Below are 57671 nucleotides of genomic sequence, written 5' to 3' on the forward strand. Positions count from 1 at the left end.
CCTTTCATCCGGTATTTATAAGTTTGCGCTAACGGCAACGGACAATAGCGGAGCTTCTTCAACCGATACAGTACAAATAACCGTAAATGCACCACCATTGATTAATGCAGGTAATGATACCGGTATTGTATTACCGGCAAATTCTTTATCACTGCAAGGAATAGCTACTGATGCAGATGGAACTATCGCTTCTTATCAATGGAGTGAAGTAAGTGGCGCTTCTACAGTAACAATTGCTAATGCTACCTCTGCAACTGCTTCCGTTACTAATTTAATTGCTGGTACTTATTTATTCTCGTTGACAGTTACAGATAACAAAGGAGCTGTAAGCAAAGATTCTATCCAGGTAACGGTAAGCGCTCCTGCAGCAACCAAGCCCAATGTGGCTCCGGTTGCCCGTGTAAGTGAGGATATCAACATTACTTTACCAACAAACAGCACAGCAATAGCAGGTACCGGAACAGATGTTGACGGAACGATCGCTTCTTATGCATGGGCTAAGATATCAGGCCCATCTTCAGGTGCAATTACCAATAGCACTCTTGCAAATACCACTATTACAGGTTTAACAGTGGGCGTTTATAAGCTTTCATTTACTGTAACAGATAATAAAGGTGCAACCGGAAAGGATACGCTTACTATTACAGTAATTTCCAACATTCCTAATAAAGCGCCTGTAGCAAATGCCGGAGGACATAACACGTTAACCTGGGTATTGACTACTGATAAAACAGCTACTTCTTCAGGCTTGATCAAAGCCAATACTATGGTGCCCGGTTTAAATTTCGCAAACCCCGGCACACATTCATCATCTGATGGATATAAATGTTCAATTGCTTCAGACTTAAAATGGCCGCAGATAGCTACTGCCGGATATAATATTGATCTGCCACTGCAAACCAATACAGGAGTTGACTTTACCATTAATACCATTTCCTTTACTGCAAGAACATCAGGCGCCAGTGGTAATAACATCGTTGGTCTTGCATATCAAAAAGACAGTTTAGGCTCCTGGGTTCCTTTTGGAACTCCGCAAACTGCTGCAAGTGGAACTGTTACCAATATTACTTTTAACAATTTAGCTCAGTTATTACCTGCAGGACATAAATATTCAATAAGAATGTATGTGTATGCTGCAGTTGCAAACATGACCTACAGCAGAACGGTATCCATAAAAAATATTATTGTGTCAGGTTCTTCTGCTTTGCAGGTTGTTCTACCGTTAAACTCTGTTACACTTACCGGTAGCGGCAATGATAGCGATGGAACTATTTCAAGTTATCAATGGACTAAAATATCAGGACCTGCAAATGGAACGATCAACAATTCAACCTCAGCTGTTGCCACTGCTGTTAATTTAGTGGTAGGTGTTTATAAATTCATGCTAATGGTTACGGATAACAGCGGTGCTGTCGGCAGAGATACGATACAGCTCACGGTTAGTCCTGCGGCTGCACGTGCTTTGGTTACCAATGAATTTGATGCAGTGATCTACCCGAATCCTGTAAGAGATAATTTATCAACGATTGTAACAGTTCCGCCAACCACAGAAGCAGTAATGCTTACATTGGTTGATGCTAATGGAAAAATAATATTTAAAGAAAAGAAAGCAACTGCAGGAGAAACGCTTAACATACAAACAAACATGTCTGCTTTCGCTAATGGAGTTTATTTCTTAATAATACAGGCAGAGGATAAAAGTATAACTAAGAAGCTTATAAAAGTGTCGAACTAATTTCCGGGTTTATTAAATTCCTAACGCAATTATTTCATAAGTAAATAAAAGATCCTGCAAATTGCAGGATCTTTTATTTTATCTATACATATATTTTCTATCTTACCAATACAACCTGTCCTTTTTCATTTATGATCTCTCCATTTTTATTTATTCCCTGCGCCATCCATACATAACTTCCCAATGGCTGCGATTGTCCTTGATAAGTTCCATCCCATCCTTTCGCAGCATCAGAGGTTTCAAAGATCAATTGCCCCCATTTATTATAGATACGCAGAAAATTCAATTGCTGCATATCTATTAAAGTAGGCCGCAACAGATCATTTAACCCATCGCCGTTTGGCGAAAAAGCGGTGGGCATTATTATACCTTTTACTGTAAACGGTTTTACTAAAAGAGAATCGTGTGTGACGCATCCTCCGGCACTTGTAATAGTTATGACAAAATCTGTAGTCAGATCTGAATTAAAAACCGGAGCAATAACAGCCGGATCATTTAAACCTGTTACGGGCGACCATGAATAAGTATTCCCGAAAGTTCGGGACTCTAAATTAACCGGCGTGTTAATGTAAGTATTTACAGTTGGATAGCGTATGTCCTTTACCGGTAGTGTTATGTTTACATCGATGATATTACTGGATGAGCTTGGACAATTATTCCCATCAGTTGTTGTAACAGAATAAGAGCCCGACGCAGAAGCTGTAAAAGTTTGTGCTGTTGCACCTGCAATCGGAACAGATGCATCATACCATTGATTGCCTATTGATGAAGTGGATGTGATCAACACCGAACCCGTACCACAAAAAGAAACCGGATCTGTTGTTGAAATAACAGGCGTTGCCGCTGTTTGCTTAAGAGTAACAATTACTTGTTGAGACGGAGTACTTGAGCAATTATTATTAGTTGCAATTACGGTATATGTTCCTGTTGCGGTTGCAGTAAATGCTTGAGCAGTTGCGCCATTAATAAGTATACCATCTTTATACCATTGATCCCCATTTGCAACGTCAGAGGTCAATACAATGTTTTGACAAATTGCTACTGAACCTCCGGGAGTAACAACAGGTTGTGGCGGAACAGGATTAATTGTTGCAATAATAGCATTGCTCGGCTGGCTCAGGCAAGTGCCGGCTCCCGCAATAACCGTATATGTTCCGGATGCAGCAACCGTAAGCGTTGCTTGAGTTGCATTATTCATTATAGCCCCATCTTTATACCATTGATTGCCGGTAACTGCATCAGAAGATAAAACAAGAGCCGTTCCTTCACAAATAGAGGTAGGTCCGCTTGCACTTATGGTTGGGGTAACAGGCGTTGTAGTAACGGTTATATTTTGTAGCGCACTGTCTTTACAACCTTTATCGCTAACTACAATTAATTTAACCGTGTAAGTAGTAGCTGTATTATAAGTATGGTTAACAGGACTTGTATTAAATATATTTTGTCCATCACCAGCATCCCATATTCTTGTCAATGTTCCACTTATTATTTTTGAAGTATCTGTAAATACAAAACTATTATTGCTTAAACACTGTACAGCATTATTAACAGTAAACCCTGCTATTGGCTGTGGAAGAATTGTAACAGCAATGATTTTACTTGTGGCACTGCAACCACCGCTTGTGCTTTGAACATTGTAATTACCGGTTTGAGTTGCAGTATAATCTTTACTTATTGCTCCTGCAATTACGCTGTTATTAAAAAACCATTGATAAGAATCAGCAACGCCCGCATGCATTACAACATTTCCCCCATCCTTACAAATAGCAGGCGTACCGTCAACAGTTACAGTAGTATCTACTGATATTATTGACACTTTTACACTATCAGTACAGGTATTTCCATCCTTCGTAACAGAAAGCTTGTAATAAGTTACGGGTATAGTGGGCGAAACATTTATAGAAGATGTTGTTGCGCCTGTTGACCATTTATAGCTGACTATCACCGGTGCGGTTTCTGCATAAATTTCGAATTTAAGTCCGCCGCAGTTATCGGTATAAGGGTTATCAATAAACCCTATAGTATGCGTTCCCTGCGTCAGCGTATATACGTAACTGTGAGAAGGGTTATACGTGTCTGCATCCGGGCGTTTGGTAGTACCTCCATCAAATGTCCATTTAGCATAAGGATTATTATTCTGCGGCGGCCGGTTAATATAGAAAGCAGCATCTGCACTATTAAAATCATCGCAATGGTCTGCCATTATTCCTGATACCACCATTGTATATGTAAACCCGGGTGTTGTTACATTGATCTGGCGTGAAAATGCCTGCGTCACATCTAATGTAAATGAATCCACTAATGTTTTTGTTCCCGGATCGCCTGTGATAGTAGATGAAAGCGTGAGTGATTTTCCCGGGCATAAACTGGTATCACTCTGCATTATTATTGATTGAAGATATGTGCTGTCTGATGCTTCACACCCGCTACTATTCGTTACCGTTACTTTATATTTTCCTTTTTGCGTGGGCGTTATAGTTCTACCCGTAGCGCCTGTTGACCATTTGTAACTACTATAACCTGGGCCTGCGTCCAATACAGTATTACTGCATTTTAATGTAGTATCGGAAAAAGGATTAATAGAAAATGACGAAACGGTAGAAGTATATAGAGCCTGCACTTCGCAAGGAGTTAATGCCCTGCTCCAGACCCCAATATCATCGAGGCTCCCGTTAAACGCATCATATTGAGGATGATTCATTCTTCCAAAACCTGCATTGCCTAATAATTGCAACGCCACCGGTGATGTAGTGGTATTCATAAGAGTACCATTCAAATAAAATTTTGCCGATGTTCCATCATTCGTATAAACAATATGATACCATGTATTAACTGATAGATTATTATAATTGTAACTGATCGGCGTAGTTGCATCCAAATAATGTCTCAACGTCATTGTACCCGAACCATTTGCCCATGTAATTAATATCTGGCCTGCACAAGTAGAGCAGCTTCCAAACTCCATCACTCTTGGTCCCAAACATCCGTCACCCACTTTCATCACCCAAAAAGAAAGAGACATGGCGTTGTTGGTATTTACCGGAGTTGTATTGATGGTAGCACCTATGTAAGTTCCGCAGGATGCTGAAGAAAAATAGTAAGCTTTATTAAGTGCACTATTTCTATCTGTGGTTAATGTTGCTCCATTAACAACCCCATTATTATTATTACCGCTTACATCGTTTGCATTTCCATCAAAAGGATAATAAGCAATGAGACCGGCTGCAGGTACATAGGCAGGCACTTGTGCGAAGATGGTTATGCACGCTACTTGTAATACTAAGATCAGTAAGCTTTTTTTCATAGTTATCTATAAATAACAACAAATGATCATCTGCATAAGATGACCATTTGTTATTATATCAGTATTGATATTTTATCCAGGACTAACGACCTTGATTGCCCAATTGATAAAGATCGCTTATCTGTTGTTTAGTAAGGGCTTTATTGAACAAACGAATATCATCAATTTGTCCTGTAATACTTTCTGCAGCCCATGAATAACCTCCGCTAGACCATGTTGGTGCAAAATTTCCGTATCCATCGCCGGCATTGTTACCTCTATCATTAAATGCTAATGTACCTATGTAAACTTTATTGGTAGGTGTAGGCGTAGGAGAACCTCCTGTTGGGATTACTCTAAATGTTTTTTGAGTGCTTGATAAACTTTTGTCAACCGTTGTCAGTTGCGCAGAATCGATCATAACACCATTAGCAAAAATTTTCATTGTTTGATTAGAACCTGTTCCGTCATAGGTTTGCGTAATAAATGTCCATTTATTAGTGCTGCCACCGAAATTAGCCCCACGAGTTTGATTATGCACATAAGGGCTTGTTCCATCTACCTGAACTTGTCTTACCTGCAAAGGCAATGTATCACCCACAACCCCATTGTTTACAAGTTCAAATGCTACTTGTCCCCAGATATCCGGGAACCTGTTTCCTGTAACCTGGAATAAAGATCTTAAAACGCCGGCATTACCGGGTGCAAGATTCACCCACATGCTAATTGAATAGCTTTGAAGTGCTGTATCTAAATTGATATTCGGAATGGTAGGATATAATAAATAACCATTGCTGAATGTAGCACAGTTGCCGATCTTTCCTGCACTGGCATAAGTTACTCCTGTTGTAGTAGAGGCATTTACAGAAGATACAGATTCTTTAGCGTCTGCATCAAATGGCCAATTGGCGATCAAATTGGAAGAAGCAACTTGGCCTGAACTGGTGAAACCATCTATAGGAGGCAATCCACCGCCCCCGCCGGTTGAGCTTTTTCCTGTACAAATGTTAAACCAGCTTGAGCCGCGATATATTTCAATACAGGTAGAATCGGTATTAAAGATCATCATACCTGATGCAGGTGTAGCAATACCATTACGTTGAGCCGTAGTTAAACGGGGCGGCATAAACGCTTTATCAGTTGCAGTTAGATCAAGAATACTGGAAGCGTTAGGGGATGCTGTTCCAATACCTACTTGTGAAAATCCCGAAATTGTAAATGCACAAAGAAAGAGAGCTGTAAGAGTTAAATTTTTCATTTGGCAATTTTTAGTTTGATTTGTTTATATGAATGATAAGATATACAATTTAAGCTACTAATTTATTTTAAAAGTGTGCCTAAAAGGCACACTTAATTTTTGCAGGTTAAGGGGGAAGTAATCTACAGATTCTTAACCCGCTTTCTTTTATCAACTATTTAAATCGACGATTAAATTAAAAAAGCCTGCCCCTGATTTATTCAGGGCAGGCTATTGTTTTATTTTATCATCAGATTCACTGTAAACTACAATTCTTAATTAACGAATAACTTTTATACTGTTTTGATAGTTACCCGTTCCAAATACATCTAAATGATATACACCTTTTGCCACCTGGTAAATAGGAAGCGTTTCTGTTGGACTGGCGATAGAATGGCTGATCTCTTTCGATAAGATCGTTCTTCCCAAATTGTCCATTAAACGAAGTACATATTTGCCGGTAGGCATGTTATTAAACTTCAATTCAATAGTACTTCCTACAACAGGATTGGTAATGATAGTAACCGCAGGTGCCGATGCTTCAATAGTAGCTGTTACTATTTGACTGTACAACACCTCGCCATTAGTGCTAATGCTCTTTATACGATACTTGATTGTACCGGCTGCAGCATTATCATCCATAAGATTATACACCAATGTTCCGTTTACAGCATTTACGTCACCAACAGCAGTAAATGTTTTACCATCTGTTGATCTTTCTACTTCATACTTATTGATATTTAATTGATTGGCTACATTCCATTGAACAGATACGTTGCTGTTACCCATCCATTGTGCTTTTACATTGGTAAAGGTTACAGGATTAACGCCTTGTGGACGGAACAAGATGGTGAAACGAACTGAATCAAGATTAGCTCCGCTACCGTCAACCCCTGCACTGGTAAAGCTGTATATAGATGAAGAATCGGTCAATGATATCAACATTGAATCTTTTGTATAGTTGTCTTTCAACCAGGCTTCTAAATTAGTGCCTGGAATACTATCAAAGAAACGCAATTGATATTTCTGTTGTGTTTTTGTACGAAGCAACTTAAAGAACACTGTATCCATGCTACGCAATACCGGTCTTCTGTCAGAGAATAAAGAAGTACCGCCACGTATTACTGAGAAGGTCTCACCAATATTTGCCAGTTTAGGTGCATCTTCTCCTAATACAGCATCCATGCTGTAAGCATTATTAAAGTATGTTTGATTGTAATCGATACTGTTTACCGAATTATCATTATTTACATTATACAATCTTGCGATCATCCATGGATTTAATGGTACTCCTGTTGGACGGAACACCAAATTATTATTATTATCTGTTGCGCCCACTTTAGCATCTTCATCAATAGTTAATGAAGGTGAGTTAGTGCTTCCCAATACAAAGAATGCTTGTGAAGATTGGATATAACTATTTTGGTGACCTTGAGCATTTGTCTGGAAGCCTGCTCCTTGATTTTCATTTTCCAATAATACATAAGCACCCACATCACCAATAGAAGGATCCCATGTATATACATCAATATTACCTAATCCATAACCACTGAAAGACACTTTATTCAGATCGATCGGTGATGCATAAGGATTACCAACCAACGTATATTTCTGAGATGTAATTCCACCGGATGCGATCAACGGGAATACCTGTGGTCCTGTTTGCAATACGCCTTTTGCACTTAATGTAGTTACATTTACCGGAACACCTCCACCATTTGGATTTCTTACAGTTTCCGGATTTCTGTCACCGCGGATAAAGATAAAGTAACCGGTATTTTCTGCTGAACCACCATTGCTACCCTGAGAAATCGCCACATTAGTATTGGCTACATTTTCCAGTTTTTGAGTAGAATAGTTGAACACTTTCATTGAATAATTTGAGTTAACACCTGGTTCCAATCCATTGGAGCCACCAGGTCCCGTAATAAGAGTTCCTTTTCCATGAGTAGATGCATCTCCATCTTCATACACCAACCCGTTTTCCTGCCATGACTGGTAAATAGTTTGTACATCCGTGTTTTTGAATGGAGCAGTTAACAAACGCCATGCACGTTTTGCTTGTGGATCAATGTAAATATTACCATTAGGATCAACATAAGGATCATTATCAGAACTTCTCAAGAAACGTTGAAGCGTTACTCTACCATTGATTGCGCCACTTGGACCAACAGGGGTAACCTGAGCTGTATTAAAATCATTAGACACTAAAGTAAGTCCATCACCTGTATTAAAGACAGCATTCGTGTCTACACTCAATGTTCCCGGATGTGCATTGTCATACCCTGCATCTATATTCAAAAGAGAAGCAAGCGTAGCCGTAGCTCCGGTTTTTAATTGTAAGCTTAACAATATTTCAGAACCTGAAGTAAATTTAAGATTACTTGCAGTACCACCTAACACAAGTGTTGCTGTAGTATTGCCGATAATGCTACCATCTCCGGTTAAATTACCATTTATAGTAAGCGTATTATTAAAGGAAGGCGGGAAGAATGTTCCGATATCGATAGTAGCCCTGCTTCCTAATGTTACATTATTAAAGGTTCCACCAAAGCTTGGTAATACTGGATAATTATCTCCGTCATTATTAGGAATTACAATGTTTGCATTAGCCGTTGCATCTGGCGTGCCACAAGCACTCCAGTTAGAAGGATCATTCCAATCACCCGATCCGCCTAAGCCTGTCCACTCAGCAGCATTAATAGAAAGTACCATTGAGCTGGTATCATTAGGACAAATTCCACTAAGCGCAACAGCAATTAAAGAGATCGTATCTTTTCCGATTGCAAAATCTCTTCCGGCGGGTGTATATGTAGCCGATAATGTATTATTATCTGCAAATGCTCCATCACCGGTTGTTGTCCATACGAATGCACTATAATCAGAGGCTGTAGCTGTAAATGGATAGTTACCTGAACTACAAATAGAAGCATCACCGCTGCCTATATTTGCTACAGGATGTGGAGTTACTGTAATCGTAACACTTCCTGCAGCTGCTACATTATTCGCACAAGTTCCTGTATTACCTTCTGATCTTAAATAATAAGTAGTAGTTGAAGCCGGAGTTACCTGTAAGCTGGCATCGCTTGATGTAAGAGAAGTACCTATAGGAGTTGTAAATCCTGCATCAGTGTACCATTGCCAATAAGCTCCTGTACCTAAGCTTCCACCGGTTTGTGTTAATGTAGAGGTGGTTCCGCTACAAATTGATGCGCTAGTTACGTTTAAGCCGGTTGGAGCCACAGATGGATTCGCCACACTTACCGCAGTACTTTGTGCAGAACTTGTTCCACAAGTATTTCCTGCAGTTACTGTTATATTACCATTCTGTCCAAATGTTCCTGCAGTTACTGTTATAGAAGCGCTTCCTTGACCTGTTTGAATAGACCATCCGGTAGGCACTGTCCATGTATAAGTACTTGCATCTGTTACGCTTGAAATACTATATGTCTGATTTGTTGTACCTGAGCATTGTATTGCTGCACCCGTAATAGTACCCGGAGTAGCAGGAGTTGCTAATGAAGTAATTGCTCCTGAAACATCACTTGTAGTAGTTGCTGAGCAATTACCACTTACTACACAATAGTAATAAACAGTAGTTCCCGGTGTTGGTGATGGAGGTGCATAAGATGGAGATGTTGCTCCACCCACTGAACTTCCGCCAACATTTGAGGCTGTAGTATTACTATACCATTGATAAGAAAGATTTGTTCCTGCTGCTGAAACGCTTAAAGCGCCGGTAGTTGAAACACATATTGGTTGTGCAGCCGTAGAAGGCTGTACGTATATTATTGGATTGTTTAAAGAAAGACTATTAAGGTAAATATTATTACAGTTACCGCCACCGCAACTTCCGGAATTACCGTTGAAGAAACGAACGGATGCAGGTGTTTGATTTCCTGTACTGATAAATGTACCTGTTTTGTGGAATAATACAGTACTGCTTCCTTGTGCTGTAACTGAAATAGCATAAGAGTTAGAAGCTGTATAAGCGATGGTAACAGTTAATCCTGTATGCGAATCACTGATACCCGTAGTTGCATTTGCTCCGGAAGCATCATTGATAATATAACCACCGTTATAATAAAACTCCATTAAGGATGCACTGGAAGCATTCCATAAGCTAAACCCTACAGCATTAGTTCCTCCTGATGTAACATATCCATTTTGCATTGAGAAGGTAATGGAATTACCTGTTGCAAATGAAGTTAATGATCTTGATGCAGAAGCTACATCGCCATTATAAGCATAGATACCCCATGAATTACTTGCTTGATCAATAAATGGAGAAGCAAATGGGCTACCGGCCGATGCTACCGAAGCTGTAAAGAAGCCGGAAGTTGCACCGCTATTAAGAACCCATGGTCCTAATCCTGTTGTATTATCATTGGTTCCTGAAGTCCAGTCTATTCCGGAAGCTGTACTTGATTGACTAACTGTTATCAAAACTGAGTTTGAATTGGCAACACTACAAGATCCGCTGGTAACAGCTGCTCTATAATATAAACCTGCAGTAAGTGCGGCTGTTGTATAACTGGATGTTGTTGCACCACTTCCACCTGTTACATTCGTCCAGGTACTGTTATCAGAAGATTGTTGCCATTGTATAGCTCCTGTATTATTGGATAAAGTTAATGTAGCAGTACTTCCTGCACATATGGCACTTGTAGTAGTAGCTGCTGTACCGCCCACACTTGTAGCACTTATTGTTACCGATTGTGCTGTCATACCTGTTAAGTAGTTACGGGTAGCTGCATGTGTGCCGTCCCATGTAAACGGAACTAACACATAATTATACGTATTGCCAGCCGTAACAGTAGCATCGCCGCCCGGTCCGTTAGTAGTAGCAGCTGATGTTATTGTCGAGTCGATAATAGTTGTTCCTGTACCTGCAACCAATGGAGCTCCATCTGCATTGCTTAAGCTTGGAACTGTAGGACTTACTGCTCTTAATAGAACATATCCTTTTGTAGTAGCTCCGGATGCAGGGAAGGTTGCTGCATTCCAATTAAGAATTGCTTTTGCACAACCGGTTGCACTTGTAAATGATGGTAAAGTTGTTGGAGAAGTAGATAACGTGTAGAAGCTACCTTCAGAAGATGTTCCTGTAAGCGATACTCCAAAGTTATTTCTTGTCGCAAAAGCTTTATAGAAATATTGTGTTTGAGGACTTAATCCTGTTCTTGTTTGAGTAAATGGTGTTCCTTGCGTTGGAGTGATTCCTCCCAATGCATTTTCTGTTGTTACACCTGTAGTTGTACGATATACTGTACCGGATGCACCTGCAGATAAGAAACCTCCGTTAACGGCTGTTACTGTAGATCCAAGGTCTGCTGAAACATCGGTAATATTAGCAACTGTTGGTGTTGATAATGTTGGTGAAGGACAAACACCTAATTGAACGTATCCATACTCTCCAGGACTTTGATATTCATCTCCTGCCGCTGTTGGAGACCATGCATATTGTACCGTTCTACCTTGAGTGGTCGGGTTTTGGTTATCATCTATATTAAGATCAAAACGAACAATAGTTCCACTGGTAGGCGTACTTTGTCCAATAGTTGCCCAAGGAATTTTAAGTTCTAAATTATAGCCGCCGGTAACTTGAGGGATTGCCCAAACCACTCCTGAAGTCCAGGTGTTAGTACCGGATACAGCACCTCCGCCACAACCAAGGTTAAACCTGGTTTGATGGCTGGTTGAGTTTCCACTTACTGCCAGGTAAACTTCAACGGCATCAAATTGCCAGTTGTTTCCATCGCTACAACCATTAGTAGTTGTTCTTGGATTGGCATCTTTTACTTTTACCAATAGATAAAAGTTAGTAGAATCATACATTGCCTGCCATGTAGTACCTGCCTGGATATTGCTGGAACTTCCATCGCTGATCCACCTGTTAACACTATAAGCAGGTGTTTTAGACCAGATGGCATCTTCTGTTCCATCAATGGTTGGACCACCATAAGGAGCATCCGCAATAATTGCAGGAGAACCGCTTGCACCTGTACCACTAGTGCTACATGGTGTTGTGCTTGCTGTAAATGTAGTAGTAACTGCGCTGCTGGTTGCTGAAGCAACTGAGCTGCCGGTTGCATTTACCGCTTTTACACGATAATAATAAGTAGTTGCCCCGGATAAAGTACTAAATGTATAAGTTAAAGTTCCTGATGCAATACTGCTTTGTGTTGCAGCAATAGAACTAAATGTATTGCTGGTAGAAGCTTCTACCGTATAAGTATATGTTTGATTACCTGCAGGACTAGGTGCAGTCCAGTTAGCCGTAAACCCTGTAGCAGTAGCTGAAGAAGGAGAACCTACAACAGGAGCATCAGGTAATGTAACAAAAGTAATATCTGTAGTACTGTTAGTAGTGCCGGAAGAATTGCTGGCATTACCACGGTAGTGATACAAAGTATTAGGTGTTAATCCCGATATTGTTGCTGCAGATGTACCATTGGTTGTTATTGTTGCAGGAGAAGTTGTTCCGTTAACATTAGTACCATAACCTGTGGTAGTACCGTAGTCAAAAGAAACCCCGTTTACATCAAACCCATTTGCACCAACGTTTGCATTTAAAGTAGCATGTGTTGAATCAATACTTGTTGCCGCTGTTGTAACTACTGTTGGAGGACCTGCTACTGGAGCCTGTACTGTTACAGAAGAAGATGCAGCACTGGCACATTTACCGGTTGCTGTTGCAACGGCTGTAATAATATCACCTGTTGAAACATTTGCATTACTTAAAGTCCATGTGCCACCGGTAGCTACTGTACTGGTTGTACCGAGTGAAGTAGTTCCATTTTTAAACACTTGTATTGTTGCGCTGTTTGCATCTGTATTTGTACCTGTAATGGTAGCAGCAACATTTGCATTAATTGGCGAATTAATAGTAGGAGTAGCAGATACGGCAGATGTTGTAAAATTAGCAGAACTTGCTGTAGGCACTACCGAAGTGCTACATCCCGAAGCATTTGATATAGCTGTAACATTAACAACATTTGACGATCCGGCAGTACTTAAATTAGATGTAGTAAATGTTCCTGTACCGGGGCTGCCCGCTGTAAAACTCATACTTGCAGTAGTAGATGAAACAGTATTTGTACCACTTACATTATATGTTACAGTATAAGTTCCTGTAGTTAAAGCACTGGAAGAAACAGTTACTGTTGAACCACTACCCACACAAGCAGTAGCTGCTGAAATAGCAGGAATTCCACTAGTATATAAAATAGTAACATCAGACTGACTTAACTCTGAACCATATACGTTCACACCATCTACTGAGCCTGACCAAAATTTATTAGTAGGTCCAGAAAGTGAAGATCCTGCAAAGCTACCTCCGCTTCCGGAAGTGTAGCCGCCTATCCAAAGGTTAGTGTTGTAACCAATTCTAAGCCATCTTCCACTTATACCATCTCCACTGGATGTAGCTGTATAAGTAGATACTAAAGATCCATCCATATATAGCCTTAGAACATTACCAGTACCAATAGTAGCTACTACATGATGCCATGCATTGTCTTTATATGTTCCCGGTGAGGCAACAACAGTAGCACTACCAGTCCATATACCAAATACAACGTGCCCATTATCATCCATCCAAATATTATGGTCGTGTGAACCCGGATCACCAGACTGTCCAGCTAATATACCCATCATAAATCCGCCTACACTGGTTTTAAACCAGCCGGAAATACTAAAAGTAGTAGGACTGCTTGAAAACGCAGCATTACTCCACATGTAATTAGTAGAAGCACTAAAACTCGATACAGCTGCATTTGAAGTCCCAAATCTATCTGTAGTCGCAGTTAACCCGGTACTATTAGGTATAATATTATTAGAACCAATGCTTCCTGTACTTGGACTGGTTGCCGAACCTCCCGTATATCCTGTAAAATCATACGCCATTAAAGGGGTAATGCTTGTTGTACTGTTAACGCTAGGACCTGAATTAGTAGTAAAACTAGCTGAGCTTGCAGATACAGTAGTAATACAAGCAGAAGAAGCTGTTAACGCGATTCCTGTTATATTAACCACATTCGCTGCGCCCGCAACACTTAATGCACTTGTTGTAAATGTACCTGACTTGGTTCCTCCTGAAACGGTCATTGTAGCTGTTGTAGAACTAACCGTGTTAGTACCGCTTACATTATAGCTGATAGTATAAGCACCATCTGCTAATGTTGAACCGCTCACCGTAACTACGGATCCTGTACCAGCACAAACTGAAGTTGCAGCTGCAGTTATGCCTGCAACTGTTGGACCCTGATTAGTAGAAAAACTTGGACTAGCCACACTTAAAGTAGTAATACAGGTGGGTGTACTATGTAAAGCTATACCTGTTATATTAACTACATTAGCTGAACCGGCACTTGTTAAATTAGATGTAGTGAAAGAAGCGCTGTGTGAACTAAAAACAAGACTGGTTACAGAAGTAGAACCTACTGAATTAGTTCCGGTAACAGTATATGTTATATCATACGTACCATCTGCCAGACTAGGGGCAGATAATGTTACTAATGACCCTCCATTACAAGAATTTGCAGCTGCACTTGCAGTAATTGTACCGGTTGTTGGACCAGCACAAGGTGTGATTTTAGCTAATTGAAAATCAAGTACTTTACCACTTCCAATATCTCCAGAAATTATTGGACCTGTGCCCGTACCTCCGATTGACGAATAAGAACCAGATCCTGTTGTGTCGGTACTTTCTCCAATTTTATTTAGATTGCCCATTGCAGCTGTTCTATTTAAAGAAACAGTACTTCCAGTTAAAACCTGATCTGCAATTAATCTCCAATGTTCTGTTTTGCTTAAAGAATCTAAGGGAGCGTTAAAAGTTGCACTGCTAAAAGTTCCTGTAGAGGCTGAAATTGTTACATTAGTAGCAGTTGTGGTATTCTTAGTTAAAACTAAAGGTAAATAATTTGTTGTTCCTGAACCTACAGGGAATGCATATTGAGCACCGTTTGTAGTATTTGAAGTCCATTTTACAGGTCCGTTAATATATCCTGAAGTATAACCTCCAGTTATAGCGCCTGTACCAGTGTTAGTAACACTTAAAAGATTTGTATTATCTGTTTCAATAATACCGGAAGAACCTGACGTAGGTAATGCAAGAACACCAGCCACGGATGTTGGTGTTTTTAATTTTACGTATGCTGTATTACTAATTGTTAAATTATTAAATGCGTGTGTGCCATTAGTTTTTGAAAAAGTTATTGATACAGTTCCAGAAGCAGTAGCATTTGCAGACAAATAAATTGTAGTGCCATTAATGGCCAGAATACGAGTATTTGCAGCAATTCCGGTAACCGCTGTAGGGTTGCCCTCTCCTACTACTAATCCACTTGCAGAAGCCACAGTTGCAAAGGGAGATCCATTAACTGTAGTAATGTTAGTAGTGACAGCAGCAATACCGATGTTTTGTTGAGAGGATCCTCCAAAAGTAACAGTACCACCACTATTTGTAAACGTATTAAAATTCGTAAAATCTCCTTTAACTATCATATTACCCGAAGGAGCTATTAAGGTAGAACTGGTTTGAATGTTAAGGCCTCCACAAGTAAAAGGAGCTGTTCCTCCTGAAATAGTAATACTGCTAGCTGTTGAACCATCTCCGCAAGTTAAGACTCCATTTAAAGGCACACTTTGTGAAATAGTATATGGACCACCTGCATTTATAAATGTTACATTGTTCGGATAGCCAATAGTACTTCCAATTGTAGTACCCGAAGTAGCAAACCATAGACTTCCCACTACGCTAGTGGTATGTGTTGTATTTGCATCACCTTTATAGTAAAGAGTTGAATTAGGTCCCCATTTTGGACCATTAGATGCCGCGCTTCCACTTGTGTAAGTAATGGCAGCAGAATTACCATTAATAATAGAAAATATTCCATTGAATCTTGCATTACCTACATTTCCAAAATTTATAGGCCCATTTCCATCAGTACTTAATGATATAAAATTATTAAGAGTTGGTCCTCCTTTTAAATTTATATCTGAACCCGAATTCGGGTTATAAAAAATCGTACCTCCGTCAGCATCAACATCCCCGACTCCAGCTCCGTCTCCACTACTGGCTAAGTCTCCTGAAGTTTTATAAACATAGGTATATTTAGGAAATGAAATATAATTAGAGGTCAATTTAAGTATCCCTTTAGTTAAATACAAAGCTCCTCGCTGATTACTACCTCCAATATTTATAGGATTAGTGTAACCATAACCTGATAAACTAACTACATCCGTAGCATTTGGGCAAAGTACTGTTAACCTGCCCAAAATTGTTGTACTAGCTGAAGTATTTAAGTTATTAATACCTGCGCCATTTTTATTAAGTATGATATTTCCTGTGCTAGTTGAATCGTTACTACCTACACAATCAAATGTAACTCCTGAATTGATTGTCAGAGTTCCTGAGACAGCAAAAATGAATTTAAGTGTATTTTTATTTGTACCTGTACCTGTAACTGTAGCATTATTAAGATTAAGAGAAGTATTAAAAATGCCTGAAGCATTATTAGTAACACTCCATGCGGTTGATGCTAAAGTAATTGTACCGGCAGTTGCATTAAATATACTTGTACCAGTAGCATTGTTGGTAAGCACTCCGTTTAAAGTTAAATCACTAGTGCAATTTACGGTAGTACCTGATCCTATAGTAATACCATTAAATACGTTTGATGTAGGTGTTCCAGAAAGTGTTTGTGTCCCAGATTTATTGAAAGTCACATTCACAAGTCTATTAGAACTTACTACAAAATTAACTGTACCATTATTTGTGAAGTCTCCTGCAACATTTAAGTTGTGAGTTACAGCATTGTTGCCTTGGCAGGTAAAAGTTCCACCAGTATTTACCTGTATGTTACCAGATACAACTAAAGTACGAGCTGTCGTGTTACCGGATTCACCCATTGTCAAAGTTCCTCCACTTTGAATCGTAAGACTATTACATGTTGCATTACCTGAAGAAGTTCTTACAGCTACTGTAAAATTACCTGGTATTGTAACATTATCACTTGCTGTAGGCACAGACGCTCCAGATGAACCACCAGCAGTCGTAGACCAAGTGCTTGTAGCATCCCAGTTACCACTCGCAACAGCAAATCTTTGTGCAAATCCAGCAGAAAAAGTAAATAAAATTACCCCCAAAAGGATAATTTTTTTACTAATACCGTTCTTCACGGCTAGCAAATCATTATTCATAATCATTGTATTTCTTGATAACAAATTAGAATGGGCGCCAACAGGGTCAGCAGCATAGCAACGTAAATTTCTATTCATATAAATAGTTAATAATTGAAAAAAATTTCAAGGTTATAATGCAAAGGATAAATATGGACAGCGTATAATCGTTTATACAATAGCAACAGTTGACAGAGGTACGCATATGGCATCTAAATGAAGATGATCTTGGGGATATAATCGTTGCAATAAAAATAACGAACTATAGCCTCAAAGAGTCATTATATCAAAAAGATATAAAAAAACACAACCGAAAAAAGTCAATTTTATTTTATAAACAATTGACTTTCATATATCATAAAATCAAATTAATAATATCGATATATAATATCTTGTATTATTAATATTTCCTAGTATCTGCTAGTAAACAACCTTCACTTCGCTTCTATATCCATTCGGACCATTCACTTCCAGGTGATAAATTCCTTTTGCCATTCTGCCATCAAATCTTATCGTTTCTTTCGTATTGATAACATCATGAGCTAACTCATTTACCTGCATCACCTGTCCTATATTGTCCAGTAATCTTATTTTGTACTTTCCTGTCAACATATTGGTCATTTGCAGATTGATGATGCCATTTTGAACAGGATTAGGATAAACGGCTATAGCAGGCGGTAGATCATTTGTGAACGTAACTACAACTATCGTACTATATTGGAAAGTATTATCTATACCAACGCTCCTTATACGATAGTAATTATTGCCGTCTGATGCATTGGCATCTATCCATTTATAATCTATTACAGTACCATTTATTGAAAAAACCGTTGCCACTTTTACAAAATGAATACCATCTGTTGACCTTTCTACATCATATTGTTTAATATTCAACTGGTTGTTCACTTTCCATTGTACAGCAATATTTTGTTCCTGCTTAATTGCTTTTATATTTACAAAGGTCACCGGCAGCGGATCACTGTTATCGATAGCAGCAAATACAATCCGGAAACGACCTGCACCTTGCGAAGCAGCATTAGCTGTTACTGTGAATTTCACGGTTGTAACATCGCCATCAGCCAAACTAACCGGGGTAGATGTTTGCAGGAATTTATCTTCCAATGTTGCTTTCAATCCTTCTTTTGCCAGGTCGCTTGCTCTTAGATCAATGCTATACTGAGTATTTTGTGTTAGAGCAGTAAGGTTCAAATAAATAGTATCGCTTGCCTTTATCCCTGATCTTTTTTCAATTGCTACCGATTTTTTAAAGCTATAGATCGAAATATTTTCATTCGGATTGGTGATCTTACGTGCATCTTCCAGCCAATTCAATGTATCGGCATATTTCTTATCATATAATACTACTGCACCATCATCAAGCGAGCTAGATCCATCTGATTCTATCGCGTTTAACCTCACTGTAAAGGATTGTGCGATCGGGTTTACAGGACGGAACACCAGGGCTGTTTGTGTTGCTTTATTGTTTTCAAAGAAAGAAACAGGATCGGTGGTTCCAAAATTGATGATGAATGCCTGTCCTGATTCAATCTTACCATCTCCGAAAGAACTAACATGCGGAGTAGAAGCATAAATACCAGGCGTACCATTATAAGAGAATGCTACAAAAGCACCTACAGATTCGCTGCCGGTCATCATCGGATCCCATACATAATAATTGCTTCCTACAATAGTTGGATATTTTCTAAACAAGCTATCCAGGTTCAATTCTGATGCATATGGATTGCCCACCATCTGGAAGCTTGTACCCGGTGCTGTAAATTGAATTTGATTTTGCTTCAACGTTCCTTTTGCTCTCAAAATAGTTGTTGTTGAAGGATTGAAAGGCGGAGTAGTAACTACTACTGATCTATCGCCCCGTATAAATAACATATACCCGGGCTGACTATTGATCAACGACGTATTCGTTTGTGGAATAGTTGTCCACGTGCCGCTTAAATATTTAATAGAAGGGTTATTGGTAGCAGCGTCATCATAACCTGTTGCACTTGAAGTAGTAAGGGTATTGGTTATTTCTGTACCATATCCCGGATGAGGATTTACCGGCGCATAACGGTTAACGTTAGTAACGCCTTCCTGCCAGGAATCATTAATTGTTTGCGAAGTAGTTTCCAATGGAGCTGTCACTAATCTCCAAGCTCTGCGGCTGCGAACAAATCGTTCTACAACTACTTCGCCGCTTATAGCATTTCCTGAATTCGCTCCTGCATTTGTCAGATCGGCTATTCTTGCCGTTCCTCCATTTGCTGAATCTCTTGATAACATTGTAAGATTATCATGCGTATTGAAAGTAGCATTATCAATATTTCCGAAAGAGAATGCACCGGAAATATTCAATGTATCATTTGCTGTGCTTGCTAAGGATAATGCAGTATTACTATCTATAAGATTTTTAATTGTTTTGCCAACAAATGTACTACCCGACAAGGTTTGCGCCGATGATCCGTTCATCTGCAAAGTACCGCTCGTTAAATTGAAGATACTGTTATTGGTAATAGTACCTGATACAGAAAGCTGTCCCGAACCATTTACTGTTACAGACGGAGCAGCGGAGAAACCGGCAAATGTGGCGATTGTAATATTCTTTACAGATCCATAACCTGAAGATAAAACAGGATAATAAGGTATCTCACCTGTAAAGCTGCTTGCAGGAATAAGTACATCTGTTGTTTTATCGGGAACACCTCCACACCAGTTACTTGCATCATTCCAATTGGAGCTGGTAGTACCCAGCCATTTACGATAGGTGGTAACGGTTACGGTTACACTCTTTGTGTTGTCACTTGCAGTTGCAGCACAAGGGCTTGCACCTCCTTCTGCTCTTACATAATATGTAGCAGTAGCGGTAGCGGTAACAGTTGTACTTGCATTACCTGCGGTAGTAGTTGCGCCTACTTTGGTTGTAAAAGATGCATCGGAATACCATTGCCAGTATGCGTTTGTGCCCAGGGTACCACCCGTTTGGGTCAAGGTAATAGCACTACCCGTACATACGGCAGTAGCTGATAGGCTTACTGATGTTGCAGGCGTTGATTGTGTATTAACGGTTACGGTTACACTTTTTGTGTTATCACTTGCAGTTGCAGCACAAGGGCTTGTTGCGCCCTCAGCTCTTACATAATAAGTTGAAGTACCTGCAGGAGTAATGATTGTAGCTGCATCTGTTGCGGTGGTCGTTGGTCCCACTTTGGTGGTAAAGGATGCATCGGAATACCATTGCCAGTATGCACCTGTACCCAGGGTACCACCCGTTTGTTTCAAGGTTGTGCTATTGCCTGCACATACAGTAGCAGCAGTTGCACTCACTGATCCCGCAGCTACAGATTGTGTATTAACGGTTACGGTTACACTTTTTGTGTTATCACTTGCAGTTGCAGTACAAGGGCTTGTTCCTCCTTCTGCTCTTACATAATAAGTTGTAGTACCAGCAGGAGTAATGGTTGTACTGGCATCTGATGCTGTGGTAGTTGCCCCTACTTTGGTTGTAAAAGATGCATCTGAATACCATTGCCAGTATGCACTTGTACCCAGGCTACCTCCGGTTTGTGTTAAGGTAATAGTACTACCCGAGCATAAAGCAGTAGCTGATGAACTTACTGATGTTGCAGGTGTAGATTGCGTATTAACGGTTACGGTTACACTCTTTGTGTTATCACTTGCAGTTGCAGCACAAGGACTTGTTCCGCCCTCGGCTCTTACATAATAAGTTGCTGTACCTGCAGGAGTAATAATTGTAGCTGCATCTGTTGCGGTAGTCGTTGGTCCCACTTTGGTGGTAAAGGATGCATCGGAATACCATTGCCAGTACGCACCTGTACCGAGACTACCACCCGTTTGTTTCAAGGTTGTGCTATTGCCTGCACATACAGTAGCAGCAGCTGCGTTTACCGATCCTGCAGCTACAGATGGCGTAGTAACGGTTACGGTTACACTCTTTGTATTATCACTTGCAGTTGCAGCACAAGGAGATCCTGTATTTTCTGCACGCACATAATATGTTTTGGTTGCTGTTGCAGTTATGGTAGTACTTGCATTTCCTGCTGTTGTTGTAGTACCTACTTTACTTGCTACTGAGAAGCTGGGATCCGTGTACCATTGCCAATAGGCACCGCTTCCCAATGTTCCGCCGGTTTGTGTTAATGTTACTGAACCGCTACCACACATGTTTGATACCGATGCACTAACTGAAGTAGCCGGGCTGGAGGACGTGTTAACTGTTACAGTTACACTGGTAGCAGCTAATAAATTACCTGTTGAACAAGGAGCTGTTCCTCCTTCTGCTCTTAAATAATAAGTTGTTGTACTTCCAACTGTAGTTGTAATGCTTGCATCAGCAGCTATGCTTGAGTCTACAATAGTAGAAGTATTAAAAATTGTACCGCTGGTATACCATTTCCACTTGGCTCCTGTACCTAACGTTCCTCCTGATTGCTTAAGTGTTACAGATGCAGAACCACATGTAGACAGCGGATTAGAGCTGTTGGCTGATAGTACTGAAGATGTTACGCTTGACGGCTGATTGACCGTTATTGTTCTTGAGAGACTGGCTAACACACCACTGCTTGCAGGACAATTCTGATTATCTTTAAGTGTATCAATTGTGTATGTTGTAGTAACAGTAGGACTTATTGCTACAGTGGGTGCAGTTACTGAAGTAGTTCTGCTGCCCGTTGAAAGACCGCCACTGGTACCATTGGTTGCAGACCATTTATAATACCAACCAGGACTGCTACTGGTAGAAGTGGTAAGTTTAACTGCAAACGCAGTTGAGCCTCCTGCACACAATGTGGTCAAAGGAGATGGGTTAAATGTTGCTGTAGGTGAATCAATAAGTACACTTACAGTCTGGAATGTTGTTAAAGCAGGGCAACCCGTTAAATTTCCCCCTTCAGGTTTTATAAAAAATACAAGCGCACTATTGAAAGTGGTATACGAGGTCATTATAAACTTGGCATCACTTGCCTGAGAAGTAGCGCCGCTAATAGCAGTAGCGGTAGCAACACTTGTTCCCTGGTACCATTGCCAATGATCTGCAGAACCTAAACTTCCGCTTGCTGTATTTTTTGTAAGTGTTAATGCGTTACTGGAACATGAAAATACAGGACCCGTACTTCCATTAGCCAAGGTATTACCTGAGGTTGGCAATACAGGCTGCACATTTACATTTGCTACAACACTGTCAGGAGGTGTAACTGTTGCTGTACAAGGCGAAGATGTGCCTTCTGCCCTTAAATAATATACTGTTCTTGTTGAAGGTGCATCCACCCAAAAAGCATTTGCAGAAGTCAATTGTGGTCCGAATGGTTGCGTATAATTTTTATCATTATACCATTGCCAGTAAGCACCTGCTCCTAATGTTCCACCGGTTTGAGTTAGTATAACTCCTCCAGTATAGCTTCCGTTTATATTACAGATATTCACACTTGTACCTGTACTTGTTGGAGCTTTAGAAGGCTTTATTACAACGACAGTTGCGCTACTTGTCAGATCCGTAGGTTGAGATTGACAAGACTGATCTACCAAACTTTTAAGTGAATAAGTAGTAGTTGTGGTAGGATTAACTGTTCTACTCCAGGTGCCAGAACCGGAACCTGTTATAGTAGAATTATCATTAAATGTTAACGTCCAGGCGCCATTCGCCGTAATAGTTCCATTGATAGCGGTTGTATCCGGATTATTACATATACTAGTACGATTAGCACTTGTAACATTTGCAGTAGGCCGTGTTGCAATAGTTACAGTTACCGTTTTGGTTATGTCATATACTATCGCAGCACAAGGACTTGTTCCTCCTTCAGCTCTTAAATAATACGTAGTATTAACAGATGGAGATACATTCAAACTGGCATTTGACGAACTTAAGTGGCCACCTACCGTGGTAGTAAAGCCTGCATCTGAATACCATTGCCAGTAAGCACCGGTTCCAAGGCTGCCCCCTGTTTGAGTAAGCGTAATATTATCAACACCTGCATTACAAATAGTTGCAGCAGATTTGTTCAAAGCTGTTGGTGCAACAGATATCGTATTAACGGTAATGGTTACACTACCAACAATCGTATTGGAAGCAACGCCACATCCGCTTACCCCTCCTTCTATTCTTAACCAATATTGAGTAGTAGAAGTTGGTGATACAGAAACGCTGGCATCAGCCGGTAAAGTAGTAGAAGATACTCTTGTTGACGGATTAAAGATCGTGTTACTGGTATACCAATTCCAGTTTGCCCCTGTTCCTAAACTACCGCCTGTTTGAGATAAAGTAATACTGCTACCACTACATATTGCGGCTGATGAGTTTAATTGGGTTGGTAATATAGAGGGTTGATTAACTGTTACTGTTACAGCCTTAGTATTATCTGATAATAAATTTGCACAAGGGCTGATAATTCCTTCTGCTCTTAAATAATAAGTAGTAGTAATTGTTGGCGACACAACTAATGTTGCTGCGCCTGTTAAATGCCCCCCTACAGGAGTTGTAAAACCAGCATCTGAATACCATTGCCAATAAGCTCCCGGGCTTAAAACGCCACTGGATTGACTAAGTGTTGTAGATTGACTTCCATTATTACAAAGTGTTGCTGAAGATGTATTTAATGCTGTATAAATAGTTGTCTGTTGATTAACTGTTATTAATACCGTAGATGAATAAACAATGCTACATGCACCGCCATGTGATAATACACGGTAATACCTGTTAGCAGTTAAACTACCCATTGCTCCTGAGCTCAACGAGGTAGCAGCAGAAGATGGAATAGAATGAATATCGGTTACAAAATTATCAGATGAATATTGCCATTCATCGATGGTGCCACCAACACCCGTTACATTAAGCGCTATAGGGCTGCTTCCGCTACAAATAGTTTGATCTGCAGTAGCTGTTCCTCCACTCGGTGCAGCAGACAGTGTTGTAGATGCTGCAGGAGCAGAAGCAATAAGATAATTACGTGTAGAATCTTCACTGCCATTCCAGGTATATGGAATGATCAGGTAATTATAAGTACCCGTTCCCACCGCATCTGTATAGGATGCAATATTACCTTTTAATACAGTTAAAAGAGTGGTCCCCGATTGAGCAGCGGTTATTGACGCTTGAGTAACAGTTGCACCATTTACTATCCCTGCAGTTGTAGGATTAGTTCCATCACTTCTGCGTAAAATAATATAATTGCTATCGGTTGCTTTACTAAGATTTTTTGGGAAAGTTGCGACATTCCAACTTAAAGCAACACCCGTACAAGAAGCTGAAGAAGCAGCAAACGAAGAGACCTGAGCAGTTGGAGGACTTGACAATGTCCAGAAAGTAGCAGTAGTACTAACACCTGTCACTCCTTTGCTGTTAGTAGCGTAGCCAATATAATAATAATGTGTTTGAGGATTTAAACCAGTTCTGCTTCCAGTGTAGGCGGCAGATGGAGTTATTGGTCCACCTCCATTAGCTAATACATTAGAGCTAACAGGACTACCTGTAGTGTTATACGCAGTTCCATAAATTGAAACGGGAGTAATGGCAATGCCATCCAAACCGGCGCCTCCCGATTGTACCGTTGCTCCTAATGACGCAGATACATCTGTAATACTGGTTGCCGTCGGGTTTATAACAGTAGGTGGTGTTTGACAGCCAACTAAAGTAGCAGTACCGAATTGTGAAGGATTGCTAAATGCAGAACCATCAGTTGCATTCCATGCAGTTTGAGTAGATCTTGTACCACTTGCATTATCATTATCATTTACACTAATATCAAAACCAAAATTTTGCAAATCTGCCATTGTTGGAGTATACCCGAATAAGGCTGTCCACGACATTCTTGCTTCCAAAACATATCCAGGAGCAGTGCCGTTCATGAATGTCTTCATGCTAAAAACAGTATTCGTACCTGTAGCCATTCTTGTAAAAGCAGTTCCTACAAATTGAGTAGCACCCCCTGCAGATTGTCCGCTGATTGCAGAAGCACCCAGATTAAATCTTAACTGATTATCGTCAACGCCGTCATAAGAAGTTCCGGTACTTGCGTTAGGGTTAATTACTAATTCAACACCATCAATATCCCATAAGCTTCTGTCCGGATTTAAAGGAGCAATCGAAGTAGCAGTTCCCGGAGGGACACCACCGCCACTTTGCATAGTAGAAGTTGAAGGCAAATATACTAAAGTACCCGGATCAGTTACCTGAACTAATAAGTAAAGAGAATCTGCGCTCCACATAGATTTCCAGTAAGTACCACCCGCAACGTTGTTTATATCGGAAGTACCTCCAACAGTAACTTTTGTAATTGAATTGCTTGATGCGGAAGACCAAATTGCATCAATAGTACCATCAATTGCGGGTCCTGTAGTAGTAGTTTTATTAAAATATTGAACGCCTGCATTGGTACCGCTTGGAGAACTACAACTAGCCGTTCCGGCTAATAAAGTTGAAGTGATAATAGTATTAGACCACGCCGAAGAACCGGTTACGTTAACTGCTTTAACTCTATAATAATATGTAGTAGCTGGTAATAAATTAGTGAATATACTTGTAAGTGTTGCTGATGAAAGATTGGTCAGGTTAGTAATACCTGTAGTAAAACCGGCATCTGTCGCAATCTGTACTGTATAAGTAAATGTTTCTGTTCCTTGTCCTGTTGGAGCGGTCCAGTTAGCAGTTATTGAAGTTGTAGTTGAAGTACCGGCAGTAGTTGCTACCGGAGCATTAGGTAGTGTGGTAAATGTTAGATCGGTACCATTGCCAACAGTACTTGTTTTCGCTTTAAAAGTATATAATGTATTTGGCGTTAAGCCTGTTAAGAAAGCAGAATCAGGTATTGCTGTTGTACTTGGATAAACACCGGTTGCATTTCTTATTGAACTAATGGAACTAGTACCGGAAGACGAAGTCCCCCATCCAAAACTGATAGCTGCAGCCAAACCTCCAGTATTAAAACTTCCGTTTATAGTAGCAGATGTTGTTGTTATAGATGTTGCAGGTAACGTAACTATAGGGCTGGGATTTGAAATAGCAAAGAAAAACGGAGAAGATGTTCCAATATCACTCGAAGTAGAAATAGTAGAACCCGAAACAGTTCCTCCTAAATTGCTGTAAGAACTATTAGATGAAAGGCTTTGACCGTTTGAGCCTGCTATTACGCTTCCTACACTTATACTAGTAGGTCTTTGTAATGAAACTGACGAACCTGCTATCAAAGATGAACTTGTTGTTAACTTCCAGTATTCAGTTGAACTCAACGTATTAACTGTAGAACCACTACCGCCAGAACCTGTATTAAACGCTTCAATTATATTAGTTGTAGCTGAGTTGGGTGTTTTAGGAGTTATTGTAAACGGTAAATAAGCAGACCCTGAGCATCCGGGTGTTGTTATTTTTCCGACAGGAACTATGTACGTATTAGCTGTTACATTCGGAGGCCAGCTCCAGTTAACCGGACCATTAATAAAATTATTTGTTCCACCACCGGATATTGCTGTAGTTGCAGTATTCGTAATATTTAAAATATTAGTAGCATCAGTTTCTAAAATTCCGGAAGAGCCAGAAGTCGATAATGTAAATGTACTTCTTACTGTAACGGGAGTTGCCAGTTTTGTATACGCAGTATTTGCGATCGTCAAATTATTAAAAGTTCCATTCGCACTCGACATTCTGATAGTATCAGGCGCTGCACAAGTGCCGCTGCCTGCCATTGTTATTGTACCTGTATAGGTTGAACCGGAATTGGCGCAGCTTCCTCCAACAACACTTGTACTGAATGAACCTCCGGTCCAAACAGAAAATTTTCCTTTTACCGTAACATTGGCATTAGGGAACCACACATTCGCACCGGGTGTTATAACTACCCCGCCACAAGAAAAGTTCCCGTTTGTTCCACCACTAAAAGTTAAAATGGTTGTGCTGCTACCGTTTCCTACTGTTAATAACCCATTAATAGGAATATCTTGTGAGATTGATCCGCAATTATTATTATTGTTCGCAATTGTTACATTATTCGGATATCCGGGCGTAGTTCCAATAGTACTTCCGGATGCTGCATTCCATAATCTTGAAAAATTGGAATAATTCCATTGTCCACTTCCGTCTATATATAAAGTTGAACCACTTCCCCAAATAGGCGAATTACCTGCAGGAACTGTAAATTGATTTCCTGAACCAGAATAACCAACATAAAGCGTATCGTTAATTCGGGAATAAACACCTGCCGTTGCATCCAGACTTAATCCTGTTTTACTAAAAAACGCGTTATAAAAAGTTACCGCACCATTTACTGTAAGAGAATAAGTACCGGAAGTACCAATATTACTGATGGTTCCACCATCATTGTTTGCATCACCTGCGCCATCACTACTATTAGCTAAAACACCAGAACAGGTAACTGTACTACCTGTTACAATATCAGTAAAAGATGTTCCTGCACCATTAAGAATACCTGTTTTTGTAAATTCTATTGTTTGAAAAGGCATTTTAAGAATCCCTTTTTCAAGCGTTAAAGACTCATTGATCGTAGGTGATTTTAAAATCGTCACCTTGTCTGAAGCATTTGTAGTATTGATTATTAATGAAGTAAAAGTAGTAGCCATCGTACCTCCAATACTTCCACCGGATCCCATTATAACATATTTATTATTGCCCGTAGTTCCGGGAGAAAATGTTCCTCCGGTATTGAGGGCCCAGTAACCGTTTACTACGATACAGGCGCTACTTAACTGCAATGTTCCTGCAATCGTAATTCCGTGAGCACCCGTTCCATCTCCCACTGTTAATTGTGATGTTAATTGAAGCGAACCCCCACTTTGTATATTGACAGCTTTAACTAATGCAGCTGAACCTACTTTAATGCTTTTTCCGTTGGGTATAACTACCGAATCATTTACACCCGGTATGCCTGCAGGAGACCAGTTGGTTGAAGTTCCCCAGTTACCAAAGGCGGTACTAGTTGCAGTGTATGTAGTTTGAGAAAATGCTGAGTGAAATAAAAAAAATAAGGTACACGTTAAAATAACGAGCCGCTTTGGAAACAATAAAGCCAAAATAGAAGTAAGTCTATATTTCACACTATTTACGTTAATACAATTTTTTTGTAGTGATGTAGAATTAAGCATAGCCATTTCCTTAAGGTTCAGAATTTGCAGCAAATACAAAATACCTGCTGATTGTTTGTAAATCGAGGATAGAATGGAATTAAAAGGAATGATTATACAGAGGATATAGATAACTTACAATCGATATGAATTTCTAAAAACTATGATACTTACGGGGAATTGTATGCAAATAGTTTTAAAATTTTTGTAATGTCAGAACACCATCTGACTTCTATTATGCAATCGTTTGCGTTACAAAACAATCAATTTGTTTCTGTATTTACAATTAATATCTAGGTAGTATAGAAAATATTGATTCAAGAGGCATTTAAAAAATAACAATTATTTAAAATTCAATGACTTACGAATACATTAAAATTTTTATTATATAATATTGAATATAGTCATTTTTCAAGCAATTTGCCTTTAAAATCAATAACGATATTTTATAATTTATGGAAGATTACCATGCGTTACGTGGACAGGTATTGGTTGAATATTTGTTACCCAATGCAAATCCAAAAAGAATTTCATGAGTACCATTACTTACCGTATTTAAACGGGTAGTTGTATAGTCATAAGAATAAGAAATAGTGAACATATTAGAGGCATTAAATCCTGCCATTGCTGCGTACCCATATCCTCCCCTATACGATGCTCCTATCCAAACCAGGTCCTGAAAAGTAAGCTTGGCATTTATATCTACCTGTACCGGTTCAGGTTGTACCATTTTAACCATTACTGACGGAAGCAAACTAACATCTTCGTTCAGGAAAAATTTATATCCCGCTGTTGCAAAAATATGTGGCACCATTTTACCTCCGGGATTTGGCTGCAAAATCCCATTATCTGAAAAATCAATAGCTTGTGGCAGCAATTGCTGTACAGATGCGCCAATAAAATAATTATATGAATATAACCATACTCCTACGTTCGCATCAAAACGCGGTTTTGTAACATCAGCATTGGTATAAACAGCAGGATCAACCGGGTTTGCATTACCCCAAAATAATTTATCATTATCCAGGCTCAACTTGCTAAATCCTAAACCCAAGCCTGCCGATAAACTTGTTTTATTATTAAGTGGCATATGATAAGCATAGGTTGCGTAAAAAGAAAAATTATTAAATGGCCCAAAAGCATCATTCACTATTTGTGCTCCTATGCCATGATGTGCAGGCGGAGCTATGTAATCATCCATAGCCTCTTTGCCCGTTTGGTTTTGTCCGTCCATATCCGGAAGCAATGTTGTTGCAGTGGTTCTGTTATCCTGCTTACCTATTGGCCCCTGAATCGTTAAATAGGTTGTTACCGGTGCATCATCTATGCCCACCCATTGATGCCGGTGACTTATTTTAACATCCGTATAATTTTCAATTCCGCTTAAAGCAGGATTTAGAATATATTGATTAAGGATATACTGCGTGTATTGAGGTTTCTGTTGCGCAAATGCATTACTAAATAACAACACACTTAGTCCAAACAAACTACAAAAACGAATTATTTTTATTGCTTTCATCTTTAAAAAATTAAAATTACAAGTTATCGTATTACAGAGATGGATCCACTTATAGGTTTTCTACCATCCGTTAATTTAATTATATAATAGTAAGTGCCCACCGGTACAGGGTTTCCATGAACAGTTCCATCCCATGCATTATTGCTGTACGATAAACCTGCCACTTCATACAACAACTGACCGTAACGGTTGAAGATACTTACGGTTGACCCTTCGTATCCTTCCAGGTTCGTGATCACCCATTTATCATTGATCCCATCTCCATTCGGTGAAAATGCATTCGGTATCACCGGTATCTTTAAGATCAGCACCTGTACGCTGCTCGTGTCTGAACAACCATCAGCCGTGGTTACCTTCATCGTATACAGCTTATCCTTTAACGGTGTTACTGTTGGTGTATCGATGTCTGTTCTGTTCAAATATGTTGCAGGAGACCAGCTGATCGTAAGCGTTCCTGTACCACTTGCCTGACCATTCAATCTCGCTGACTTACCTTCTTCCACTGCCACTACCGGACCTCCCGCATAAGCAGATACTGCACTAACCGTTACCGTTATCCCCGTTCTCGGACTTTCACAGATACCGTTGGAAGAAGTCACGTAATAAGTTGTACTGCCTCCCTGGTCTGTCAATGGTGTTGGTGCAGTCGTTCCTATCGAAGCTCCAAAAGAATTGTACCACGTTAAATTAGTACCATTGGCTGTTAAAGGCTGTGCCAGATCCTGCTGGCAATATTTTACGATACCATTGTTTCCTACCGTTGGTGCAGGCGGTATAGCCGGCGGGGCATTGATAGGGGCAGGAGCGGCATTCGATAAACATCCCCCTGCATTGCTTTTGCCGATCACCTGGTAATTACCCTGTGATAAGGCGCCGCTCGTAGCTGAGGTCTGGTAGGTTACTCCGTTATCAAAGCTATACGTAGCATTGTTTTGTGCATTTACAACCGTTATAAATCCATTGGTATTGGTACAGGTAGGCTGCACTATATTCAATTGAGGATCGGCAGGAGCTGTTGGCTGGGTATTGATAATAGCTGTGGTTGCTGTTGAAACACAACCTCCGCTTATTTCTTTCACCAATACCTGGTAAGTGCCGGCTACCAAAGCACTGCTGGTGCCTCCGGGTTGGAAGGTCGCTCCGTTATCAAAGCTGTATTCAACATTAGGTGTGGTACTGCTTGCTGCAATAGTACCCGTAGCTGATGTACAGCTTGTTTGAGTGATATTGGCAGCAGGTGCCTGCGGTATCACAGGTGGCTGATTGATCGTAACTGATTGTGATGAGGATATACAACCTCCTGCTATGCTCTTTACTACCAATTGATAGGTATTCGGCAATAGATTACCAACAGTAGCTGATGCCTGGTAGGAATTACCATTATCAAAACTGTAGGTTACTCCACTTGCAGGTGAAGTAACGGTAATCGATCCCGTTGCTGTAGTACAGCTAGGCTGTGTGGGAGTGCCTGCAGGTGCTGAAGGCGCCAGATCTACCGTAATTGCCATTGTATCTGTACAACCATTATTATCTGTGAAGGTGATTATGCTATTACCTCCCGCATTACCCGTTATATTACCGGCATTATCAATTGTAACAGCAGAAATATTAGAGGATACCCATGCGTTGGAAGCTGCCGGTGTACCCGTTGCCGTTAGCTTGGAAATACTTCCCTGGCATAACTCTGCGGCACCATTTACTGATGGGTGTGGGTTAATTGTAATAGTAAGAATATTGCTGCAACCATTGTTATCAGTATAACCAATAGCACTGCTGCCCTGTCCGATAGCCAGTACTTTTCCATTTGTTTGATTAATAGAAGCAGCTAAAGGATTGGAACTTGTCCATGCATTATTTGAAGGAATGCCTGTACCAAAGTAAGTAGAAGTATCCCCCAAACAAAGATTCTGTTTTCCCGTGACAGAAGGCAATGCGTTTACAATAATACTAGCTGTTGTGCTGTTGCCGGCGGCATTTGTATAAGTAATCGTTGCAGTGCCGCTTGCTGTTCCACTTACCAGTCCTGTATTATCTACGGTTGCAACAGACAGATCAGAAGAAGACCATGCTGTTGGAGTAGCGGGGGGGGTGGTTGCAGTTAATTGTGTAGTTCCATTTACACAAACATTCAGCTTACCTGATATGATCGGGTTGGAAGATACAGATACCACCGCTGTTATCGTACACCCGTTACTGTTAGTATAGGTGATCGTAGTTGTTCCATCTGCTAGTCCGGAAACTAATCCCGTATTATCAATTGTTGCAACACTCGTGTTAGAAGATACCCATGCATTGGAAGCTGCCGCTGTGGCAGACCCCGTTAATTGCGATGTACTGCCTGTACTCACAGCTAAAGTGCCGGTAATGGTTGGCAGATCGTTCACTGTTATTACAGCGCTTACGGTATCTGCATTGCTATTGGTATAAATTATTTTGCTGGTACCAACACTTACAGCCGTTACAAGACCTGAATTGCTTATAGTAGCTACTAAAGTATTGGAAGAGACCCATGCGTTAGAAGCTGCTGCTGTCGGAGAGCCGGTTAACTGTGTGGTTTTATTTAAACAAACACTTAGATTACCCGTAATAGTAGGCAAGTTAGTAACTGTTACGGTTACCGTTTTTTGACAGCCATTACTATTCGTATAAGTTATAGTAGTAGTACCTGCAGTAATTGCGGATATTTTACCTGTATTATCAATTGTTGCAACTCCTGTATTGGAAGATGTCCAAGGAGTAGAGCCAGCAGGTAAACCGTCTCCGGTCAACTGTGCTGTACTACCAGCTGTTACAGTTGTTGTACCGGATATTATTGGCAACGGATTTACAGTGATATCACGAGTAGCAGTAGCATTGGGGCATCCGTTTGTTCCATTTACTGTATACGTAATAGTAGCTGTTCCTACTGCTTTACCGGTAATTGCGCCGGTGGAACTATTTAAAAAAGTTATGTTGTTATCTGAACTTGTCCATGTACCGCCGGCTTGTGTTGAAGAAAATGTAACAGCGTTATTGATACATACATTTTGTGTTCCGCTTAATGTTCCTGCGGAAGTAGCCGGATAAATAGTTACTGTTACAGGCTTTACTCCATAACAAGAAGCACTCTGTCCTTTAATGTAATATGTATTTCCCGTTGCTACCGCATTGGCATTTGCCAAAGCATTAGTAGCTGTTGCGTCAGTAAAATAAGTATAGGTCAGTCCTGCTTGTGAACCTGCTGTTACTGCAGCAGCGGTCAGATCAACAGTAGCAGGAGAGCAAACACTCGGAGGATTCGTAACACTGAACGAAAGCGAACCAATATAAATAGTAACCGGGCAGGAAGTTACATTATCATATATTACCCTGTATTGTGTTTGAACCGTTGGAGTAACAGTTATGGAGTTAGTAGTTCCTGCAAGGGCAGTCCAGGTACTTCCATTATCTGTACTTTGCTGCCAGCTATACGGCAAGCCAGCATTAACAGTCGACAACTGTGTTGTAAGTATAGTAGAGCCTCCGCTGCAAACTGTATCCTTAGATGCTTTTACACCGGCGCAATCACTTAACGGTGCAGTATGATATTGCGTTGTGGCAGCATAGTGGTTGGCGGCTATCCAGGTAAACAATTGTGCTGCCCTGCAGGTACAACCATCTTTTGCCTGATTAATACCCAATTCCATTTTGATATATCCGGGTGTAAGATCAATGTTATTCGCCGCAATAGGTATACGCACTTCCAGATCCCAATATGCAGCATTCTTTACAATTTTTGCAGTTCCATTTTGTGCTGCATTGTTTTGATAAAACCCTGGCGTTCCATTAGCATACGTATAGCCAAACTGTAGTGCAGTGTTATTCTTATTTGCTATGTATATTTCAACCCCATCCTGATAATAAACACTACCTGCATTTTGAGGATTGTCATCGATCACTCTTATATCAAAATAAATATCAGTAGGCGTGTATACACAACGCCACTGTCCTGCAGGATTTTCCTGTACGCCAGCACAAGATCCACTAACACAATCATGAATAATGTCATTTAATGCTAACGCCTGCGTTACATTCTGCCAGGGTGCAGTATACCACACAGGTTCATTATCATTACCATCTACAGTAATAGATTCGCACACTTTGGGAATAGTAAATAACCCCGTAGGTCCGCAACAATTCACCGGAGTTAGTGTATCCTTAACCGTTAGATTCGTTCTTGTGCAGGTTGCACTATAAATAGTTTTTGTTGATGGAGTTATATCCAATGTATTTGAAGAAGAAGCGGTAACCGGAGTGAAGGTACTTCCATTGTCTGTGCTTTGCTGCCATACATAAGTATCGGTAGTAGCTCCAATTCCTTGTGCTGTTAGCGTAGTTGGAGTTGCCTCACAAACACTTGATCCATTTGAAGATATTAACTGCTGTGTGATACATCCATATACTTCTATTTCATCTATTCCCCACACATCATTATTACCCCAGGCATTTGCCTGAAAGTTTAAAGTAAAACCATCATCATTTGTATTGTTAGGATTTTGTCCCAATTGAAAATTACATTCATACCAGGAAGCGTATTCATCCCACATTAAACCATAGGTTTGATTATTTCCATCCCATGTTCCACTTGTTGTTTGATTGCAAGATGCATTATTCTCTACTCTATTCCACATACCGTTGGAAACTCCGCCACCTGAAATATCCAACCCTGTAAGGCTCTTAAATTTTATAGTAGTGTATAAAGATTGATTACAATCCAGGTAAGTAGCTGCATTACGCATTTTAACTCTTACACAATATTTTCCATTAGGCTGAAGACCTGTGATCTTATAAACAGCAAAAGGATTAGCGCTATTATTCGGTCTGAATAGAAAGACACCGTCGGTAGCTTTATTTACTAAAGGAGTGCCGGTAGGTCCGTTTACAGTATTTGGATTACTTACTATTGTATAGGTTCCACCGCCTGTAGAAGTCAGATTCCCATTGGTTGAAGTAAAAGATGCAGGATCTGTAATAGTAAAACTTTCATTGGTCAATCCTCCGTATGCAAGATCATCGACAGTCCAACGCCCTGTTGTAGTTCCAGACTTATTCGCAAAAGTTACATGTCCTACTAATTGCCCCGGACAAGTACTGCTACAGGTAACATAAGTAAGTTGAGCACACACTTTGCCTGAACCATAAACAAAGATCGAAAGAACCAGTAACCAAAGCTGTTTATATTTCATTATAGAATACTGCATAATCATCCGATTTTTCACTAACTACATCTTGAAGTTATTATAGAACCAGGCAACCTCTGTATCATAATCCACAAACAGCATAGCATGTGAATGATTGAGCAAGCTTGGGTGTTTTAATCACAATTATTATTAACTACAAAAAAGCAAACTCTCGTTTGCCTTTCTGCCAAAATCATTTTAAGTAAACAGAGTCTTTATATTTCTACAGTGCTGCTTTATTTTATAACATTAACATTTGTGTAGTCCAAAGTCGTTTATTTTTTAAAATAATAGCGCAAAGAAATTTCATTGGCATCACCACCATCGCTGAAAACACTTAATGGTGTAGAGAACTGGTCGTAAGCATAACCGATCTCTAATTTCTTAGCGATCTTCACCCCTGCATAAATGCTGTAGCTCTGCTGGTAATGATAGTTTATTCCCAACCACAGAAAATCTTTGTGCAACAATTTCACCCCTCCTTCAAAATCAATGGGTGAATTAGGAAGATATTTCAACATGGCATTCGGGATCAGCACATTGTCCGGGTCCGTTTGCCAATTATAACTGGCAATGGCAAAGTAGTGACGGTATAATTGAGCATCCTGTGTTGCATTGGTGTTCTTATACAGGCTCAATCCTGATTGGATCAGCTGATCGGCAGAGATACCGATATTCAAGGTAGAAGATCTGTAATAAACACCTACCGCTGCATCGCCGGTTATTTTTGAATCAGCAGCATTCATAATGCTTGGATCGTTTTGTGCAATTGGGTCTCCATCGGTTAAATAGTTCTTATCTATTTTATACTGGAAGAAGCTACCGCCTAAACCCAACATTAAGCGCTGGTCTTTTTTACCGTTCAAATAAACGCTGTAAGAAAGTCCTATTTGTCCGCCGGTACGGCTGGTAGGACCTGTTTTATCATTGTAAACAAAAGCAGATACTCCTACTTTCTTTTTTTCAAAATAAGTATCGCCGTATACCACGAATGTTTCCGGACCACCTTCGATACCAGCCCATTGCTTGCGGTACAAAGCGCCTACAGAAGCATTGTCATCAGCACCTGAAGCAGCCGGGTTATACAAAAAGTTATGTTGTTGATATTGACTGATACGGAAGATCTGCTGAGCGGTTGCATTGGATAAACAACCTGCAGTAACCAACAAAACAGCTATGATCGATTTTATTTTCATACTAGTTATTTTTTAAAATTCAGTTTGTGATGTTGTATTAATAGTTGTTTATCTAAGGATAGTTACGTTGCCGGTTAAGGTATGTACTGAACCGTTAGGGAATAATCCTCTTACTACATAATAGTAAGTGCCATCCGCAACATTATTGCCTTTGTACGTACCATTCCAATCGTTATTATAACCATCTGAATGATATATTAATCCACCCCAACGATTGTAAACGCTCACGATCAATTTCACTTCACAATCAGAACTTAGTTTCCAAACATCATTATTACCATCACCATTTGGCGAAAATGCCTTTGGTACATTGATAACGCAAGGTGATAAATTTTGAACAGTAACTGTAACAGTATCGCTACCAGTGCAATTGCCATTCGTAACAGTCAATGTATATAAGGTTGTTACATTAGGACGACTTGTTGTGCTTGCAGCGGTAGTTGTTGAAAAACCCGCATCAGGAGCAGATGTCCATAAATAACTTCCCTGAACATTACTTGTACCTGTAAGCGTTACAATATCACCTTGAGCAATAGTTGTTTTATCTGCATTGACAGTAACAGAAGGCTTACCTGCAACTGTAATGTTTACCTGTGCAGTACTTGCACATTGACCCTGATCAGGAGTAAATGTATATACCCCATTATTTGTATTACTTACCACTGCAGGACTCCATGTACCAGTGATAGCAGGGTTGTTAGTCGAGCTAAGAGGTAGCGTTGGCGCATTATCTCCGCTACAAATAGTAGTAGGCGTAATGCTAAATGTAGGTGTTGTGCTATTGTTTACTGTAATAGTTATTGAAGTAGTACTTGCACATTGTCCCTGGTTAGGAGTAAATGTATAAGTACCTCCTGTTGTATTGCTAACTACAGCAGGACTCCATGTGCCTGTAATAGCAGGATTATTAGTTGAAGTAAGCGGCAATGTTGGCGCAGTAGCTCCACTACAGAAACTTAAAGGAGTGATATTAAATGTTGGTGTTGTAGTAGCTCCCGGGGTAGCCGTTACCGTTGGTGCATTTGTTACAAAGTAATTGTATGTAGAATCGGTAGCTACGCCGTCCCATGTAAATGGAACTAACAAATAATTATAAGTAGTATTTGCCTGCGCTGTTGCATCTACATAAGTAAGTGTTGCACCGCTGCTAACAGTAGCCACTAAAGTTGTTCCCGAAGGAAGGTCTCCTTGTTTTGTAGCTACTCTTGTTTTAATACCGCTGGTAGTTGGATTGTTGCCATCCTGTCTGCGCAAAATTATATAACCTGTTTGTGATGCTTCATTAGGTGCCGGAAATTGGATAGTAGTCCAGTTCAACGTTACACCCGAACAAGTTGCAGCACTTAGTGTAGGCTGTACCGTTGGTAATTGAGATAAAGTGTAAAAGCTATCTGCTACGCTAACACCCGTTAAGTTACCGGCATTATTAGCATAACCTACATAATAATATTTTGTTTGTGGACTTAACCCTGTACGTACACTTGCATAAGCTCCTAAAGAAGTACCACCTTCTGCACCTGCATTTGAAAGAACAGGTTGCGATGTTGCATACGCTGTACCTCTTGCTATTATTGTAGAAGGACTGCCATTTACTTTACCGGCAGAAACAACTGTAGCTCCTAACTTAGCAGACGTTGCAGTAATAGAATCTTTAGTTGGTGTGGTTACAATTGGCGGCTCAGGGCATATTTGTAACCCTACGCTCTTAAACTGATCTGAATATAAGTAAGACCCTGTAGATTGACCATTCCATTGAACTTGTGCCTGGCGACCACCACTAGCATTGTCCTGATCATTTACACCAACATCGATACCAATAACCTGACCGCTAGCAGGTGTACCATACGTGTCAGCAGGATTAGGAGGAGTTGGTAATAAGAACACACCAGGATGCGCAGCATCTTTACCCCAGGGAATTGCCGCTTCCAATAAATAACCGGTAGGTGTTACAACCATTTTCCAATCTACCAATGGAGCAACTCTGTTAAATGCTGCACCTTGAAATTGATTAGGTCCACCGTAAGATTGACCACTTAAAGAAGTAGCACCCAAATTGAAACGCAATTGTATATCATTTACCTGGTCGTAAGCATGTTGGGGGTTATCATTCGGATCTAAGTAAAACTCTATTCCATCCACTTCATAGTAATTAGCACTTGTACCCATAGTTGCACCTGCAACAGGTACTCCACCTAATCCTGATGGTTGAGAAATTAAGGAAGCGTCAGTTACTTCAACCAATAAATACAACGAATCTGTAGTCCATAATGATCTCCAGTTCTGTGTATTATTATTGGTTCCCAAAACAACTGAAGTCAATGCGTTTGCTGGTGCTGATGACCAAACCTGATCGATAGTACCATCAATAACAGGAGGAGCTGTCGTAAATGTTGTAGCACCATCACTACTTGTATTATTTGTACAAGGAGGAGTTGGAACCAAATTAGTTGTTGCAGTTATAGTAGCTGACCATGCTGAAGCTGCTGTTGCATTAACTGCTTGTACTCTGTAATAATAAGTAGTTGCAGATATTAAACCACTAGCTGCATATGAAGTAGAAGTCAACCCTGTTTGTGTTGTTACTCCTGTTGCAAAAGTTGGATCTGTTGATATTTGTATAGTATAAGTAAAAGGAGCATTACCTTGATTAGCAGGCGCTGTCCAATTAGCTGTAAATCCGCTTCCTGATATATTTGATGCAGCAGTTGCTGTTGGAGGGTTTGGCGCTGTAACAAATGTAATATCACCACCCGTGCCGCTTCCGGCAGTTGCCATATAGTGATAAACAGTATTAGGAGTTAACCCTGTAACCACTGCCGAATCTGCAGTAGAAGAAGTGCTGTTTATAGGACTATGGATAGTAACCACTGATGAACCATATGAAGTGCTTGTTCCCCAATTAAAGCCCGTTTGTACCTGGCTTCCTTGTGTATTGTACCCACCCTGGAATGTTGCACCTGTTGTAGTTACCGATGTTGGTGGTAATGTTGAGATAATTGGAGGTTGTCCTAATGTAAAGAATAAAGACGTGCCTGATCCTATATCATTTGAGTTGGTAATTTGATTGCCTGATGCTGTACCACCAATAGATGTATACACACCATTTACAGTAGTATTGCTTTCGCTAATTAACGTATAAGGCGTTACCGCATTTGGAGTTTGAAGAGAAACAGTTGAACCTTGTATAGGAGCACTTACACCTAATGACCAATATTGATTACCTAGGGCAGAAAGTGTTCCATCAAAAGTACCATTTGAGCTTGTATTAAATGCCTGAACTGTCATTGCAGTAGTTACACCAACAGCTGATAAATTTAAAGTCAATGGTAAATAAGCTGGTGTACAAGCAGCACTATTTCCTACAGGGAACACATAAGTTGCAGCTGTACCGGCTATTGAATTCCATTTAACAGGTCCATCAATATATGAACTGGATGAACCTCCCGAAATTGCTGAAGTAGTAGAATTAGAAACGAATAAAATATTTGTAGTTGAAGTTGAGAATATACCTTGTGATAAAGTAAGATTATTCGTTACCGTTACCGGAGTAAATAATTTTACAAAAGCACTTGCTGCAACAGATAAATTGTAAAAAGTTTCTCCCGCAGGTATATTCTTTGTTATAATAGAATCAGGATTAGCACAAGTACCTGCACCGCCAAAAGTAACAGTACAATTATTGCTCACAAACCCAAGATTAGTTCCTGTTGCCTGGTAATCTTTCCAGCTGCCTTTCACTAACATTCCTGAACTAGGAGCAGAAAATCTTGAATTACCTGTTAACACAAAACCACCACACCAAAAATTAGTTATTCCTGAAAAATTCACTTGCGCATTAATACTGCTTAATGTATCACCAATGCTAAGAATACCATTCAGGCTTCTATCACCCGTTGCAACCCATCCGTAATTATTACCCGCAGAAGTACCCAAACCACAAAGCGTTACATTATTAGGATAGCCCGGAGTTACCCCAATGGTACCACTTCCACCTGCCATTCCAACCCATAAGGTTGATAAAAAGTTTGCCTGGTTCCATTGGTTGTTGCCATATAAGAATAAAGTAGATTGCGGACCCCAGATTATTGGATTACCACTTGCTTTAAATTGATTAGCGCTAGCACCTGTAACAGCAAATACACCATTAACTTTTGTATTTACACCATTGTTGGTGCTTAAGGTCAATTGCATATTTCCGCCGGTAGCTGTTGTAATATTATTAAACGTTACTGCTCCATTTACTGTAGTAGTTGCCGGACCACCAGCGCAAACTATTGTTCCTCCATCTACATCTGCATCACCTGCGCCATCGCCTGCATGGGCAAAATCTCCACCAGTAGCATTAATAGTAATTGTTTTAGAAAAAGATATTACCTGGTTGGTCAATTTCAATAATCCTTGTGTAAGATTGATAGTAGCTGCTGTATTAGTTCCGCTATTACCAAATGTTACCTGTGCGGCTTGTGTAGAATTAGTAATATTCACTACATCCGTTGCATTGGGTGTAGAAACGGTAAAAGTATACAGGTAAACTGTACCGCCACCTGAGATCGTTGCATTGGCTGCATTTAACAGGATGGTTGCTTTTGTGCAATTCAATGTCATCCCAGACGGAACATTTAATGTTCCCCCAATAGCAAATGAAAATGTATTTGTATTGGAGTAGCTTACATCCATTGTACAGGTATTACCTGAGGGAATCACCAAATTTTCAGTACCATTTGGCACATGCCCGGCGCTCCAGTTAGCAGCTGAATTCCAATTGCCATTGGTTGCAGTAAAAGTATTTTGTGCTACTGCAATACCTGATATCAATACAGTAAAGCAAAGAACAAAAAATTTAAAAGCAGACAGACGTAGTGTAGTTTTCTTCATATAAAGCAGTTAATTAATTTTCAATTTAGAAAATGATTGATGAAATCCGAAAGATTTTTATGCAAGACAGTACTCTTGTTATTAACTTCAACTAAAAGGGAAACTTCCATCGGCATGTCTGGCATCGTTTGCGTAATCTGTATGGGAAAATAAGAAACCTTAAAATACTATTAATTTCTGTTTCGGGCAACGAATATATGAAAACAAGCAAAAAGCAAACAATCAATGTTTAAAGCATATAGAAAATATTTAGTTTTGGTAGCATAACCTTCATATAATATGCTGATTTTCAACATATATATCAAATATAAAAAAATAATAAATATAATTTATCGTTTACCAATTTCAAGGCATTTTTGTTCAAAAATAAAATTTTAAAAATTGGCATTAATAACAAAACCCCGCAATAAGCGGGGTTTTGTTATTTGTTATTAGAGAGAAATAATTAAGAATTATTTTCCTTGGCTTCCGTAAGTATATAAATTCATTACTTCGCCATCACTTATAGCAGTATTGAATAATCTGATATCATCGATCTTACCGGTGATACCGTTTTGAGCCCATGGTCTGTCGGCAGCCAAAGGAGCTGTTTGTCCGTAACCGTTACCCAAAGTGAAACCAAGATCATAGAATTCTAAAGTACCTATAGTTACTTTATTATCTGCACCAGCATCAGCTCCTGTTGGAACGATTCTGAAAGTTTCAGGTTTTGTAACTGTAGTTAATTCTTGTTGATTGATCTTATTACCATTTACATAAAGAGTAATTGTTTGGTTATTGCCATTACCATTGTATGTTACAGTAAGTAATGTCCATTTTCCGGTAACACCAAATGTATTATTTGGGCCAATTACCTGGTTGTGTACATAAGGAGCATTACCATCAACTTGTACTTGTCTTGATTGAATTGCTAAAGAATCTCCTACAACACCGTTGTTAGCTAATTCCATAGAAACTAATCCCCAAAGATCTGGGAATCTTGTACCATTGATTTGGAATAAAGAACGTAATCCTTCAGAACCTGTTGAAGCAGGAATGTTTACCCACATAGAAAGAGTATAGCTTTGTAAAGCAGTGTCTCTGTCAATTGTAGAAATAATAGGATAAACCAATGCACCATTTGTAAATGTTGCACAGTTTCCTATTGCACCTGCGTTAGTGTAAGTAACTGTACCTACTGTTTGTGCTGCAGGTGTACCTGTAGCAAATTCTTTACTGTCGCTATCAAATGTCCATTTAGCTAATAAAAAGGCATGAGCAACTGAGTCAGAAGTTGGCTGAGCAACTGCAGAAAAAGTAAATGAAGTAGATGATGTTGCAGTACCACCCGGAGTTGTTACAGTGATTGTACCTGTAGCACCTGCACCTACAACAGCAGTAATTTGTGTAGCGCTAACAACAGTAAAAGAAGTAGCAGCTGTACCACCAAATTTAACAGAAGTAGCACCTGTTAAGTTAGTACCGTTAATAGTAACAGTAGCACCTGCCGCAGCTGAACTTGGCGTAAAAGAACTAATTGTTGGAGTTCCTGCCCCCGGAGAAGGGTTGTCGTCTTTAGAACATGATATAGTACCTACCGAAAGGGCAAACAACCCTCCTACTATACCGAGCATTGCATTTTTAAGTTTCATGTTTTTTGATTTTTAATTTTTAGTAAGAAAATATTTAATAACAACTATCGTACCTGAACAATAGAAACCGCAGCACCACCTCCATTTGCCAATGAAAGTGATAAACGACTTTTATTAGTTACAGTAATTTTTTTAATTGCATAAGCTTCAGGGTTTGTTTTCCAGTCTGCATTGGCCGCATCTCCGTAGACAGTAGCCATATATTTTTTCCCTTTGTCCAAAAAAGATAGATCTACGGTAAAATTTCTGCTGGTCTCATCTGTAATTGCTCCAACAAACCAATTATCAGTTCCTTTTCCTTTTCTTGCCATTACCACATAATCGCCGGGCTCCGCGGCAATGATATTTGTAGTGTCCCAATCAACCGGAACATCTTTTATGAATTGAAACGCATCCGGATGTGCTTCATAATTTTCAGGCAGATCTGCCGCCATTTGCAAAGGACTGTAAATAGTTACATACAATGCCAGTTGTTTGGCTAAAGTAGAATGTAACTGACGGGTTGAATCAGAAGAATAATATCTTAATTTAAATATACCCGGAGTATAATCCATTGGACCACCCATTAATCTTGTAAACGGTAATATTGTTTCATGATCACATGGGCTTCCATGGCTAAACGCATTGTATTCATTACCTCTGCCTGCTTCGCTCGCCACCCAGTTTGGATAGGTACGTTGGATTCCTGTAGGGCGCATCGGCTCATGAACATCTATCATGATATTATAATCTGCGGCTTTTTGTGCTACGCGTACATAATGATTCACCATCCATTGACCGTCATGATACTCTCCTCTTGGAATTATTTTTCCAACATATCCTGTTTTAACTGAGCTATAGCCATTATTCTTCATAAAGCGAAAAGCAGTATCCAATTGTCGTTCGTAATTAGTAACACCTCCGCAGGTTTCATTATGCATGATTATCTTAACACCCTTTTTCGCTGCATACTCCTGCAACTCTTTAACATTAAAATCAGGATACGGTGTTACAAAATCGAAAGGTTTTTCTTTCCATGCTCCAAAAGCATCTTCCCAACCTGTATTCCATCCTTCTACCAGTACAGCATCTATTCCATTCTTTGCTGCAAAATCGATATAACGTTTAACATTATTTGTATTACCGCAATGCTTGCCATTGGGAATAGCTTTTCCGGTAGCATCCACACTGTCAGCATAATCAGAATAAGCCCAGGTTCCTTTTCCTGTTTGCATCTCCCACCAAACACCTACAAATTTCATTGGCTTGATCCACGATGTGTTTTCAATTTTGCTTGGCTCATTTAAATTTAAGATCATCCTGGAAGCCAATATATCTGCCGCTTTATTACTCACAATAACCGTTCTCCACGGAGTATGACAAGGCGCTTTCAAATATGCTTTATTGCCTGTTGCATCCGGAACTAAACTGGATGTAAGCTGTTGTGTTTTTGTATCCACGTGCAATTGCATCGCTGAATAATTCAACAAAGCTGCTTCATGAATATTTATATACAATCCATCGTCTGATTTCATCATCAATGGTGTTTGTACTGCATACCTGTCAACAACATTGCGTACACAAATATCTGTGCTGCTGTTTACGACAGGCTGATTATCAATTTCACTTATTTTTGATTTCGTGTATGGGTACTCGTTAGTGTCGTAGTCGCCCGGTATCCAAAAAGCCTGGTAATTTCCTGCCAAATTAAACTGAGTAAGCTCATTGGCTACAGTAAAATAATTGAGCGTTTTTTGCTTAGGGAATTCATATCGAAACCCTACACCATCTTCGAACACCCTGAACACAATATCCAATAACAAATCTGTGTTTTTTTTCTTTAAATGAATTGTTAACTGGTTATAGTGATCACGTATAGTGCTTACCTCTCCTAGAACAGGGTGCCAGGTTTCATCAGCACTTTTTTGTTCGCTGCCGGTCAATTCAAAACCATTGCTGAAAGGTAATGGCCGGGGAGTCAATCCTGCATTTGTCACTAAATCAAACCCTAAAGAGGAAGAATTAATAACAGCTTTTTGATCGTATGTAATACTGTATAATGGCATTCCCTTTTCATTTATTGAAAAGCTTACTTTTACTTTACCCATGCCCGCAGTTAACTCCTGTGCTACAGCAGTTTTAAGCAATCCAAAGCATATAAATAAAATAAAAATTCTTTTAAGCGACATACAGTAATTAAAAATTTGCCAACAAGCCTTTTGCACTATCCATTTTTAGTGACGTCATGTAATAAAACACCTGTTCTAATTGATTCAACTTTTTTACATCGTAATTGGTTAAATAATTAGCCCGCAAAGCGTATAATTTGGCTACAGCTTCTAAATCAGATTGAGATAAAGAAGATTGTACTCCTAATTGTTTTTGTAATTCAGTAAGAAAACTATAACCATATTGAACAGTTGGTTCTATCATCGTTCCTTCTCCATAATCGTTCCATGTTATCAATTGCACATAATTAACCGGTTGTTGCAATGCCAATGAAAGTGTTTGTGCAAAAGTTGAAGTACTGCCACTTCCATAATCGATGTTGAAATTAGCATTATTCGGCCACCCACCTTCATCATAATAATTATTAAAGCCGGGATAAACACCTCCTATCTTTACACCACTTCCATTATAATAATTAGTCAGATTGCCTATGTTGTTTGATTGTACCCAGGCAAAGTCTCCTGCAACATTAGTCCCTCCTTTGCTTTTACTTCCTTCATATGTGAAGAAAGCCGGGGGTGTTGACATTACAGAAAAAATATCATTCCAATCAGAAGCATTTTGAACAGGACCAAATGGACCGAAGTCTAATAACATTGGTTTGCTGTTATATACTTCATACGTTGAGTTGACATCTTTAAAATAAGTGCTTTGGATGTAACTCATATCAGCCTTAGCCTGTGTTACTTTGCCGTTGGTAGGAGCATCTTTCAAATTCTGATCTTCATAAAGTATAGCATATTTTAATCCAACTTTAGAAAGACGGGATACTACTGCATTGGTATTTACAACATTTGATTGATAATCGCTAACATCCATTGTTCCCGGCCAATCGATAAAAATACCATCTATACCACTTAATTTCATTAGTAAAAGCTGGTAGTCGATCAATACAGTATCTCTTGTTGAATAAGGCCCGGTATTTAATGGATAATAATGTGAAGCAATTTGCCTTTGTCCTCCACTGATAATATTTGGATTTTTAGTAGCCATCGTCCAATGTAAGCCCCATGCTGTGTTACTGCCTGTATAAGGAGGCGCAATAAACCAGGGCATGTAATGCGTAAATATTTTTTTATTGCTGGTTTTTGCCACAGCAACCGGAGCATAAGCCCTAATATTATTATCCCAGGGTATTGGAACTACACCATTATTATCGGTTGAAGATTTACCACAACCGGTAATTATTAAAAGTATGGTTGATATTGCTATTAAATTTTTCAATAAATACTATTATTAATAAGGATAGTTATTTCTTTGAATAGCTGTGTTAATAGATATTTCCTGAGCCGGTATCGGGAAATGTTGTGCTTTGATCTGTGTACCCGAACCACTCCAGTTCCCTGCATTTATTTTACTGAAATCAGGACCTGAATTTGTTTTAGGATTGTATTCAGTAGAACCATATAAATAATAAGTTGCTTCCTGAGAACCAATTCCCCAACGACAAACATCAAACCACCAGCCGCCTTCTCCGAATAATTCTACATAACGTTCATATTTTAATGGATCGTTTGCTAATTCATCGTTAGCACCTGTAGCTTTTGTAGCTGCAGTAAGGCTAGCATAATCAAATGCATGAGAACCGCCATACGCTCTGCTATGAACTTCGTTAATATAATGAAGCGCATCAGAAGGACTGCTCGTCATACTGGCTTCTGCATATAATAAATAAACATCTGCTAAACGAAGCATGTAAATATTGGAAGCATCGTTACCACCATATGCCAATATTGAATTTTCTGTAGTAGCATATTTTCTGGAGTTCCACCCCCAAAATGCTGTACGATCTGAATTAATGATAAATGCTTTACCTACAGGAATTGTAACAGGGTATTGAGCAATAGTGCTATTAGATGGCCGATGATCAACACTATATTGTTGCTGACAGCTATCCACCCATGGTTCTAATGCACAAACAAATAATCTTGGATCAACTGTATTATTTGTTCTCGCAGCTAACGAATTTTGATAAGAAACATGATCCATCATATAAGAAGGACTTGATGCACTGTTTTGACCTACTGCATTAGGATTAGCTTCATATGTATAAACAGGCAGATCAAAGCCAAAGCGTCTTAAGCTTCTATCATGCACAAAGAATTTACAATAGTTATTACCCATATTAGCAGAAGTACCTCCATTGCCATCTCCATTACCCAAACTATCAACACCCAACGCTCCAATAATAGCAGGCGCCCATAATTCACCGGCGTCTGTAGTTAAGCTTTGTTTATAGTTGCTGCTAAAAAGAATACCGCCTTGATCCGCTTGTCTATCTACATTGATCTCAAATAATGACTCTGAATTAAACTCATTCGCAGTATTTCCATTAAATGCATCTTTATATTGAGAATAATTCATTAATTGCTTACCGCTATTATTGATTACATCTAACAATACGGGTCTTGCTTTATCATATTGCTTAGTAAATACATAAGCTTTACCTAACATTGCTTTAGCTGCCCATTCTGTAATACGTCCTTGATTTGTTGCATCGTAAGTAACTCCTTGTAAATTAGCTACCGCACTATCCAGATCTGTAATGATCTGAGACCATACCTGGTATGCACTACTACGAGGCAAATTGGTTTCCTGGATATTGGTTGCAAAAGTTAATGGCATTGGAACACCTAATACATTAGGATCTTCCGGTTGCGTCATATCTATATATTTCTCGCCATAAAAACCTTCCAACAAGAAATAATAATAAGCTCTTAAAAAATAAGCCTGTCCGGAAAGCGCTCTTACATCTGCCGCATTTTTATCCCCGTAGGTTATTTGAAAATATCTTGCCCTGTCAAAATACACATTCATTGCTGACACGCCCGTATACAATTGCGCATACAAGGCAGCATTGGGTGTATTAGTTACATTAATATTATTGGTTAAAAAATCTCCTCCTTGTATGGTAAAGGGATTACCTGCCGAATTTTGCGAACAAAAGCTATGATCGCATGAAAGTACCAGCGGCAAATACTGGTAACCATATAAATTGGCATTACGGAAATTAGAATAGCCGGGAGTAACAAATGTAGTAAGATCTGCAATTGTTTTAGGGTAGTTATTATACACCGGTTCATTAGTAGGGTATAAATCACCGGGTTCTTTGAAACAACTCGCCAAACCAACAACGGCAATTGCTATAACTATTATTTTTTTATACATTGTATAGATAATTTTAAAAAATTTAGAAATTAAAATCAACACCTGCAGTATATAATCTTACACTTGGATATTTTGAAGGCCCGTCAATACCACGAGAAGTGGTTGCTGCGCCTACTCCTTTTTGATAAGCAGAACCGTCTGCATTTCCCACTACATTACCGTTTACATCAAGCCCCAATATCTGGTATTGACTTCCTAATTCAGGATCAACACCGGTATAACCTGTTATGCAAAAAACATTGGTAGCCATTACATACACACGAATGCTTTTAATTTTTGCTTTAGTTAACGTATTATTTGTAATCGTATACCCAATCTGTATATTTTTCAATTTAACGTAGCTGCCATTTTCAACAAAAAAGCTGCTTGGGGTAGTGTAATTACCGTTAGGATCAAAATTAAATCTGCCAAATCCGTCTACATAACCAACGCTTGGATATTCTGTTACCCCATTGGTGACACCATTGTGAGTAAAGCCTGATGCCTGGAATACTTTAGAAGTAACGTTACTTCCATTCAAGCTTTCAAATTCATAAGGAGTAACACCATTGTATAAGGATACCCCTAATGCGCCATTAAACAATAAAGCTATATCGAATTTTTTCCAGGTAGCGGTAAAGTTTAATCCGAAGGTTACTTTAGGATATGGGTTACCGATAGTAGTATCATCTTTATGATCAATTATATGGTCCCCGTTTCTATCTGCATACATCAAGTCTCCAATTTTTGCACCAGGTTGAGCTACCTGTGCTTTTGTCAGATCATCTGCATTTTTAATAACTCCTAATGATTGCAATCCCCAGAATTGTCCAAAAGGCTGATTGATGAATGTACGTGTCAACGCCAATCCGTTCCACATACTGGTACCGTAAGGATAGTTTGTATTACCATCTGGCAAACCTCCATAAACATCTGTTAACACTTTATTGGTATTAAATGAACTGGTCAACGTAATTGAATAGGACAGGTCTCTTTTTTTACCATTATACCCTAAAGCAATATCGAAACCACTGTTTTGTACTGTACCAATATTTTGAGTATAAGTTGCCGGAGTTACAGCACCTCCGCTAAACCCTGTACCACCTGCAGGAGAACCGGAACTTAATGCGATTGGGGTATTAAACAATAAATCAACTGTTTTCTTATTGTACCAATCAAGCGTTAACGAAAGTTTTCCATTAAAAAATTGAGCATCTAACCCAATATTGGTTTCTTTTGTTGTTTCCCATTTAATCCCTTCATTAGCCGGGCTTTCCTGGGTATAGCTAACCTGCCCTGTTCCGTTTGGTTGAAAGTTTTGAATAAGCCCGTTATTATAAGCAACAATATATTTATAATTACCAATATTACTATTTCCAACTTCCCCATAACTAGCTCTTAATTTTAATTGACTGATGGTTGGTTTGAATTTCTTAAAGAATACTTCTCTATCAATATTCCATCCTGTAGCTAAAGCAGGAAAAACACCTGTTCTGTTCAAATTACCAAACGTTGCATATTTTGAATCCCTACGAACAGTTAATGTTAAATAATAGCGTTTGTTATAATCGTAATTAAGTCTTCCAAAAACAGAGCGTTGCAAATCCTGATTATCATAAGCACCTTCTATTCTTTGTCCGCCTCTATCTATGGAAGAACTTGTTGGGATGTAAGCAAATGTGTTACCTATAACATTTTGCATATCTGCCAATAAATTTTCTGTTTGATTATTATATTGTTCGTAGCCTGCTAATAAATTAGTGGTATGCTTACCCCAATCATGATCCCATGCTAATATATAAGCATTTAATGTTTGTGAATAATTTCCAATATTTCTATATAAGTGATTTTGAACATTACCATTGTCATTCGTTAATGGATTTCCGGTATTATCAAATTTATTTTGGAATAAATTGTTTTGATAACCGGATGAAGTATACCCGAAAGTGGCTCTAAAGGTTACATATTTAATAGGAAGTTTCGCTTCCAGGTAAGCTTGTCCCTGAAAATTGTTGGAAGGAAATTCAAAAGTGGCTGTTTTAACTTGTGCCACAGCATTAAAGCCGGGATAACCAAAAGGATAAATACCCCAGGCTGTACCCGGATCAGCAGAATATAAAGGTCCACCCTGGAATACCGGTTGAGAGTTAAATGGCGTGCTTACGATCGGCGTTTTTACAGGGATGGTTTGTCTTGTCCAAACGTTCATTTGTTCACCGATCTTGATAGCATTCGTAAGTTTGATCTCTGTATTGATCCTAGCACCTGCCATGTGCGATTCATTATCTAAGAAAACACCTTTTTGATCATTATAAACTCCCGATAAAAAATAGTTTACATTATTACTAGGACTGGCACCTGAAATGGATAATGTATAATTCGCTTCGCTACCGTTCCTGTATAATTCTTTGTTCCAATCAATTGGTAAAAAGGCAGCGATGTCTGCTGCGTTATTAGGATTTGTATAGTTTCCGTCCTTAATATCTTTTTTGTATTGAATAAAGTCATCTTTATCCAACATCTGAATTAAATTAGGGGTAGAAACACCATAACGCACCCCCAGGTTAATGCTTGGCGTAGCGCCTTTACCTTTTTTAGTAGTAATGATTATAACGCCGCCGGCGGCAGATGCACCATATATGGCCATTGCCGATGCATCTTTTAAAACACTCATGCTTTCTATATCCTGTGGATTGATATTATTACCATTCGCTTGCTGTACTCCATCGATTACATACAACGGGGCAGGGTTGTTTAAGGAAGATACCCCCCTGATGGTTATTTGAGAAGTTGCGCCCGGCTGTCCGGAAGGCGTAACTACATCCACACCGGCAACACGACCTTGCAACAAAGTAGCCGCGTCCTGCGTAGCTAGGTTTTTAACCGCCTCTCCTTTTACCTGACTTACCGAGCCGGTTACATCTTTTAATTTCTGTGTTTGATACCCTACGTTTACAACAACTTCCTCCAGTTTTTTAGAAACGGCGGACAATTGTACGTTTACACTGGTAGTACCTTTAATACTAACATCTTTTGGATCAAATTCTGCAGAAGTTACTGTAAGAAAATTTATACTATCGGGAACGGTTATGCTAAAGCTACCATTATCATTGGTAGTTACGCCTTTTGTGGCGCCCCTGGCAGTTACCGTTGCTTTCGGGATCGGTTTCCCTGCTTCATCTTTTACAGTACCGTTAATGGTTCTGTCCTGCGCAAATACTGTTGTTTGCAATAATAGCAGAGTGACAACGATTGCGGAAATTCCGAGAAGTCTTTTTTTAAGCATAAGCAAGCTTCGTTTTTATTTTAAAGAGTTAAGTTTTTCTGTTTTATAATAAAACCCGCAGTATTAAATCATTAAACTTTTCAAAAGAAGAAGCCATTTGAAGGAAGGATAATCTTTAGTACAACAAGCCATTAATCGTTTTTAAAATCTGAAAACAACACAGCAATCAGTAATATATTAATTCGCAAAACACCTAAATTACACAAAACGAATATAGAAAATCTGCTAAAGCAAGCACAACTTATATTTAGGCTGTATAGAAAAAAAACAATAAAAATATACTAATTTTTTATGTAAATGATTGATAATCAAAATTAAATTATCATATTATACAAATAAAAATATAGCATATATAGCGCAATAAATTTTAAAAAAAATCGATTAAATCGTCTTAATATTCATTATCCTTTTTTCGAATTCCTCGTTGGGAATGATGGATTTGTTCTTAATCCTTGTTTTATAGGTATTTATTGTGTTCACCGAATATTCCAATATCTGTGAGATCTTTCCTATATCATTGATCCCCATCCTGATCAAAGCAAAGATCCTAAGATCGGTATTTAGTATCTCTCCGTCTTTTAATTCAACCCGGTCTTCTTCTTTAAAGAATTGATTAAATTCTTCGACAAAATGCGGGAAAATGCGTAAAAAGGCTTTATCAAAGTTCCTCAGCAGGTCTTCTTTTTCTTTGCGAAGATTAATGCTGTTCACCAAAAACTTGATTTCTTCTATTTTGCGATCGGCAATTTTTTGCTCAACCGATTTTTTAAATCGTTCTATTCTATTAAAGAACTCAGAATTGGCATTGAAAAAATAACCAATATACTCTTCTTTTATTTTATTCGCTTCCGACAATCGGAAATTAACATCGGATAATTGTGCATTGGTTTGTGCCAACGCCTCATTGATCTCTTGTTCTTTAACATGCATTTCAGATAGCTTACGATTGGTTTCTGCCAACTGCTGGTTTACCTCATGTTCTTTTTGATGAGCATCGTAAATCACTTTTTGCGCATGCTTTAATTTTACTACCTGCCTATATACCGTTATTGCCAACACTACTACTATCAATAGTAAAAAAGTAATAGCTACTGCATAAGTGATCAATATTGCTTTCTGAGATTCAACCTTGTTTATTTTTTCTGCTTCAATTAAAGGTAGAATGCTGATCAATTGTACCTTTCGCTGTCTTGCTCCATAAAACGCTGCATCGTTAATAGCGTATTCAATATACATTGATGCATCTTTAACGTTACCCTCCTTATAAAGTAATTGGGCAAGATTGAACATTGCCGATGTTTCTTTAGTAGAAGATTCTATATCAGCTGTAGCAGCATCTGCCAATAAATAAATAGCAGAGTCTGTTTGCTTATTCTGGATGTAAATATCGCTAAGTGTAGAAGCAGTTAGTGCCAATTCGTGTTTTGACAAGCCCCCTCCTGCTATTAATTTTTCAAAATTTATCTGAGCGCTTGCTTTATTACCGGAGCGTATATCTTTCAATCCGCTGTAATAAGAATAATTAAAGGATGAAGGAGTATAAAGCGCTAATGCTTTATCCAAATAAAAACCACCTTCTTTGTTGTAAACAGGCTTATGATAATCATCATTGGCATAATCAGCCATGTCATAAAAATAGCGGGCCTTTACTGCATAGTATTCCGCTTCAATGCTATCCGGCAAATGAGAAGTATGAATAGCATCCAATGTATCTGCTGTTTCCTTAAATAAACCGGAGGATAATAAAGTGAAGCTTACTAAAATTCCTGAATAGGCGATTTTATTGGAGTCTTGCAACCGATAGGCAATTTCGTGCGCCTTGCGTGAATATTGATACGCAGAATCGTATTTAAAAACCTTGTAAGCATTGTACAATTGAACACTTAGATCATACTGTTCAGCTAAATTACTTTGCGATACTGTGGAAAGCTTTTCCTGTAATCTCTTTATTTCTGCTTCTTTTTGTCCATCATACTCTTTTTCTTTTTCCATTATTTTATTCAACTCAGACAGTTTATCAACTGCAATGGATTGAGAAAAACCGGTAAACAAAAAAGACAAAAAAATAAATACTGTTATTATGTATTTCATCTTAATAATCACAGGCTTTTAACAGAATTTGTCAAAAAGGGGGAACCTGTGGGGTTGCAATTTATTTCAAAAAATTTAAACATTCTACCAATTTTTAAATATGTACTAAATACATGACGATTTTCGAAAATTTTAAATAATGTTTCTGTCAACTCTTTTTCTTTGTAAAATCTTAACTTTCTAATTATAAAATGTAAAAAACTCAAAAGGGATGCTACCGTTTTCCATGTGCTAATTTTATAGCGAGATTTATACGGGCATATATAAAATTAAAAACTATCTATTCTAAATTGTTGATTATAAGCAGTGTCTTTTCAAAACAATTAGGATTTCTAAAATTTGCATCATACTACATCAATATAAATTGTTGGTATGAAGATTTGTATCGTATTTTATAACTTCAAAGCATCAATTGCACTTCAAAAACCATCTTGCTATAAACCTAAGTATGAATTTGCGCTATTCCATTGGCTGTTTTGTATGAAATACACATTATAGCTTACCTAAACTTTGTTAACCCGGCTTAATAATCTTTGATGAAAAAAACCTTACAACCTTTAGTCATTTTTCTTTTTTGTTTAATTAATGTTATCGCATATTCTCAACCGGTAGCTGTTACAAAAAGCAATCCGTTAAAAGTGTATATGCACTATATGCCCTGGTTTGATGCTCCCGAAAACCCGGTTGCCGGAACAAACTATTCCTGGGGATATCATTGGAAAATGAATACCAGGAACCCTAACCTCATTGATACAAATGGAGAAAGGGAAATTGCCTCTCATTATTATCCTTTAATTGGCCCGTATTCGAGTAAAGATCCGGCTGTAGTTGAATATCATTTATTATTAATGAAATTGTCGGGCGTAGATGGTGTATTATTGGATTGGTATGGACAAACAGGATCTAACAGCGATGTCGGAAGCCTTTTAATAAATTCCGATTCATTAATTAACAAAACGCAAAGTGCCGGTATTGATTTCGGCATTGTGGCAGAAGATCGGTTTTGGAGAAATATACAGGATGGACAAAATGCTTTTACTTACGCAAAGAATAATTATTTCAACCAACCTAATTATATCAAGATCGGTACCAATAATGAACCGTTGGTAGGTGTATTTGGTCCGATCACTTTTCATAATGCAAATTCATGGACACAGATATTAGGAGCAGCAGGGCAACCTGTACAATTTTTACCCGGCAGTTTTAACAATGACAATTTAGGAACTAACGTAAATGGTAAGTTTGATTGGGTGTACAGTAATAGCTTTTCCGGCTTACTTAACTTTTATAATAACAATGCTCCTACTCTAAATACTGCTATTGGCGCAGCTTTTCCACGTTTTTATGATTATTATAAAGAGGGCGGAGCAGGTAATACGTTATTTTTTATTGCTGATAATAACGGGCAAACATTGGACTCTACTTTATCATTAGCCAATAAATACAGTTCCCGCATTGATGCATTGCAATTAGTAACTTTTAATGATTTTGGAGAAGGTACCATACTGGAACCTACGGTAGAATTTGGTTTCAGAGATCTTGCGAAAGTGCAGCGCTTTACCGGAGTGCCTTATACAGAAAATGATCTGCAACAGGTTTATCGCTTATTTACATTGCGTAAAAAATATTTGAATTATGCAGATAAGCAATCTCAATTAGACCAGGTTTACACTTATTTTACCTCGTTAAAAATTGACAGCGCTGTTGCTTTAATGGATGCTATTGATAATGCCCCTACTGTTTCGTTGAAGGCTACTGGCACACCATCGGAAGATGGCGCCACCGGAAGCTTTGTTATATCAGGAACAAATATAAAAACAGCTGTGACTGTTACATATACTGTGGGTGGTACGGCGCCCGAAGCCCATTACAATGCGTTGCCATTACTAGCAGGTACGGTTACACTAGATCCAGCAAACACAACAGATACTATTTTAATTAATGCTGTTGATGACACGTTAATAAATCCAAAAGAAACCATTTCATTAACACTCAATACCGATACTGCTTACTTTATTCAAAATGCCACCGCAACGCTTACCATTAAAGACAATGAAGTCCCTTTCTGTTCAGAAGCAATGGTAGTAAATACTAGTACTGGTCCTGTAATTGATGGCGCTGCGGACCTGATATGGTCAAAGGTTACACCGAATTATATTTCGCAAATAATAAGCGGACAAATACAAACAGGCTCTACCTGGCAGGCAATGTATGATGCCGCTAACTTTTATTTATTGGTAAAAGTTAAAGACACGAACAGAAGCACTATCGGCGCCAGTATTTGGGACCAGGATGGCGTAGAGGTTTTTCTTGCAGGCAATAACAGCAAAGCAGGCGCTTATACTGCCAATGATCATCAATACCGGTTTAACTGGAATATTAAACCTTTTACAACAGACAATATTACCGGCAGCACCAACAATAAAGCCGGCATAACATATGCCATTGTTACTACCGCTGACGGATATACGCTGGAAGCTTCTTTTCCGTGGACTACTATTGGTGGCACCGCTCCTTTTAACGGGAAGCAAATTGGTTTTGATATTGATATTAATGATCAGCATGATAATAAAGGGCAAAGAGAATCTACGGCGGGTTGGTATGGCACCAATAGTGACGACTATCAAAACACAGCAGGTTTTGGAACTGCAGAGCTAACAGTCTGCAATGCATTAATAGATTCTGTTAAACCTGAAATAATTATTACAGACACTGCCAAAGGAAAACAATACAATCCTTTTAGCGGTTACCAGGTAATTGCCAACAATTCTGCTGCAACATTTAATGCCATTAATTTACCTGCTGGGTTAAGCATTAACACTAACACAGGATTTATTACGGGAACTCCTGCAGATTCGGGTTATTATTCGTCTATTATTATTGCGGCTAATGCAATTGGTGCAGACAGCACTTTATTAATTTTTAAAATTGATTCTACTCAGCTGCCGGTAATCGCTACCAGCATTTACCCTAATCCTGTTTTTAATAATATTATTTATATTCCTTTTATAAAAAATAGCAGCCCGAGTTATACTATCCGATTGATCAGTTCAACAGGACAATTAATTTATCATACTGTTATTGTTCCGGCTATGGGAGATAGTAATTATCAATTGCATATTCCATCTTTACCTACTTCAGGGTTTTATTTGCTGGAATTATTTGATGACAAAAACACTCGCAAAGTTTATAAGGTTATCATTCAATAGTTTACTGTAACGATCATTGCGTGAGGGATTGAAGCGGAAATACTTTTTGCGAGGAACGAGCAAAAAGATTGAAGCGGAAAGCCCGACCCTTGCGTTAGCTTGGGGCACGCCATTAATAAATCCCCAATAGCTAATTAGAAATTACAGATTTCAAATTGTTATATTTACAATAATGGAAATCACAAGCACTTCTGCAACACCTTCAAAGAGTTTGGTTATTGCAGCTTTTGCAGCTGTTTATCTTATTTGGGGATCAACCTATGTTGCCATAGTGTTGGCATTAAAAACCGTTCCTCCTTTTCTGTTGGCGGGCATACGCTTTTTTGGAGCAGGATTAATTTTATATGCCTGGTGCATTGCTAAAGGAGACAAAACTCCAAATATCATTTCGATATTAAAAAATTCGTTAGCAGGAATACTAATGCTTTTTTGCGGCACTACCGCATTGATATGGTCGGAACTGTATTTACCATCAGGCGTGGCAGCCATTGTTGTAGCAAGTGTTCCGTTATGGATGATCTTGCTAGATAAAAAACATTGGGAAATAAATTTCTCCGACAAGTTTATTGTTATTGGTCTATTGATCGGTTTTAGCGGGATCATTTTATTATTCAATGGAAAAACATCTTTGAACTTACATGATCATGACCAGTTGATCGCCTTTGTTGTATTGTTGATCGGCAGTATGCTTTGGAGTGCCGGTTCGTTGTATTCCAAGTACGCAGCAAGCGAAGGAACTACATCAATGAAAGCCAGCATACAAATGTTAGCTGCCGGCTTATCGGGT

At 39.0% G+C, this 57671-nt stretch carries 17 protein-coding genes (2 of these 17 only partly in view); 3 read left to right on the forward strand and 14 right to left on the reverse strand.

Translation table 11 applies throughout. The features are described 5' to 3' along the window. Positions 1–1735, forward strand: the 3' end of a protein-coding gene (locus tag K9M53_RS11430) for a T9SS type A sorting domain-containing protein (RefSeq protein ID WP_224014962.1). It extends 4763 nt beyond the left edge of the window; the window shows 1735 of its 6498 coding nt (coding positions 4764–6498); its start codon lies off the left edge, out of view; it ends in the stop codon at positions 1733–1735. Between the two features lie 97 nt (positions 1736–1832). Here K9M53_RS11430 and K9M53_RS11435 read toward each other — a convergent pair whose 3' ends face one another. From K9M53_RS11435 to K9M53_RS11500, 14 genes are all read right to left on the reverse strand, one after another. Continuing rightward, a complete protein-coding gene (locus K9M53_RS11435; protein WP_224014964.1) occupies positions 1833–5039 on the reverse strand; it encodes a LamG-like jellyroll fold domain-containing protein in 3207 nt (1068 codons plus the stop codon). 82 nt (positions 5040–5121) lie between these two features. After that, a complete protein-coding gene (locus K9M53_RS11440; protein WP_224014966.1) occupies positions 5122–6276 on the reverse strand; it encodes a LamG domain-containing protein in 1155 nt (384 codons plus the stop codon). Positions 6277–6534: 258 nt separating this feature from the next. After that, entirely contained in the window at positions 6535–17541 is an 11007-nt protein-coding gene (locus K9M53_RS11445) for a beta strand repeat-containing protein (RefSeq protein WP_224014968.1), read from the reverse strand. Between the two features lie 321 nt (positions 17542–17862). Then, the gene (locus tag K9M53_RS11450) at positions 17863–28497 is read right to left on the reverse strand and encodes a sugar-binding protein (RefSeq protein WP_224014970.1); all 10635 of its coding nucleotides are present in this window, start codon (positions 28495–28497) and stop codon (positions 17863–17865) included. Between the two features lie 490 nt (positions 28498–28987). After that, entirely contained in the window at positions 28988–30043 is a 1056-nt protein-coding gene (locus K9M53_RS11455) for a PorP/SprF family type IX secretion system membrane protein (protein WP_224014973.1), read from the reverse strand. Between the two features lie 23 nt (positions 30044–30066). Further along, positions 30067–35262: an Ig-like domain-containing protein gene (locus tag K9M53_RS11460; RefSeq protein WP_224014975.1), complete on the reverse strand. Its 5196-nt coding sequence runs from the start codon at positions 35260–35262 to the stop codon at positions 30067–30069. A 254-nt stretch (positions 35263–35516) separates the two neighbouring features. Continuing rightward, positions 35517–36437: a PorP/SprF family type IX secretion system membrane protein gene (locus K9M53_RS11465; RefSeq protein ID WP_224014977.1), complete on the reverse strand. Its 921-nt coding sequence runs from the start codon at positions 36435–36437 to the stop codon at positions 35517–35519. A gap of 48 nt (positions 36438–36485) precedes the next feature. Further along, a complete protein-coding gene (locus tag K9M53_RS11470; protein WP_224014979.1) occupies positions 36486–41312 on the reverse strand; it encodes a sugar-binding protein in 4827 nt (1608 codons plus the stop codon). 452 nt (positions 41313–41764) lie between these two features. Beyond that, positions 41765–42943, reverse strand: coding sequence for an IPT/TIG domain-containing protein (locus K9M53_RS11475; protein ID WP_224014981.1), 1179 nt, complete (start codon positions 42941–42943; stop codon positions 41765–41767). Positions 42944–42987: 44 nt separating this feature from the next. Beyond that, the gene (locus K9M53_RS11480; protein ID WP_224014984.1) at positions 42988–45111 is read right to left on the reverse strand and encodes a glycoside hydrolase family 97 protein; all 2124 of its coding nucleotides are present in this window, start codon (positions 45109–45111) and stop codon (positions 42988–42990) included. A 7-nt stretch (positions 45112–45118) separates the two neighbouring features. Then, a complete protein-coding gene (locus K9M53_RS11485) occupies positions 45119–46375 on the reverse strand; it encodes a glycoside hydrolase family 71/99-like protein (RefSeq protein ID WP_224014986.1) in 1257 nt (418 codons plus the stop codon). A gap of 12 nt (positions 46376–46387) precedes the next feature. Continuing rightward, entirely contained in the window at positions 46388–48319 is a 1932-nt protein-coding gene (locus K9M53_RS11490; RefSeq protein WP_224014988.1) for a RagB/SusD family nutrient uptake outer membrane protein, read from the reverse strand. A gap of 22 nt (positions 48320–48341) precedes the next feature. Next, entirely contained in the window at positions 48342–51530 is a 3189-nt protein-coding gene (locus tag K9M53_RS11495) for a SusC/RagA family TonB-linked outer membrane protein (RefSeq protein WP_224014990.1), read from the reverse strand. A gap of 435 nt (positions 51531–51965) precedes the next feature. Further along, positions 51966–53675, reverse strand: coding sequence for a DUF6377 domain-containing protein (locus K9M53_RS11500; RefSeq protein WP_224014992.1), 1710 nt, complete (start codon positions 53673–53675; stop codon positions 51966–51968). 536 nt (positions 53676–54211) lie between these two features. Between K9M53_RS11500 and K9M53_RS11505 the strand changes: the two genes are divergently transcribed. After that, entirely contained in the window at positions 54212–56884 is a 2673-nt protein-coding gene (locus tag K9M53_RS11505) for a sugar-binding protein (protein WP_224014994.1), read from the forward strand. Between the two features lie 172 nt (positions 56885–57056). Beyond that, a protein-coding gene (locus K9M53_RS11510; protein ID WP_224014996.1) for an EamA family transporter crosses the window boundary here: on the forward strand, positions 57057–57671 show its 5' portion. The gene runs 309 nt beyond the window's last position; the window shows 615 of its 924 coding nt (coding positions 1–615); its start codon is at positions 57057–57059; its stop codon lies beyond the right edge, outside the window.

Source organism: Ferruginibacter albus (assembly GCF_020042285.1).
In the GTDB taxonomy this organism is placed as follows: domain Bacteria; phylum Bacteroidota; class Bacteroidia; order Chitinophagales; family Chitinophagaceae; genus Ferruginibacter; species Ferruginibacter albus.

Coding starts and splice junctions, on each gene's coding strand:
- K9M53_RS11465 (WP_224014977.1), bottom strand. CDS start 36,437: ATGAAAATAAAATCGATCATAGCTGTTTTGTTGGTTACTGCAGGTTGT.
- K9M53_RS11490 (WP_224014988.1), bottom strand. CDS start 48,319: ATGTATAAAAAAATAATAGTTATAGCAATTGCCGTTGTTGGTTTGGCG.
- K9M53_RS11505 (WP_224014994.1), top strand. CDS start 54,212: ATGAAAAAAACCTTACAACCTTTAGTCATTTTTCTTTTTTGTTTAATT.
- K9M53_RS11440 (WP_224014966.1), bottom strand. CDS start 6,276: ATGAAAAATTTAACTCTTACAGCTCTCTTTCTTTGTGCATTTACAATT.
- K9M53_RS11445 (WP_224014968.1), bottom strand. CDS start 17,541: ATGAATAGAAATTTACGTTGCTATGCTGCTGACCCTGTTGGCGCCCAT.
- K9M53_RS11455 (WP_224014973.1), bottom strand. CDS start 30,043: ATGAAAGCAATAAAAATAATTCGTTTTTGTAGTTTGTTTGGACTAAGT.
- K9M53_RS11475 (WP_224014981.1), bottom strand. CDS start 42,943: ATGAAACTTAAAAATGCAATGCTCGGTATAGTAGGAGGGTTGTTTGCC.
- K9M53_RS11435 (WP_224014964.1), bottom strand. CDS start 5,039: ATGAAAAAAAGCTTACTGATCTTAGTATTACAAGTAGCGTGCATAACC.
- K9M53_RS11470 (WP_224014979.1), bottom strand. CDS start 41,312: ATGAAGAAAACTACACTACGTCTGTCTGCTTTTAAATTTTTTGTTCTT.
- K9M53_RS11500 (WP_224014992.1), bottom strand. CDS start 53,675: ATGAAATACATAATAACAGTATTTATTTTTTTGTCTTTTTTGTTTACC.
- K9M53_RS11480 (WP_224014984.1), bottom strand. CDS start 45,111: ATGTCGCTTAAAAGAATTTTTATTTTATTTATATGCTTTGGATTGCTT.
- K9M53_RS11460 (WP_224014975.1), bottom strand. CDS start 35,262: ATGCAGTATTCTATAATGAAATATAAACAGCTTTGGTTACTGGTTCTT.